We start from the raw sequence: 57,671 nt of genomic DNA, 5'->3' as shown, positions 1-57,671 counted from the left end.
CAAATGCACCTGCATGGGAATCCTTCAGGATCTCCAGCCTCCTTGTGCGTTCCTGCCAGGAGCTTAATGCATCTGACGTGTCCAAAAGCCCGTCTACATGAATGCCGCCGGTAATAAATACCGGGATCACAGTAAGGATCACAGCGAGAAAAAATGGCTCCAGAGCTACGTGTACACCGAGGACCCCTCCTGCAAGCCAGGTCAGGATGCCGATGGCAGTCCCCACAAAGGGGAAAAAGCACATCATATATTTTATGTTTTCCTTCTTCCAGTCCACCATGGGCATAGGAATCTTTGAAAACATGGCAAAGGCTGCCTTAAAACTGTTCCATAAGCTTTTCATGCTTCCTTTCCTCCTTTATGCCATACAGGGATCCCGTATACGACTTCCACAACCTCTTCTGCCAGCTCTGCCAGCTTCTGGTTGATCTGTCCCAGCTCTTTTTTGTACTGTTCTGATTCTTCCTCGTAGAGGATCCCGTCTGAAAAGATCTCGTTGGTGACGATCACCACATGCTTTGCCTGGGAAAGAAGATTTTTCACCCCTTCTGTGATCTTTTCTGCCACCTCCGGGTGGAAGCCGCCTTCCCGGAACATCTCATTTGCAACCAGATTGGACATGCACTCCAGAAGGACCACGCAGTCCTTCGGGATGAGCAGCTCATCCAGCTCTGTATATCTTTCAATTGTCTCGAAGCCTTTTCCTGCACGCATGTGCCGGTGTCTGCGGATGCGCCTGTGGCTTTCTTCGTCAAAAGCCTGCATGGTGGCGATATAGATCCTTCTGGCTTCGCCAAGGGAAAGTACGGTTTCTTCCGCAAAAGCAGATTTTCCGCTTCCGCTGCCTCCTGTTACAACAACCAGCATATTATTTCAGCTCCTCGTACTGTTCTACATTGATATCACCAAAGGTACTCATGGAATTATATACTGCACAGGACAGATCCATCATCGGAAACAGTGCCACAGCTCCGGTTCCCTCGCCCAGGCACATGCCTGCGTGGATGATCGCTTCCTTGCCAAGCTCCTTCAGGATCAGCTGTGCTGCAGGCTCTTTGGATACATGAGACGCAAGGATATGATCACTTACCTGCGGGCAGATCTTTATTGCGATCAGTGCAGATACGCAGGAAATAAATCCGTCCATGACAACCGGCATTCCAAGTGCTGCTCCTCCAATGAATACTCCTGCCATTCCTGCAATATCCAGTCCACCTACCTTTGCCAGGACGTCAATGGCATCTGAACGATCCGGATTATTCAGGGCGATCGCCTTTTTGATCGCATTGATCTTCCGTACAAGCCCTTCACTGGTCAATCCGGCACCACGTCCGGTCATATCTTCCACCGGTTTTCCGAGAAGCACAGCTGCTACCGCACTGCTGGTGGTGGTATTTCCAATGCCCATCTCGCCGGTTGCAAGAACCTGATAGCCTTTTTCCTTCAGCTCCTCTGCCATGGCAATTCCGGCTTCGATGCCACGGATCGCCTGATCTCTTGTCATCGCCGGCTCTCTGGTCATATTTCTGGTCCCATAAGCAACCTTAAGATCTGTACGGACCTTTGTATCTGTGACCATTCCCACATCTACAGGAAAAAGCTCTGCTCCACACTGACGGCACATCACACAGCAGGTAGTAGTCCCTTCCAGAAAATTCTCAGCCACAACAGCCGTCACTTCCTGTCCGGTCTGGGTCACACCCTCTTCTACAACTCCGTTATCCGCGCACATGGCAACCACTGCTTTTTTCTCCACACGTACCTCCGGTGTACCTGTGATACCGGCGATCTGTGTCAGCATATTCTCCAGCTCTCCCAGAGAATGCAGGGGCTTTGCAATACTGTCCCATCTCTTTCTCGCCCCCTCCATAGCCTTTTCATCCAGAGGGCGGACTTTCTTCACTGCCTCATCCAAAGTCATCATTTGCTACCTCCAATCCTTTTACCTGTGGTAAAAATAATAAATTTACTAAAGATATAATTCAACGCCAGCACGATAAATTGTGTGCAGAATTTTGCAAACATATCCCGGAATCCCAGGATCTCCGCCAGAAGCCATACGCCACCTACCTCAATGACCATGGTCACCAGACGGGCACTTATAAATTTCAGAAAGGGCCGTATATGATCCCTCCATGTTTCACAGCGGTCATGAAATACAAATCTGGAATTCACAACATAGGCAAACAGGATCGCCAGGATGATCGATATGATGTTGGCACTCATCAGTGGAATTCCCATTGCCCTCATGATATAAAAGCTTAACAGATTTACGAGAGTCGTACAACCACCCCAGAAAATATAACGGATCACATCATTTTCATAGAATTTAAGGATCCACTTTTTCATTGGTATCTCCTCCTCGTATGATCTTTGATACGATATATCTTGGACGGCGTTTTACTTCCTCATAGATCCTGGCGATATAATATCCGATGATCCCAAGGCTCATCATCACAGCACTTCCGATAAAGAGCATCACGATCAGAAGTGTGGTATAACCTTCCACCGCATGCCCGGAAAAATACCGGACCAGAGAATAGACCAGAAGGAGCAGGGAGCACCCAAAGCAGCCCACAGCACCTGCTGTTACAAACTGCAACGGAAGTGTTGTAAATGCCACAATATTCCGAAACGCATAGCTGATCAGCGTTCCTGCAGACCATTTGGATTCTCCGGCCTCACGCTCCTGCACCTCAAAAGGTACGGAGATGCTTTTGAAGCCTATCCAGGATGATGCCGCCCGGAAAAACATGCTGCGCTCAGGCATGGCGAGAACACTCTCCACCGCTTTCCTGTCCAGCAGCTTGAAGTCGGAAGCGTTTTCCATATCAAAGCCGGTGGCACGGGACATGATCCGATAGAAAAATCCGGCACTTTTTCTGTGAAAAAGAGTTTCTTTTCCCCGGTTTTTCTTGATGCCCTCCACAACCTCGTAGCCCTGCTTCCAGAGCCGGTACATTTCCAAGAGGATTTCCGGCGGATGCTGCAGGTCACAGTCCATCACTGCCACCGCATCTCCGCATGCCTGTGCAAGGCCGGCCACGATTGCTGCTTCTTTCCCGAAATTTCTGGAAAAATGCACACCTGTCACATTTTTATCTTCCCTGGATACTTTTTCTATGGCTGCCCAGGTCCCGTCAGAGGAACCGTCATCTACCAGGACCAGTTCATAACGAATCCCGGCCTGCCCCAGGAGCTCTCTGAGAGTCCGGCAGGTTTTCTCCACCATCGGTTCCTCGTTACAGGCAGGCAAAACTACCGATAATCGGCTCATTTCTCCTGTTTTCCCCTTTCTTTTTGTTTTCTCTGGCGCCGGTAAGATATTACGATCCCGGCAAACAGGATCAGGCCGATCACCGTCAGTATCATTCCGGGCACAATATACGGTGTACAATATCTGAGTGCGATCGTATGCCTGCCTTTTTTAATTCCAGTCCCATATACATACTGTTTGCCTGCACAAGTTCTGTTTTTTCTCCATCTACATAGGCGGTAAAGCCTGCGCTGTATGGAATGGAAAATACCAGGATCTTATCGGAAGTGGTTGTGATATCTCCACGAATGCAATTTGTCTCCGTTTTGATATTCTGAAGACTTTCTTTTCCAAGCTCCTCTGTCTGTTCTTCAACAGAAGCCATGGGCTGACATACCACATACAGATCATCAAAGGTATATTCTCCCGGCATGGAGAATGTCAGTGTCATAGTTCCTGCAGAATAGTTTTTATATCCCATATTCAGAAGAAAATTATGTCTTCCGCTGTAGCCGTTGTATTTATCTGTAAAGATCCGGATAGTCTTGTCCACAGAGCCCAGCGAAACATCCACTGCTGATTCCTTGCTTTCTTTCCAGTAGCGCCAGTTATTGTCTTCATAACGCACGGTATTCTTCTCATATTCTGTCATGGAATCCCATTTTTTATCACTGACCACTGCACGTGGAGAATAGGCATTAAAATCCAGATTTTTTGCCACAAGATAAACCTCTGCCTCCGGCTCTCCCTGATATCCGATCTGTACGGTTGCTCCTTCTTTGGCCACAATGATCTTTCCGTCTTTGATCTTACAGCCTTTTCCTGCTTCCAGTGTAAAATCTGCTTTCTTATCATCAAAGGTGAGGTCTGTCTCAGGAAGACTGCTGTCCTCAAGGACTGCCCCCTGCAGGAGCGCCTGCTGCTTTTCGGTCACAGAAAGCTTTTCATACTTTTCTCTGGGGATCCAGGAATCATAGGTATAACCAAGAGGAAGGGAATCCTCGTCTTCGTAGATCCTGTATTTTTTGTGACTTCTGCTTCACTGTCATAGCCGTATGGCAGATACCCATATCCGCTTTTTTGATAGCAAAATATTTCACCGAGGCAAGACGATCCAGGATACTCCGTCCGTCCAGGCTGCTGTAATGATAATCCCAGGGGGTATTCAGATACATCTCATCAAAGAAACGGCTGATATTTCCATTGGCCACACTGAAATAATAGGAAGTACTGTTGGTTCCCATATACATTGCAGTGTTTACATAAGAGCCCGTTTTGTACTGGTCATATCTGGTAACCGCTGAATCGTCCATTGACCGGATCGCTTTGTCCGGTCCGGACTGAAGCTTCTCCAGCGCCTGATCCTTTTCCTCAAATTCTGACAGATAATCTTTTTCGTAAGAATACTGGTATGAAACATTCAGAAGGATGCTTGTCACAAGCACGGCCACGATCATTCCACAGAGATATTTTCCCTGTGTAAATACGTTTCCGTAGGAAACCACGGTAAACACAGCCAGGACCAGCATCATCAGTGCCATGATATTGCGTTCCGTACGGGCAGATTCCGAAAACAGTGCCAGCACGCCATATATCAGCAGCATCACAAATATCCGTCGTTTTTCCCTAATGCCCAGCGTAAACAGTTCCGGATATGCCTGTACCAGGATATATGCGATCAGCATTCCATACGCCCAGATCCATCGATTGGACACGTATGAAAATCCATTCAGTACATGACCTGCAAAGGGGATCAGCAAAAACAGATTCAGAAGCACAAAGCCCAGCTTCAGTCCCGTATATTTTTCTTTTGGAAAAGATCACAAACACGCCTGCCATTGCGACTGCGGAATATCCAGCAACTCCCCACTGGATCATATTTTCGCCGATCAGACAGCCGAGATATTTTTCGTAGTAAATGCGGTCATATAACAGCGGCACATAATTCTGCGCCTGAAAGCGCTCTGTTCCAAACAGAGTCATGACCACAGGTAAAAAGATCAGTGCAGCGATCATAAGTGCGACCAGATAAAAGCCAGCAAATTTCAGGAACCACTGAAATACATCTTTTACTGAACGCTTGCGGAATATTCCAAAATACCGGAAAGCTGCATACAGCACCATAAAGATACTGATCATATAAAAGAAATAAAAATTAGACATTGCCGCTACAGCCGTCGCACAGATAAAAAGGTATGGCTTTTCTTTTTTGTAAATCTTTTCAATTCCCATAAGGACCAGCGGCAGATAGATCATGGGATTGGAAAAATATGGATGCTTCATAGACGCATAAATGGTCCATCCTGCAAAAATATAAACAAGGCTTCCAAGAAATGTGGCCTGTTTGGGATTCTTGCGGTAAAAGCAGTAAATGCTGAATGTGATACCAGCCAGATAAATACGGAGAAAGATCAGAATCTCATATAAGATCTCTGTGTCTTTTTCCGGTACAAAAACGGACAGTAAGGTCAGCGGATCACCGATCGCATAATAATGAAGTGTTGTAAGGATATCGGAACCGTATCCGATATGCATATCCCACATAGGAAGGGAAAGCTTATGCTCCGTCACCAGCGTCTGAAGAACATTCCGCAGATATTTTCCATAATAGGCCAATGCATTGATGTGCTGCGGAACACCGTCATGACTCCAGATCAGGGATTTTCCATTGAAATAAAAACAACTGTAAATAAACAGCGAGATCGCCGCAAAAACAATCGTATACAGAATATAAAAATCTGCTTTTTTCTCTTTCCGGGATTTCTCCTTCGAAAAAATTCTCTTCATATATGTCTCTCCTGTATATGAAAAAAGGCCTGCGGTGCGCTAAACACCGCAGGCCTGTCACCTAATGCTTAATCAGCAAGCACACTGTATAAACAGTAACTATTGATCAATAATTAGTCTTCTTTCTTATCTGCTCCGTAAAGAGTGATAAGTTTCTGCAGATACTCATATCTAGCCTGAGCCTCAGACTCGTTCTTAGCAAACAGTCTTGCAGCTTTCTCAGGATTCTGACGCTGCAGAGAATTGTAACGAACCTCACCGTTCAGGAAGTCCATATAATTCTCCATATCCGGTGTCTTGGAATCAAGGCTGAACTTGTTCTCAGCAGCCGGGTTGAATCTGAAGTTGTGCCAGTATCCGCACTTAACTGCCAGCTCTTCCTCTGTCTGAGCTTTGCTCATACCTTTCTTGATACCATGGTTGATACATGGAGCATAAGCGATGATCAGGGATGGTCCCGGATATGCCTCTGCCTCTGCGATTGCTTTTACAGTCTGGTTGAAGTCAGCACCCATGGAGATCTGTGCTACATATACATAGCCATAGCTCATTGCGATAGATGCCATATCTTTCTTCTTAGTCTCTTTTCCGCCTGCTGCGAACTGAGCGATTGCACCTGTCGGTGTAGATTTGGAAGACTGTCCGCCTGTGTTGGAGTAAACCTCTGTATCGAATACCATAACGTTGATGTCACGTCCGCTTGCAAGAACGTGGTCAACACCACCGAATCCGATATCGTAAGCCCATCCGTCACCACCGAAGATCCACTGGGATTTCTTGGAGAGGAAGTCTTTCTGTGCAAGGATCTCGTTAGCCTTGTCACATCCGCAAGCCTCAAGAGCTGCAACGAGTTTCTCTGTAGCTGCACCATTTGTTGCGCCTACAGCATAAGTATCCAGCCATTCCTGACCAGCTGCCTTAACATCCTCGTTTGTTCCGTTAGCTACAAGGTCTTCGATCTTCTCTTTCAGACCGCCACGGATCGCACGCTGTGCAAGAAGCATACCATAACCGAACTCTGCGTTATCCTCGAACAGAGAGTTTGACCATGCAGGTCCCTGTCCCTTAGCGTTTGTTGTGTATGGTGTAGATGGTGAAGAGTTACCCCAGATAGAGGAACATCCTGTAGCATTTGCAATGTACATTCTGTCACCAAAGAGCTGTGTGATCAGCTTAGCGTATGGTGTCTCACCACAACCTGCACAAGCGCCGGAGAACTCAAGGAGCGGCTGTTTGAACTGGCTGCCTTTTACAGTTGTCTCTTTATATTTAGCGATAACGTCTTCCTTCTGAGGAAGTGTTACACCGTAATCGAAGAATTTCTGCTCTTCTGTGTTAGCTTCAAGCGGAGCCATCTCAAGAGCTTTGTTGCCTTTCTTTCCTGGGCAGACATTTGCGCAGGAACCACATCCTGTACAGTCAAGAGCGGATACAGTCATTGTGAATGTATAGTCTTTCATTCCTGTAAGTGGAAGTGTCTTGATTCCCTCTGGAGCGTTAGCTGTCTCATCTGCTGTCATAGCAACCGGACGGATTGCAGCATGCGGGCAGACGTATGCACAGCGGTTACACTGGATACAGTTGTCCGGAACCCATACAGGAACGTTAACTGCGATACCACGTTTCTCATATGCAGCTGTTCCGGATGGTGTTGTACCATCTACATAATCCTTGAATGCAGATACTGGGAGGCTGTTACCTTCCTGAGCATTGATCTTGCACTGGATGTTGTTTACGAAGTCCTGAGCTTCCTGAGCACCGTGGGATGCGTGAGACATGAAGAGTCCCTCGTCCTCAGCGTTCTTCCAGCTCTCCGGAACCTGAACCTCTACGATCTGTTTAGCACCGGCATCGATAGCTGCCCAGTTCTTCTTAACAACGTCATCACCTTTACGTCCGTAAGTAGCTTTAGCAGCAGCTTTCATAAGCTCGATAGCCTGCTCCTCAGGAATGATTCCTGTAAGTTTGAAGAATGCGGACTGAAGGATCGTGTTGATACGTGTTGGTCCCATGCCAGTCTCAATACCAATCTTAACACCATCGATGGTGTAGAATTTGATATTGTGGTTAGCGATGAAAGCTTTAACCTGTCCTGGAAGATGTTTCTCAAGTCCTTCCATATCCCAAGCACAGTTCAGAAGGAATGTACCTCCGTCAACAAGCTCCTGTACCATGTTATATTTATTAACATAGGACGGATTATGACATGCAACGAAGTTTGCTTTGTGGATCAGGTATGTGGATTTGATCGGTTTCTTACCGAAACGAAGGTGAGACATTGTAACACCGCCGGACTTCTTGGAGTCATAATCGAAGTAAGCCTGAGCGTACATGTCTGTGTTGTCACCGATGATCTTGATGGAGTTCTTGTTAGCACCTACAGTACCATCAGCTCCAAGTCCCCAGAACTTGCAGTTTGTTGTTCCCTCTGGTGTTGTAACAAGTGGTGCGCCTGTCTCAAGAGAAAGGTTTGTAACATCATCCACGATACCGATTGTGAATTTCTCTTTCTCAGTGTTCTCATATACTGCTACGATCTGTGCAGGTGTTGTATCTTTGGAACCAAGTCCATAACGTCCTGTAAAGATCTTAACATCGCTGAACTTGCTGTCGCGAAGAGCTGCAACAACATCAAGATACAGAGGCTCGCCAAGAGCTCCTGGCTCTTTTGTTCTGTCAAGAACAGAGATCTGCTTAACTGTATCCGGGATTGCATCGATAAGAGCCTGTGCACAGAATGGTCTGTAAAGACGAACTTTAACAACACCGACTTTCTTGCCAGCTGCCATAAGGTAATCGATGGTCTCCTCGATGGTATCGTTTACGGAACCCATAGCTACGATGATGTGCTCAGCGTCAGCAGCTCCGTAGTAGTTGAACAGTTTGTAGTCTGTTCCGATCTTCTCGTTAACTTTGTCCATGTACTCCTGAACAACTGCCGGAAGAGCGTCATAATATGGATTACATGCCTCTCTTGCCTGGAAGAAGATATCCGGGTTCTGAGCGGAACCTCTCTGACATGGATGGTTCGGGTTCAGAGCACGGTTACGGAACTCTGCGATCGCGTCCATATCTGCCATATCTTTCAGATCTTCATAGTCCCATGTCTCGATCTTCTGGATCTCATGAGATGTACGGAATCCGTCGAAGAAGTTGATGAATGGAACTTTTCCTTTGATTGCTGCAAGATGAGCAACCGGTGTAAGGTCCATAACCTCCTGTACAGAAGACTCACAAAGCATTGCACATCCAGTCTGACGACAGGCCATAACGTCGGAATGGTCACCGAAAATACAAAGTGCGTGGGAAGCAAGTGCACGGGCAGATACGTTGATAACTCCCGGAAGCTGCTCACCAGCGATCTTGTAAAGGTTCGGGATCATAAGCAGAAGACCCTGGGAAGCTGTGTAGGTTGTAGTCAGGGCACCTGCTGCCAGAGAACCGTGAACGGCACCTGCTGCACCTGCCTCAGACTGCATCTCTGTAACCTGTACTTCCTGTCCAAAGATGTTCTTTCTTCCCTGAGTTGCCCACTCGTCTGTAGCCTCAGCCATTACAGATGAAGGGGTAATCGGGTAAATAGCAGCTACATCAGAAAAAGCGTATGATGCATGAGCGGCTGCATGGTTACCATCCATGGTTTTCATCTTTCTTGCCATTGTTTTTTCCTCCTTAAAGGTTTGTTAAAAAATATATTATTTAGGCTTATGAAGGCCTAAAATTCCATTGGTTATTATATCATAGATTCCCAGTTATGTCCATTTTCTTTCATTGTTTTTTGTATATTATCCTGTACAAACGCCGTTATCTTTTTCACAAATAAAAAAGAGCTGTTCGGAATTTTCCCTCTCCAAACTGCTCTCCTTATCATCTCATACGCTTATCCCAACTCACATCCGGGAATCACTTCTCCTCTTTTCCGAAAAGATCCTTCATGGATTTCCGACGGAGCATTGTCCACAGCTGATCCTGGATCTCCTGAAGCTCATCATGTGCATGGCAGGGAACTCCGTCCTGTCCGTTCCTTGGACACTGATATGTGCCGTTCAGGCACTCAATGATGGACATATCCGGATCGATCGCACTGTATATCTCATATAATGACAGTTCTTCCGGATCTCTCTTCAGCGCGTAACCGCCATGAACTCCGCGGTATCCTTCCACGAGCCCTGCATTCTGAAGCTTCTTCAGTATCTTGTATGCAAAGGGTGCTGTGATCGATTCCCTCTCACAGATCTCGCTGACGCTCAAACGCGGCTCCCACATCAATGCGCGGATAACCCGCATCGCATAATCGCTTTCTCTGGTGATAAACATTTTTAACCTCTCTTCTGTTCAACTAAGCTGCTGATTTATGATAGTTTCCGCATTCCATCCGATCTGCCACGTTCCTGGGTGTTTCTGATGTGCCAGAGAGCCGGATATCCATATCCCCGGAATACTTCATTACCACATACGACAGTATAACCCATTTTTTATATAATAAAAGGTTATTATTTTCCTGTGATTCATAGTAATCCCCTGTTTTTCCTTTATTTAGCCGAAAAAAGGAAAATACAGCTTGCAAATTTTTTCAGTTTACGGTACAATAGGAAACGATTGTAATGCTTTCGTATGTAATTGAAACGATATTTATTTAATGAAAAAAGAGGTATGATATGATTTCAGCAAATAACATCACACTGCGCGTTGGAAAAAAAGCGCTGTTTGAAGACGTTAACATCAAATTTACAGAGGGTAACTGTTATGGATTGATCGGCGCCAACGGCGCAGGAAAATCTACATTCCTCAAAATCCTTTCCGGTCAGCTTGAGCCTACCAAGGGCGACATTGTGATCACCCCCGGTCAGAGACTTTCTTTCCTACAGCAGGATCACTTCAAATATGATGCTTATCCGGTTCTGGATACTGTCATCATGGGTAATGAAAGACTCTATCAGATCATGAAAGAGAAAGAAGCCATTTACGCAAAGGAAGATTTCACAGACGAAGATGGCATCCGTGCCAGCGAGCTTGAGGGTGAGTTTGCAGAGATGAACGGATGGGAAGCAGAGTCCGATGCTGCTACTCTTCTCAACGGTCTCGGAGTCGACACTGAGTTCCACTATACACAGATGGCAGACCTTACCGGTAGTATGAAGGTCAAGGTTCTTCTTGCACAGGCTCTTTTCGGAAATCCTGATATCCTTCTTCTTGATGAGCCGACCAACCACCTGGATCTTCCTGCTATCGAATGGCTGGAGGAGTTCCTGATCAATTTTGACAATACGGTTATCGTAGTATCCCATGACCGTTATTTCCTGAACAAGGTCTGCACACATACTGCTGATATCGATTATGGCAAGATCCAGCTTTATGCCGGAAACTATGACTTCTGGTTTGAATCCAGCCAGCTTCTGATCAAGCAGATGAAAGAGGCCAACAAAAAGAAAGAGGAGAAGATCAAAGAGCTCCAGGAGTTCATCTCCCGTTTCAGCGCCAACGCTTCCAAATCCAAGCAGGCGACTTCCAGAAAGCGTGCCCTGGAAAAGATCCAGCTGGATGACATGCGTCCTTCCAGCCGTAAATATCCATACATCGACTTCCGCCCGAACCGTGAGATCGGAAACGAGGTCCTCATGGTGGAAAATCTGTCCAAGACCATTGATGGAGTAAAGGTTCTGGACGACATTTCCTTCACTCTTGGTCGTGAAGATAAGGTTGCCTTTGTGGGCGCCAACGAGCAGGCCATCACAACCTTCTTCAAGATCCTTACAGGTGAAATGGAGCCGGATGAAGGAAATTACAAATGGGGCGTTACCACTTCCCAGGCATATTTCCCGAAGGATAACACACAGGAATTCGATAACGACCTTACTATCACCGACTGGCTGACACAGTACTCCGAGATCAAGGACGCAACCTACGTCCGTGGATTCCTTGGCCGTATGCTTTTCCCTGGTGAGGATGGTGTAAAACGTGTCCGTGTTCTTTCCGGTGGTGAAAAAGTTCGCTGTCTTCTTTCCAAGATGATGATCTCCGGTGCCAATATCCTGATCCTGGATGAGCCAACCAACCATCTGGATATGGAGTCTATCACAGCACTGAACAACGGACTGATCAAATTCCCGGGAGTGATCCTTTTCACCTCACACGATCACCAGTTTGTACAGACAACTGCAAACCGCATCATGGAGATCCTTCCTAACGGCAAGCTGGTAGACAAGATCACCACTTACGACGAGTATCTTGCCAGCGACGAAATGGCCAAGAAGCGTCACGTATTCCAGGTTAACGAAGAGGACGCACAGGATAACTAAATCCCATGCTTCTGTAACAAAAAATCTCCCCTGCTTCCGCCTTTACAGGCAGTCAGGGGAGTTTTTTTATCTGTTTTATATGCGCTTACTCCATGGTGATCGGAGCAAGCTTGCCCTGTGTTACATCCAGAAGATCTTTAAGCGGTACCTTCAGGGTAAGGCCTACTCTTCCACCACTTACATAAATCTCATCAAAGTTTTCGGCAGACTGGTCAAACACCACCGGATAATTTTTTTCATTCCAAGAGGGCTGCAGCCTCCGCGGATATAGCCCGTGATCTTTGTAAGATCCTTTACATGGATCATATCTACTGTTTTTTCGCCTACAGACTTTGCGGCTGCCTTACGGTCCACCTCTTTCTCGATCGGAACTACAAACACATAGTAGCCGCCGCTTTTCCCTTCCATGACCAGGGTCTTAAAGGACTGATCATGAGGGGCTCCTGTGATGTCTGCACAGTGGATCCCATCTATGAACTCTCCACAGTCATATGCGATTGCTTCATATTTTACTTTTTTCGATCCAGCATTCTCATCGCGTTTGTTTTGGCTTCTTTTCCCATTTCTGTCACTCCTCGGATTTTTCTCAGTTGTCTTTCCACTCATCAAGCTCATCCAGATCCTCATCATTCATCAGATCCGGGTCATTCCTGTAATTTCCATATTCTTCCTGCTCATCAAAATCCGCCATATTTTCAATATCCATCCGGCGTCTTTTCTGCTGCAGTTTTTCAAAATCTTCATAGCTGTCCCTGTTTTCCGACTCATCAAAACGATCATAGTCTTCATGATCCTCCGGATCTGCATAGCGGGATCTGCTTCCCGTTCCTGCATTCCTTCGTTCCCTGGTGCTGCTGCTCTGGCTGTATCTGCGGCCTCTTCTGTCATCCGAAGCATAATTTCTGTCGGAGGTTCTGTTTCTGCCGGAGGTTCCGGAAGTGCTTCTTCTTTCAGTGGAACTGCCTTTGCTGTTTCTTTCGCTTCCGGATCTTTTTCGGCTGTCTGCATAATTTCTTTCTCGTCTGTCAGAGTTGCGTCCTTCTCTGTCAGATGGTCTGCGGGAACGTCTTTCACCCCGGCTTTCCCGGTCATCGTTTGCCCGGTTTTCGTATGTATATCTGTGATCGTCCCTGTTACGGTCAGAGGTGTATTCACGACTGTTTCCTCTACGGTCCCTTCCTGCCGGCTTCCTGGTCTCCTCCGGCAGAGTTCCATCGTCGTCATCCTCTTCTTCGTCATCTTCCTCATCGTATCGGTCTTTGTTGATGGCGAACTGGATCAGCATACCAAGGATCGCAATTCCCGCTGCCATACCGACGCCATATGGAAACTGCGCCAGCCCTGCGATCTTTGCAATGGATAATCCTGCCAGAACACCACCCAGTATACTGGTTCCGACAATGATCACTCCTTTCGCATAACGCATAGCAAGTACTCCCAGTCCCACGCCGATAAGGATGCACAGGAAAAAGAAAAAGAACTGGTCGGATGGACCAGATAGATACTCAATGTTATTCCGATACCAAATCCCAGTACAAAGATTCCTGCCCTGTAGATCAGAAACGAAACAACAGCCAGTACGATCCCCAGTCCCGCCATGGCACCTGCGATCACCATTTTATCCTGAACACCGGACATATAGGTTACACCAAAGCCGGCGCCTGCTCCGATGATAAATCCAAAGATCATCATCCAGAACCGGAGGATACGATATCCCAGGATACAGTTCAAAAGCCCGAAAACGCAGAGCACTCCATATACGATCACCATCAGCTGGCTGATCTGTTCCATACCTCCTGCTCTCTGCAGTATGTCAAATCCTCTTGACAACATATCCATATTCATAACTTACTCCTCTCTTTCCAAAACCTCCGGAAATCTTCCCGAAGATGTTTCAGAAAATAAAATATATGGTATAAAAATTATCCATCACTCCATAATGATACTCCACCTGACCAAGTCCGTGAAGTTTCATATAATACTGTGCCACATTCTGTACCACGCCATCATCCAGCAGTTCCTGACAGGCTTCGGAAAAAGCTTCCTGACTGCCAAACTTGAAACGCACTACAGCCGCACCATTATCCAGTCTCATCTTACAATAATCATATATGTCCTGCCAGCTGTAATCTTCAAAGTACCCCTGGTTCAGCACATAAAAATCCAGATCCTTCGCAGTACATGCCGGAACTGTCAGTTCTTCCGATGGTGTATAGGTTTTTTCATATTCTTCCGGGAAAGGGCAGAGATAATCGTAAATGATCGTCTTATGTTCTTCCAGCTGTGCGGCATCTCCATTTAAAAAATCCGGCTGATCCCCATTGGTAGCATCTACATAATAATACTCCTGGCCTATTTTTACAATATCCCATGCATGACCCTCTGTACTTCCTTTTGTGCTTCCGTCCACATAAATACAGGGAATATCCAGCCTTTCCAGAAGATACTGGACAGCTCCTGCATATCCGGCACAGACTGCAGATTTTTTCCAGAAAACACCTGCTATGCTCTGATCATCCTCCCCAGTCTGATACTGGGTATGGTCAATAACATACGTATAAACAATGCGTACCTTCTCGTAATCACCGGCATCCTCCGGGATCAGGGCTCTGACCTCCTGAAAGCTCTGCTCCATGGCCGTCTGTATCTCATCGATCTCGCTGTCTGTATAAGTATAGCCCGGAGTAAAAACGCAGTAATCACTGTCTGAATACGTAGTTTTGTAGATTTTTTCACGATTGTGGACCCAGAATATCTCCGGGTGGTCTTTCAATACTGCATGATAGCTTCTGTCAATACTGTCATCATCGGAGATCGTCAGATAAAACTCCTTTTCCCGGGCACGGATTCCTTTCAGCAGCTCCCGATATACTCTCTGCTCTTCTTCCGTAAGCTGTTTGAAATAATATTCCTGATGCCCTTCTTCGCTCTGGGCAACCTCCATCTGACGCAGTTCCTCTACTTCCTTTGGTTCGCCTGAAATAATGCTCTTTGCTATGGAGCGGATCTGACCCAGTGCCCCTGCCGAAGTGCTAAAGGGCTGAAGGATCACTGCAGCTGTAAGCACTGCGGCTGCCATGGGGCAGAAATTTCTTTTTTCATAATATCATGTCCTATGTCTGAAGCAGCGATTGTAAGAAAGGGCAGCCTCCCGTGGGAGACTGCCCTTATCTTCAATCGCTGTCCCTTAGTTTTCCATTTCCAGTGTTTCTACATCATCATCAAATGTATCCACTGCATCGTCCATGGTCTCCTGATCCAGAGTCAGCGTCTCAACTTCATCTTCTTCCTCATCCTCCTGCAAAGCCTTATTCTTAAAATCTGCAAGAAGGTCACTGGAAACAGTATCACCGGATGCCAGTGCATCCTTCAGTGCATCAGATCTAACCACATCCGTGAGGAGCTTTTCTGCACTCTCCTCTGTCAGAACATCATTCTCTGTAGTTGTGGTCTTATTTTCCTCCGCTGTTGTATCCTGATAGAAGGATGGCTTTCTGATATAACGGAAGCTTGCACTGTATGCCTCACCAACCGTTACACCATTCTTGCTTGAGGAACAATGTACTGCGATCCAGTCGCCGGAATCCGTCTTTCCGCACAGGATACCAACGTGGTTGTTGCTTCCTGCTTCCGGTCCTCTCTGGAATACCAGATCTCCTGGCTGTGCATCTGCTTCGCTGACAACACCGGCCTTCTCCCATTGGTCAGAGGTTCCATCTCCAACTGCTGCCTGCATTCCCTGATCCTTATATCCATTGATCACTGCCCAGGTAACAAAGCCGCTGCAGTCCAGACCATATGCACGGAGCGTACCGGAGCTTCTGCTGCCGTCTGCTGATACCTTCTCAACGGAGCCCCAACTTGGATCTTCTCCGATCACCGTAGATTTGCCGCCCCAGAAATATCCGACCTTACCAACCAGTGAATACGCTGCGGTGATAACATCTACACGATCCTCAGAAACATTGTCTCCCACGCTTTCACGGACAAAGCCTTTGGATGCGGTAACTACCGCACAGAGAAGCTTACAGTCTGTTTCCACATATTTCTTAAGGACGCTTCTGTCTTCCTTTGCAATATTGTTCTTCTTGATGTAGTAGTTGATCTTACGATTTCCGTAGGATATCTTGGTAATATCCTGCTTGTCCCTGACGATGGGGTTCATCTCCGCAAAGATCCTTGCCAGATCATCCTTGCAGGATGCATCCAATGTAAATGACGTTGCTCCTGCTTTGCTCTTTTCGTAAATATAAACAGCAAGGATATCCTGCCAGTTTCTTACCAGAAGTGTATTCTCCATATCGGTAAGCTTGTTCTTCTCTTTATATTCTCTTTCGATCTCTTCCATTACAGAAGCAAAATCATCAGAGAAGGACAGATGATAATTGCTCTTAAGACTATCCAGATAAAAATCCTTGCCCGCATGGAGATTGGATACCATATTTGTCACATAAACAGGATCTCCGATCTGTGTTGCTGTGGCGTTATTTCCATCTGTGATCTCTGTATTCTTGTTATCTTCCGTGCTGCTATCATCTTTTTTGTTGCCTTTTTGTTATCACTGTCGTTCTTGTCGACAGCTGCAAGCTTGGCTTCTGCCTCAGTCAGGATCTTATAATTCGTAACCTTGGCCTTTTCTGTATTAGACAGTGCCTCATAAGCTGCACGTACGCTATCTATCTCCGCTTTATCTGCTGCTGTGATCGTTCTGCCTGCCAGTGCTTTGATCTTCCGGATCACCGCTTGTACCTTTGCAGAGTCATCCCTGGCCGGTGTTGCCGTCGGTGCAGGTGTTGCGGTTGGCTCCGGCGTTGCCGTTGGTGCAGGTGTCGCTGTCGGTTCCGGTGTTGCCGTTGGTGCAGGTGTCGCTGTCGGCTCCGGTGTTCCCGTCGGCGCAGGTGTTGCAGTTGGCTCCGGTGTTTCCGTCGGCGCAGGTGTCGGTGTATCTGTTGGCTCCGGCGCTGTAGTTGGTTCCGGGTCAGGTGCAGCAGTTATTTCCGGTTCCGGTGCAGCTGTCGGCTCCGGTTCTGCCGGAACTTCTGGTTCCGGTTCACTTACCTCACTCCCGTCTCCTGAAACACCTTCCTCAGCAACAACATTATCTGCTTCCTCGGCGGCTTTTACTCCGGTTGGAATTGCCAGTACCATAGCTGATAACATCGTGATGCAAAAAAACTTATTCAGGTACTTGTTCTTCATATTTTTTAGATGCTCCCTTCTTTCCTTGAACATCCCTTTACTTCCCCTATAATAAAGGTCTGCCTTAAACCGTTTGATAACTTAAAGTTTAATTCAATTTATTTTAGCATACGAAAATCGTGAAATCAACTGTTCTGGTAGGATATCTCCTTCAATTCATCTATTTTTCACTTTTTATTCACATTTTTGTAAGATTTTTTAGAGTTTACCATAACGTAAAAAAGCCACAGTGCTCTCACACACTGCGGCTTTTTATATACTGTCAGACAGTCACTGCCGGCTGTCCGCCCATATGAAACTGTTTTCTGACACAGAGCTGAAAAATTCCCTGTACAACCTGATAGCACACCCGAAGGATAAAACGGATGTCATCGGCAATGCACCGCGGGCTTTCCAGATAATATGCATGACGCTCACGGATATATTCCACAAGTTCCTCAAAGCTTTCAAACTGCTTCGCTTCTTCCAGCTGGCTGTCTGCTGCGCCGCTGAGGATGCATTCTCTCAGGCGGTTCTTCAGCTCAGCTTCATAAGAATTATGTGCTGCAAGATTTCCTTTGTATGTTTTGTTATGAGGAAAAGTAAAATAATCAGCCATATAATGCATGACCTCACCGAATCTTCTCCAGTATACTCTGGCATTCTCTTCCTCCGGGTTCTTCTCGACAAGCGCCCTCATCTTATTCTGGAGGTGATCGAATGTTCCGAAAAACTCATGTCTGGTGGTGAGAAACGATGGTTTCAGATCAGGCATGATATTGCCCAGGCAAAACGCTTTTCTGTGCTGCTGGAGACTGTACACCTCAGACATCTGGTCAGCCAGGTATCTGCCTAACAGTATATGTGATTTTTTACGCAATTTTTTCCCTCTTCCTTCTTTCCTGATCCAGATCCTGACCGGTCAACAGTAATTTGGTTCCGCCCGGTCCTCTTCTGGGATCCATAAATCATCCGTTTACCGGAACCAACTTTACTATAGCACTGTTTTTTCAAATAATCAAATAAAGATTATGTAAATTTTAATCCAGATCAAAAAGCTGCCGCTGCTTCAGGTCAATAGATGCCCAGACGGTACTTGTCTTCGGTTCTCCGTAAAGATAAACCGTGCTGGAAACCAAGCAGCATATATAATTCACTTTTTGTTCCAATCCCTCCATCAAGTCCAACACTGTTGTGCGCAGCTTCAACCAGGGTCTTTGCCCTATCTTCAGTAACTCCTCTGCCACGCATCTTTTTATCATGCCAGATCTTTCAGATCCCATTTACTCCAAGCGCGATCACATCTTTTGGCAATGGTGCTTTTTCAAGCACTGCCAGGCCGCTTATTGCATCAAATCGTGTGTATAATCCCAGATATTCCGGGAAATGTATTGCAAGCCATCTCTGAATCCTGTTTGCAGATATGTTGTGCTGCTTCATGATCCCGTCACGGCTGTATACCAGGTCTCTTATCAGAACTGCAGTCTTTTTATTCTCAGTCTTAAGTGTCTCTGCCCAAAGGTTGAAAGAATTGAACCCTTCCAGATCGTTATGAAAAGAAAAATACGTTTTGTAAGTTCGCGTCCTCTGTTATCAAAAGCTCTTGCATAATGTATCTGGCTTCCGATATCAACTCCGACAACCATTGTTGAATCTGTTACTTGCTCAATCTTTTCATTCTGTGTATAATTGTGTATAATTCATTTGGAACCTCCAGTGCTTGCTTGTTTTGTTTACATCCGCCAAGATGCAACTCAATCATACCTTGAGGTTCTTTTTATTCAATTGGCGCTTTTAATGAATTCCATATACCTCTTTATTATATTTTTCAATCTCGTCATCAATAATTGAATCTACATGAGGGAACAGACAACCGGGACCTCCATAGGTAATACATGGAATGAAATGTCCGTGTGGTGCATACTCCTCACATGCTCTTCTGACCTCCTTGCGGATCTCTTCTTCTGTGGAATCCACTCGGTCTACGATCGAAGCATCGATTCCGCCCATAAGTGTCATTCTTCCGTTCAGCTGTTTCTGGAGCTTCGGAATATCATTCTGCGGAAGTGTTCCCTGCCAGATGTCAATCCCAAGATCAACCATATCCTCTATGATCGGTTCCATGAAGGAATCTGCGTGATGCATGACGATCACTCCATGGTCTTTCATATATTTATAGGATCTTTCATACTGTGGTTTGATAAATTCTCTCCATGTGTCCGGACTGATGAACAGGGACTGCTTGGAACCCCAGTCATCGTGGGAAAGGATGATATCCGGGTGGAGATTATCAACGATCAGCTTTGTAAGCTGGAACCGGTACTCCCCAATGGCATTGCAGAGATCCATCATATCCTCCGGCTCAAGAAGGAAGTTCACCAGCATATCCTCAAATCCCATCAGGAAGTGAAGCCTCTCAAAAACACCTGTAGGCATAAATGCCATGAAAAGGCTTCCTGAATCCTTTATCTCCTGTGCCTTCTGTTTAAATGGTTCCCATAAAGCCGGATCCGAGCACTGACCGACAATATCCGGGATCACCAGCTGCTCTTTCCATTCTGTGATATCATCAATGACCTTGTTGTCCTCTGTTACATGTGGCATTGCAGCCAGCTGTTCCTGGGGCCAGAGGATCTCAGTTCCGAAAAGATCCTTCATAGGCTCCATACCACGGTGACGGTTTCCACGCACATAATTATTTGCCGGGTTCGGCGGGTAAAAGGTCGCACCCTCATACTGTCTCAGAAGTCGTTCCGGCCTGCCATCCTTTTTTATCGTTTCAAGTAAAATCTCCGATGCTTTCAACATAATGCTTCCTCCTTTATTATCCTGTGATCTTTCGAAATACCCGATCACTTATCTTTATGATCTTGCGTCAATCTCAGCCTGATACTGAAGAACCTTTTCCTTTGTGATCTTAAATCCAAACACCAGAAGCAGAAGACCTGCCAGACAGAAAATAGCCGGAACAAGTGCAAAGGAAATCGTCATTCCCTGACGAGCCGTCCCCTCAAGAACAACTCCAGATTTCCAGCCTACCGCCACAAGACAGGCGCTGAGAATCGTTCCTCTTAAGAACACGGCAATTTTCAGCGGAAGATTCTGTAATCCCATGATCCATCCGGATGCATCTTTTCCGCTCTTCCATGTTGCATACACTACAGTGTCAGCATAAAGTGCAGGTGAAGCTGCAAAAGCCATGCCATAGAAGAACTGGGCAAGTGTCATAAGAGCGATCACTGTCATTACATTTCCATAGAAAATATATACAAGGAACAGTGATACTGCCATTCCTGCATAAGCAATGATCATAGTTGTACGGGACGATATTGCTTTTGCAATGTATCTCATGGAAAAAGCTCCGATGATGGCACCGATAGCAACACAGAGAAGATAAGTGGTCATCAGTCCCGGATTTCCCATTGCATCCCTGAAATAGTAAATAGCAGATGCTGCTGTCACAAATTTCACACACCATTTTGCAAGGTCTGCCAGCATCAGGACCATAAGAGGCGGATTCTGAAACAGGGAAGCAAACATCTCTCTGATCGTGATCTTTGTTTTGTCATTTTTCTTTCCTGCTGTTTCCGTTTCAATCTCTTCATAGCCTTCCGTCATCTTGAAATGGGCGAAATAGGTTACGACCATCAGAATACCCAGGCAGAAAGCTGCTGCTGCAAATTTATTTTTCTCACCGACATATCCGGCAAGAAGTGTTGCAAATGGAAGACCCATATAGGAAAACAACAGACCGCCTATGTTATTCCAGGTTGCCCTGGAGGATGCAAGCGTTGCTTTGTCTTCCGGTGTTTTACCAACAATACTGATCAGGGTTGCATTGGCAACATAGCTGAAATTCCATGCCACATGAGATGCGATGGATGCGGCAATGATCACCACTGCCGAAAGCCATTCATTATCACTGACACGTATGAACATGAATGCGTACAGAAACGGCACCATCCACGGAACCATGATCAGCCAGGAACGATAACGCCCCCATTTCTTTGCTTTTGTGCCATTGATGATTCCTCCGTAAAGCCAGGACAGACATGCATCAACAATGGTAAATACGGAATTGATCACACCAGCTACACCAGCTGCAAAACCAGCCAGATCCGTCAGAAATGTCATAAAGTAAAATGTCTCGATATTACTCATAAGAACAAATCCGGCATCACCAACACCAAAGAAATATTTCAGGGCATTTGTAAGACCCTTTTTCTGTTTCGGATCTTGTTTCGGTATTTCATTTTTACTCATTTTCTTTCCCCCTTCGCTGTTTTTTGTGGGGCCGGCCATTTCCACAACTTCACGTTACCTTTGATGATTACAGTATAGTTGTTTTTTTCTTGTTCGTAAATCCGCACACTTCTTCATTCTTTCTCCAATGCTTCATACTTTTTGTACAGTTATTATTGTAAATATGCACAAATAATTCCCTCTCTGTTTTCTTTTTATTTTCCGTCTAATATGTTATAATTTCCTATAAATACAAGGCTTTTATGAATTGGAGGAAATATTTTGAACAAAAGAGAGCATTTCGTGAATAGCCCGCATACAGGCTTCCATCTTAATCTCCAGATCATTGCTGACGATTTTGCGGAGAAAAAAGAGGATGTTTCCATCCTCTGCCGTGAAGACCCCCTGACGCTGGATGGTCTTCGCATATATCAGGCAGGAGCCCTGCTGAAGCCATGCTACCTTTATCTTGTCTTCGGCAATTCTCTTTCCGAAAGCTTCCTGCGATACCAGAACATCGCATTTGTAGTGGTGGGCTCCGGTGATCTTTCCTGCTTTTCCGAAAGCTGCAGGATCCTTCACATTAAGGGAACCCTTTCTTTTTCTGAGGTCTTCAACCAAATACAGCAGACCTTTGACAGATATTCTGACTGGGACAGTAAACTCCAGCTTGCACTTGGAAGTATCGATCCGCTGAATGAGATGCTGGAAGCCAGTCTGGATATATTTCATAATCCGGTTTTTGCCCACGACACCAACTTTTATATCCTTTCTTCTCCCCGGCACGTAACCGGTATGTCCGAATGGGTCCATGACCAGCGTACAGGAAGACTCATCGCACCTTTAAGCCTGATTCAGGATTTCAAGCTTGACGCCGAATACCAGCGCACACTTATCACCCACGGCGCCAATATTTATTCCGAAGAGCTCCGCGGTTACCGTATCCTCTACATGAATCTCTGGGTCAGCGGCAATTATCAGGGCCGGCTTTGTGTGGATGAGCTCCAGACGGAGATACAGCCCGGACATTTTTCTGCTCTTGAGTATCTTGGCTCCTTTATCGAGCTGTGCATCCGTCGGCACAATCTGTTCCAAATTTCAATGGGAAATGACTCCCGGCAGTTTTTCACGGAGTATCTTTCCGGAAAGCTCACAGAACTACAGGCAGTTACCGATCAGATCCAGTATCTGAACTGGAATCGCCATGACCGGTATCTTGTACTTCGTCTGGAAACCCAGCAGCAGGATGACCGTATGCACTCTTCCATCGCCACACTGGGACACATTGAAGCCCAGATCCCGGAAGGTCTGGCCTTTACCTATCAGCAGGGAATCGTTGTGATCGTTAATCTGTCCTTTAAGCACTCTGTATCTTCCGATGTTATCAGTTCACTTGCGATCATCCTGCGCGAAGGGCTTTTTAAAATGGGAGTAAGCTCTGAATTTCGTGATTTTCTCCTGATCCCTCAGGGATATATTCAGGCTGTTTCCGCCTTGCGCCTGGGCAAAAAAAGTCAGAGCATGGCCTGGTGCTATCATTTTGATGCTTATCTTCTGGAATATATGCTTTCCCAGATCAGCCATCAGATCAGTCCCGAGCTTCTGGTCTCTTCACGGCTGGATGCACTGCAGAATTATGACCGAAAAAACAATACTGAGCTGTGTCACACACTCAAGGTCTATCTGGAGCATGAACGCAATTCTCTTCAGACAGCCCGTGAGCTTTTTATACATAGAAGTTCCCTGACCTACCGTCTGGAGCGCATCCAGAAGCTCACAAAGATTGATCTGGATAATCCGAAAGACCGGCTTCTTCTGCAGCTCTGCTTTCTTCTGCAGGAAAAGGACCAGACTGTCACCTGACAACCTGGTCCTTTTTCTGTTTATATCTGTAAAAACTCCAATCCGAAATAATGTTCCATCCATAGCCTGATGGTTTCTTCCGAATCGCTTATTTTCGTTTCAATGGATCCATCTTCCTTCTGGATCGTAAGAACATCCCCGGTCAGCGCAACACTTCCTTCCGGTCTGCAGATGCTCACCACTCTTTTTCTGGTAATTAATACATCTGGAGATTTTGCACAATAGAAATTCAGCAGTTCAAAATCTGCTTCTACTGTAGGAGTCTGTGAAAATCTGAGTATTGGCAGATATTTTTCTTCTTTCCTTCGTTCAACAAGTATCTCTCCGTTTGTATTTCCCGGCTTCATGTTAACACGGTACCATCCGTTTTTTCTCTGTGGATACCATCCTTCATAAGAACCGGCTTCTTGGGACCGGGACCTCCGTATCCTACATCACAGTAATAGCTTCCTTCCTCAAAAATAACAAGGGTTGCCCGGTGCAGGACCGGCGGAAGCTCTTCCCGGTTCCACAATATCCTTACCGCCACAGGGATCACACGGAAATCCAAAGCTTTCAGAAGCTCATAAAACAATTTATTCAACTCAAAGCAATATCCACCTCGTTTTCTGACAATGATCTTCTCATAAATATCTTCCCACTTCAGAGAAGGAATCCTTCCCTCGTCAAAAACTTCCAGATTTTCAAAGGGAATACTGCAAAGATGAAGGTCCATTATCTTTTCCAGACATTTTTTATCTGTTCTTAATTCACCCTCATATCCGATCCTGTTCAGATATGCCTCCCGTTCTCTGTCATTCATTTTTTCACTCCTGTTCTATTCAAGAAGATAACAGCTGGTATAGGCGATCGTACAGGGACCATAATAGTATTCCAGACCATTTGCCTGGCATACCTGTGTTACCAGCATTCCATAGGCTTCCATCGAAGAAAATGCCTGTTCGGGGAAACGGCATGGAGCATCCGGATATGTACACGTTTTACATTTTGTACAGCACCCGGCCCCTATGGGGAGCATGCCCGGCCATCTTTCTCTGAGCATTTTTTCAAATTCATAAAAATTCTGTTTATGAACCGCTTCGGTCTCCATCATCGTCTCTCCGTCCAAAGGATCCTCCAGTTTCCCCACTGTCTGGACAATAATGCCTTCCCTGTACTTTTCTATCTTTTTCTGCATACTTCAAGATCTCCGCATCCGGGAGGACAGCTCCAGCGTTTTGCATACATATGGCAGGTATTATTTTTGCACATTTCCCTTACCTCCGGCATAAGCTGGATCGAATCGCTCTTCAGAAGCGCTACATAAGAAAATCCTGCCTTTTTTCCCATTTCTTCCAGTTCTTTTATATTAAGCATATCCATTCTCCTCGCATTACGGAAAGCATAAGCCATCCACAAAACAGTCCTGGAACTCCGGCGAAGCTGCCAGCTCCACAAAATCCATATTTTTGACAGTTCGATCCATTTCTTTTCTTTCCTCTTCATTCAGGAGTGCGATCCTGGCACCTTCGCCTGCCGCATTTCCCACCGGCTGTATCCTGGGCAGCAGCTCAGCCGGGAACATCCCGATCGCCGCCGCACTTTCCGGATTCATGTAATTGCCGAATGCACCGGCAAGATAGACCCGTTTAATATCCTTTTCTGTGATCTCCAGTCTTTTCATAAGAAGAAAAATTCCTGCTGCGATAGCCGCTTTTGCCAGCTGCACCTCTCCGATATCCTTCTGTGTCAGATAAACGCCCCTGTCATTTCCCGACTTTTCCGGAGGTACCAGCACAAACACTCCCGCCTTTTCCTGGCCGCTTTCCAGATGACCACTTTCATCAATAAAGCCAGCCAGGTACAGCTGTGCCACAAGATCGATCAGACCTGAACCGCATAAGCCTGCCGGAGCCTTATTTCCTATAGTCGTGTATTCCCATTTTCCATCTTTGTATACTACATGATCTACTGCTCCTGCTCCTCCGCGCATCCCGCACTCGATCTTTGCACCTTCAAATGCCGGACCGGCAGCTGTTGAACAGCAGGCTAATCTCGTTTTATTTCCAAGGACCATCTCCCCGTTCGTTCCAATATCGATCATAAGGCTGATCTCGTTCTGCTGATCCTGTCTGAGCGCCAAAATGCAGCCACAGGTATCTGCCCCTACATACCCGGCTATATCAGGCAGCATAAGCAGCTGCCCCTTTCTGTGGATATGGAGCCCATATTGCTCTGCATTCAGTGTAAGCCCCTGACTGATCGCCGGATTATACGGTGCATGGACCAGCGATGCCGGAGAAATCCCAAGAAAAAGATGATGCATGCAGGTATTTCCTACCACAGATACCTGACAGATATCTAATGTGCTTCTTCCTGCTTCCTCTGCCAGTTCCTGGAGCATTTCATCAACCGCATTCCGTATGCAGCCGGTCAGCTGCTCTACGCCATGCTCCAGAGCATGATCCGCCCGCATGATCACATCTGCGCCATACTGAGTCTGTGGGTTCATTCTGCTCTTGAGAGCCAGCTGCTTCCCGGTCAATGCATCCATAAGATAGCCGACCACCGTCGTGGTACCTATATCAAAAGCCGCAAAACAGATTTTTTCTCTTCTCTGCTGATATCCAGGATCTCATTTCCTGCACAGATCACATACCATTCTTCTGCTTCTTTTCTGCAGCCGTAAAGCTTCGATGCAATTTCAGTATCAGGCAGAACAGGTTTTTCCACATCCAGCTGTTCTGTCAGCCGCTCCCATTCAGAGCGGTTGTCTCCTGTCTCCGGTTTCTTAAGAATCACTTTTTTCTGTTTCAGATCAGGCCTGAACGCAACCGGTCTCTGCATTCCTTCTGTAAGGATCTCCTCTTCCTGGCATCCGGACAATGTATCTACTTCAAGGTCACTATGGATTTCCGTCTGACATGCAAGCACCATGTGATCTTCTATTTTAACACGACATTTCCCGCACTTTCCCCGGCCTCCGCAGGGTGCATCAGGAACCAGCTTTGCTTTTCTTTCCGCCTCAAGGATCCTGGTACCCGGTTCCACCAGGATCTCCTTTTCCTCCCTGATAAATTTTATTCGGTACATTTTCATCCCTCCGATGGTCACTGTAAAGCAAAAGCCGCTCTGCCGTCTATGCCATGCACAGACAATACAGAGCGGCCCGTTTTATTTTCCCTTATGCTGCCAAAGCTTTTGCAAGAACTGCTGCGCTTGCTGCATCTTCTGAATATCCATCTGCGCCGATCTCATCTGCAAACTCCTTCGTGATCGGTGCTCCTCCAACCATGATCTTAACATTGCTTCTGAAATCTTCCGCATTAAGTGCTGCAACTGTATCCTTCAGAGCCGGCATTGTAGTTGTGAGCAGCGCTGAAAGTGCAATTACCTTAACATCCGGATTTTCTTTGTAACATTCAATAACCTTCGATGCAGGTACATCAACACCGAGATCAATAACTTCAAAGCCGGCACTTTCGATCATCATTGCAACAAGATTCTTTCCGATATCATGAAGATCTCCTGCTACAGTAGCGATGATAAGTTTTCCCATACTTCCTGTAGCGCCGGATGCAAGATGCGGTTTCAGAACCTCAACACCCTTTTTCATTGCACGGGCTGCTACCAGCATTTCCGGAACAAAGATTTCTCCGTTCTTAAATCTTTCACCTACAACAGCCATTGCATCGATCATGCTGTTAAGAATCTCTGTTGCCTCACAGCCTTCATCAAGAGCTGACTGTACAGCTGCACCTACAAGTTTTGCTTTTCCTTTTTCTACCAATTCTGCTACTTCTGTGATTTTTGACATAATCAAACACCTCCGCTTTTTATTTTTTATCCGCATTCCGCATATGCGTTTTATTTATTTTTTACAGGTCCGATCAGACCTTCTCTGTATGCTCCGATGTATTCCATACAGTAATCATCCAGACCAAGCAATGCCTCTGTTGCATATACAAGTCCAAGCATATCTCTGTTTGTAGGATCCATGATCGCACTGTCAAGGCCGGCATTCATTGCAAGTACCACAAATCCGAAATTGATAAGCTTACGTACCGGCAGATTGAAGGAAATGTTGCTGATCGCCGCTGTAATGTGGATCATCGGATACTGTTTACGGACACTTGAAATTACTTCCACGTTCATCGCAATACCATCTTCAGATGTACAGAGCATCTCAACCAATGGATCAATATGGATACGATCCGGTGAAATTCCGTACTCTTTCGCTTTTGCCATGATCTTGTCAAATACCTTCAGTCTGTCTTCCGCACTTTTGGGGATACCTGTATCATCGCTTAGAAGTGCGATAACCTGCCACCCTTTATTTTCAGGCTGTGCCATAAGAGGAAAAATCTTATCGATCTTATCTCCCTCACCGGATACAGAGTTAAAAATACCCGGTTTTCTGCAGAATTTGTAAGCTTCTGTAAGAACATCTGCGCTGGGACTGTCTACGGAAATCGGAAGATCTGTCACTTCCTGAATACAGCCGATCATCCATTTCAAGGTTTCTACTTCTTCTGCTTCCGGAACAGATGCGCAACAATCGATATAGCTTGCTCCTGAGTTTGCCTGAGCAAGTGCCCGCTGCTTGATGAATTCTGCATCTCTGTTTGCGATCGCCTCCGCCACAGAGGGGATGGATCCATTGATTTTTTCACCTATGATTATCATACTATTTATCCTCCCGTTAACATATTCTGGCCTGCATCAAGAATTGTTACTGTTCATTCCGTTCTCAGTAACACGCTTCGCAGAATATTACCAATGAACAGTAACCAGGAATTCTTATTTCAGTTCCATGTCTTTCATATAATGATTGTATCAAAATAAATGCAAAAAACCAGCCGCATTTCATACCATAAACATTGCATTTATTCCTACATTTTGTAGGAATGTTTTTTAGGAAAGACCTTCGTAAGCAGCAATCTAAAATAAGCCCATAAATCATAGCTTTGTCTACGATTTATGAGCTTATGCTAACACTTATTTCATATTCCTTAAATTTCCCTGAAATCCGGTGTCCCGTACAGGTCATACGGAGTACTCTGGTATACGTAATAATTCAACCAGTTCGTATACAGGTTGTTGGCATGGGCCCTCCAGGTGAGGAGTGGTTTGTTGTTTGGATCGTCATCTTTGTAATAGTTCTTCGGGATTTCAATAGGCAGACCCTTGGCAAGGTCTCTCTTATATTCGCCATCCAAAGTCACGCGGTCGTATTCCGGATGTCCCATAACAAAGATTTTACGTCCTCCCTCTGCCATTGCAAGGAACAGACCAGCCTCTTCGCTTTCCGCCAGGACCGTAAGGTCTTTGCATGCATGGATATCTGCAATAGGAACTTCTGTGTGTCTGGAATGCGGCGCAAGAAATACATCATCAAAGCCCCGGACCAGCGGGATCTTACGGTTCAGTACCCTGTGCTGGAAAAGTCCGAACATTTTCTTATCCAGAGGTTTTTTCTCCAGGCCATAAAAATGATAAAGACTGGCCTGCGCTGCCCAACAGAGAAAGATCGTGGAAGTCACATGCTTCTCAGTCCAATCCATAATCTCAGTCAGCTCATTCCAGTAATCCACTTCCTCAAAAGGCATCTGCTCCACCGGTGCTCCTGTGATGATCATTCCATCAAATTTACGTTTCTTTATATCGGTGAATGTTTCATAAAACTTGTTCAGATGGCTGAGAGATGTATTCTTGGCTTCATGGCTCTCCACAGCCATAAATGTCACATCCACCTGCAGCGGTGTATTGGAAAGAGAACGCAGAAGCTGCAGCTCTGTTTCTTCTTTCAGCGGCATCAGATTCAGGATCAGAATATGGATCGGACGGATATCCTGGTGCATGGCACGTTTTTCGTCCATTACAAATATATTTTCTCTCTCCAGGATCTCCTTTACCGGAAGATCCCCCTGTGTTTTGATCGGCATTGTTTGCCCTCCTTATATATAAAGCGTCTCTTATAAAGGAGCCGCTCGGCTTTTTTCTTCAGATAAAAAGTATCTCCAGTCTGTACGGCCTTTACTGCACTCCGGCAAGTTTCCGAAAATCTTCTTCTGAAAGGATCGGAATCCCCAGTTCTCTTGCCTTTTTGTTTTTGGATGAATTGGACTGGATGTCGTTATTGATCAGATAATTGGTCTTTTTGGTAACTGAACCGGTAACCTTGCCTCCCAGGGATTCGATCAGCTCTTTGGCCTCACTTCGATTTCCAAAGTGCACCAGACTTCCTGTGATCACAAAATTCATTCCTTCAAAGATCTGTTCCTGTTTGGGACTGTCCTCCTGAATATGAAGAAAGCTCATCAGATGATCCAGGCGGCGATCATTATCCTCATCCCTAAAATAAGCTACCAGATTTCCGGCAATGACCGGCCCGATGGTATCAATATCACTGACCTCTTCCAGACTGGCATGACGTATCCTGTCCAGATCATTGTCAAAATGACGGCAGATCACCTTTGCATTAGCCAGACCGATATTTGCGATCCCAAGACTGTAGATCACTCTTGGAAGTGTAGTCTCTTTCGCCCGTTCCAGACTTTCCATAAGATTATCATAGGATTTCTGCCCAAAGCCTTCCATTTCCACGATCTCATCTTTATACCGGCTGATCTCAAAAATATCGCCAAAGTCATGGATAAATCCCCTGGCAATAAATTTCTCCAGTGTTGCCTCGGAAAGTCCGTCGATATTCATGGCATCCCTGCTTGTAAAAAAGCCCAAAGGATTTGATCTTCTTGGCCGGGCACCCCGGATTGACGCAGAAAAGACATTCCACATCGTTTTCTTTCTTCACTACCGTTTCCTGTCCGCAGGCCGGGCAGGTATGCGGGATCGGTGCATTACCGCTTCCGGTCAGATTTTCCGCGATCTGAGGAATGATCATATTTGCTTTGTATACACGAATGGTATCTCCGATCCCCAGCTTCAGTTCCTTCATGATACTGATGTTATGCACACTGGCCCTGCTCACTGTGGTTCCTTCCAGTTCCACCGGCTCAAAAATTGCTACCGGATTGATCAGTCCGGTCCTGGACGGGCTCCACTCAATCTCCAGAAGTCTCGTATCACGCATCTCATCGGCCCATTTAAATGCCATGGCGTTCCTTGGAAACTTGGCTGTAGTTCCCAGAGATTCTCCGTAAGCAATATCATCATACAATGCCACAAGCCCATCTGACGGAAAATCATTGGTCGTAACTGCTTCCGCAAAGTAATCCATCGCTTCATCCAGAGTTTCCGCTGTGACTTTTCGATATTCCACAACCTCAAAGCCCTGTTCATTCAGCCACCGGAACTGCACCTCCCTGGAATTCCGGAAATCCACGCCTTCCGCACTCACTAAAGAAAAAGCATAAAACCGTACGTTTCTCTTCGCTGTAATTTCGTTATTCAGCTGGCGGACAGAACCACTGCAGAGATTTCTGGGATTTTTGTATTTGGCATCTGCATCTCCGATGGTTTCGTTGATCTTTTCAAAATCCGAATAAGTAATGATGGCTTCTCCGCGAAGTACCAGTCTCCCTTTAAAAGAAATTTTCAAAGGTATGTTCTTAAATACTCTGGCATTATTGGTAATAACCTCTCCCACAATACCATTTCCTCTGGTAACTGCCTTTATAAGCTCTCCGTTTTCATAGGTAAGCACGATCGTTAAGCCATCCAGCTTCCAGGATAAAAGTGTAGGATGTTCCCCGATAAACTCTCTCAAAGCTTCTCTCTCTTTGGTCTTATCCAGAGACAGCATCGGTCTCTCATGTTCCTCCTTGGGGAGCTGCTCCACTGCCTCATATCCTACATTAACGGTTGGACTGTCTGCCAGAACGATCCCTGTTTCTTTCTCCAGTGCGCTCAGAGTGTCGTACAGGGCGTCGTACTCCACGTTGGACATGATCTCCCTGTCTTCCTGATAATAGGCCCTGGACGCTTCCCGGAGCTTTTCTCCCAGCTCTTTCATTTTTTTATGGATGATTCGTTCATGGCTTCCTCCCGTCCTTTTTTCTGATTTTTCGGAGGAAAGCATCTCCTCCAGTTCTTTTCGTTCTTCCGGCCGGATCTCACGATATTTCCCCTCTTCCAGGCCATCAATATACAGATTCATGATCCGAACACGTTTCAGTGTTACGACTTTATATCCGAAATATTCACACATACGACGGATCTGGCGGTTCAGACCCTGGGTAAGGATGATACGAAAACTGTTTTTCCCTGTTTTTGTAACCTTGCAGGGACGTGTGACCGTATCAAGGATCGGCACTCCGCCGCCCATACCACGGATAAATTCTTCTGTCACCGGTTTATTCACGGTCACCTGATATTCCTTTTCATGGTAGTTCCCCGCCTTCATGATACGGTTCACCAGATCTCCTTCATTGGTAAGGAGAAGCAGTCCTTCGGAATCTTTATCCAGCCGTCCTATGGGATAGATCCGCACCGGATAATCCAGATATTCTGTTACTGTCATCTCATTCCGCTGCTGCTTGGTACTGCAGACAATCCCTTTTGGTTTATGAAAAAGAAGCAGGATCTTTTTTCCTGTTTTTTACAGGCTTTCCGTCAATACAGATCTCCGCATCCGGAAGGATCTTCATTCCTGTGGAAACCAGTTCTCCATTGACAGTAACCCTCCCCGCTTCTGTCAGGCGGTCTGCCTCTCTTCTTGAGCAGACTCCTATATCGCTTAAATATTTATTGATTCTGATTTTTTCGTCCATTGTTCTATTATATATTTTTTCCCACGTGTTCGCAACCGGTTATTTTTCTTGTATTTTCTTGCTCATTATTGTATGATAAACAGAAATATACTTAAATATCAGGAGGAAAATCATGTCAGAGCATACTCCACGTATGAACCGGCTGCTGATCTTTGTCGCTGTTTTCCTGTGTCTGATCTGCGGTATTCTCTTTACCCAGTCATCGGCCGGTCCTTTTGAAAGCAGCAGTACTTCCGTAGTTTCCATAAATACCAGCGATATTTCGACTATTGAACCAAGTTCAGATCGCGATCACCATACAGATGCATCGATATTTTCCGGCGCTCCCTCACCTTCCGCCACACCGTCTCCTGTTCCCACAGAGATTCCCGAAACAGAAAAGGTTTCGCCGGAGGCAGAAAACGGAGTCTGGACACCGGATGGCACCAACTGGAAATTTATGGTTGACGGAACCGCCTATACCGGATGGCTTACCGACACAGATAGTCATCGATATTATTTCAATAAGGACGGAATCATGCAGACCGGCTGGATCACCCTAGGCAAAAAACGTTATTATCTGGACGAAGACGGAATCATGCAGATCGGAACCATCACCGTAAATGGAAAAAATACACATTGGCAGCAGACGGTTCACTCAAAAAATGATCTTTCGTTATATCAGAGCAACAAAAATGCAGGTTCTTCCGGAACCTGCATTTTATTAACCCTTATTATTCTAACAGACCACTATAGACATAACCGGTCTGTCCATCATAATCAACCTGTATCCAGTCGCCTTCCTGCCCTTTCTTTTCAACTTCCGTTCCTGCAGAAAAACCACCGATAACCTCACCCTCTGAATCTGCGGAAGCACGAACATTACAATCCTCTGTAACTGTAAGCATTGTTCCTGCATCTGCGGAAGCACTGGCATCTTCACCAAGGCCCTGAAGGAATTCTGCCAGAGAGGGATCACTCTCCTGCGCAGCTTCATAGTCCGTCTTTACCTTTGTGATAAGCTCCTGCACATCCTTCTCAGATTCCAGTTTTTTCACATAGGCACTGATATCTGCATCGTCATCAGCACCACCTTTGATCTTCAGATTGCCGTCACTGCCCGTCTCCACATAAAACTGGCTCAGTGCCGGAACCGGAGTCTCAATTCCAGTACAGATATAATTAAAGACTACATAAACGACATACGAATCGTCCGTCAGTCCCTTCTTAGCGTAAACATTCTGTACTTCATACCCATCAATATAATCCCTTGAATTAATCTGCGACTCGTCAGCCGGCGTAAATCCGTCCTCAATCGTCTTAAGTGTTGCAATGTCTTTTTCCCCAAAAGCTTTATAATAGCTCTGAATCAGCTCGGTTACTTCCGTGCTGGCTTTTTCCATGGTTGTCTCCGCATCCGTATCTGCCGCGGAACTGGCGTCTTTCTTCTCGTCTGTCTCCCCATCATTTGCCGGAGAAGAAGGATCATTTTCCTGGTTACTTTGGGCTGTTGTCTGATCTTTATTGGAATTCCCCTTCTTACCTCCAACACAGGCGCGGACGCCAAAGATCAGAACAAGCACGATCACCAGAATGGCTCCGCCTAACATAAAATAGCGAAGGTTATCTGATAACCATTCTCTGAAATCATCCAAGTTCTTGTCCTCCTTATCATAACAACACGCCGGAACAATTCCCACTGTTCCGGGTAACACACCTGAAGGGAATCGAACCCCCGCACATGGTACCGGAAACCACTGCTCTATCCACTGAGCTACAGGTGCATAATGAAAAACATAACTTCTAAATTCAGGTATGAAATTATCAAAGTAGGTTTACATTGTTTATGATTTTAACACAAATCCATGAAATTGTAAAGATTTTTTAAACAGTACATATTCATCACACATTTTATGGTTGCTGTTCACTCCGTTCTCCGTATCGTTTTACGCACTTTAGTCATTTTTCCAGGCCAGAAGGGCGAACACATTCACCCTTCAAACCTGTATACCACATATTTTTCTGTCTGTGCAATAGGGGTACATCCTGCCTGACGGATATAGTCATGATTTGTAAGATCTACCGGAAGAACGAGATAATCGGTTTCCGTTCTTTTCAATACCTGCCGGAACTTATCGATCCCTACATCCATCTGATAACTGATCACATCCATGATCACTTTCTGGATCTGGTAGGCCTTGCTGTTTTCGTAGTTTCCTACCACAGTACTTCCTGCACGATACAGGATAAAATTACGATCCAGAACAAGGATCAGTGACGGATCATACTGTCTAGCCACCAGATTCAGCTCATTGTCAAAAACAACCTTGGGTTGTTCTTTATCGCAGTCCTGATGGATCACATCGCATACTGAGCGCAGCTCATTCGGGACTTTATAGATGTTTTCCGCCATCACATAATCTTTTGCAATGCCGGGAACAGGTGTCCCCGTAGTGACGATCACTGCCGCAAGGATCAACGCTGTTACAGCCTTCAGCCATCGAAACCTTACCGCTTCTACGATCCGTACAGCATAATAGGCAGCACCCGGGATCACCGGAAGGATCCAGATAAAACGATAATATTCACTTTCAAAATGTACCTTTGGTATCACATATTTTACAAGAACCGGATTATATACCGTAAGTGCCAGAAAGACTAGATAATACAGGAACACTCTGGATTCTTTTCTCCTGCGGTAAAAAATATCCCAGAGTATACCTGCCAGAAAAAATACAGGCAGCAGACAGCCACTCCAGTAATTTTCCATACAGATCTGCACAAAACGCAGTCCCAGTTCTTCGATCGTTACTCCCGCCATTTTCTTCTCCTATCCATAGTATCTTCCCAGTTTCCTATGATGCCGGAAATGCGATCCATCCAAGCTTCGCCGAAAAATAAACCAGGGCATACAAAAATCCCGGCAGCATACAAAGCGCATAGGGAATCGCGTAGGAAATCTTTTTCTTCAGCACCATCACCGGAAGGATCGCCGTACTGACTACCGCAGGATAAATAAGGGAGGATCCTGAAAACGTCAACGCACTGACTGCAGCAATGAAAAGCAGCACCCAGCTCTCTTTATTTCTGCCATCTTTGTTGAGCCAGAGCCGTATACTTACCAGAAGCGCTGCCGGAATGGAAATATTTGCCAGCAGGGCCTTCCCTTCATAAACCCGCATAAACGCAAAGGTTCCTGTTGTATAGATAGAAAAAGAAAACAATTGCATCAGACACACAAAAAGAACCATCAGGTCTGCTTTTTTTTCATCTCCACGAAAAAAGCTTTTTCCGATCTGGTAGATCAGAAGATTGATCATCAGCATGTTGATCACAGACATCACGACCTTGGACTGAACGATCGGGTGGATGCCCAGAAGGACACACCACACCGCATTGTTCATCGGATATGCAGAAAGATCATAGCGGAGATTAAAATTTCTCTGGATAACACCGGTAAGCGGACTGTATCGGGCAAGAGTGTCTGTATACACAGAAGTGCTTACTGCACCAATATAATGTGTTGCATCTGCAGTAACGTCCTGATATGTAGCCACCAGAAAACACTGCAGGATCACTGCCGCAGCGGTCAAAAGCAGCAGCAGTGAATGCTTCCGAAATGTTTCTCCTATCCGGTCCAGCTGTCCCTTCCAAAGTTTATGCGCAAACAGACATGCTGCCAGTACACAAGCTGCCATGATCACCATCCACAGATACGAAAAGGTACTCAGTTTTACCCATTTCAGTGTCATAGGAACTGCAAGTATCTCAAAAACCGCAAAATACAGAAGATATCCCAAGACCAGTTCCATGGTTACTTCCGCCTTCATTTTCAGTATCCGTGTCAGCAGACTTCCTGCACAGAAAAATACCAGCAGTTCCAGGATCAGTCCGGCAATTGCCAGTATTAGCTCCTGCATTTCACACCTTCTCTCCGGCTTCTCTGGCAAGGATTCCCATTGCAACCTTCTCCGGAGTGATCGGGAGCTCTCTGACACGTACACCTGTTGCATTATAAACCGCATTGGCAATAGCCGGACAAGGTGTATCGATCACAAGCTCACCAATGGATTTTGCACCGAAAGGACCTGTCTTCTCGTAGCTGCTCTCAAACTCGATCCGCACCTTCGGAATATCCATACGGTTGGGGATCTTATACTGCATAAAAGAATTGTTACGGATCTTTCCCTTATCTGTATACTGCACATCCTCATACAGAACCATTCCGATTCCCTGACCGATACCGCCTTCTGCCTGCACTCTGGCAAGATTTGGATTGATCGGAGTTCCACAGTCGATCACGCCCACATAATCAATGACATCGATCTGTCCGGTCTCTTTATCGACCTCCACTTCAGCGGCACCTACCATAAACGGTGGCGGAGAGATTGGAGAAGAATATTCTTTTACAACCTGAAGCTCACTGCAGACTCCACAGGTCGCTTTTCCTGCGATCTGCTGCAGCGTTACCTCTTTTCCGTCTTCTGTGCGGACTTTTTCTCCGTCAAAATCAGAATCCTCTGCAGATACTCCAAGCATCTGTGCGCCAAAAGCGTGGATTCTCTTTCTGAGTTCTCCGCAGGCCTGGATTACGGCATTTCCGGTTGCATAGGTTGTGGAAGATGCATAAGAACCGGAATCATAGGGAGAAATATCTGTATCCACACTGAATACCACGATATTTTTCATATCTGTATCCAGACAGTCTGCTGCCATCTGAGCAAGAATGGTATCACAGCCGGTTCCCATATCAGAACATCCAAGTGCCAGGGTATAGGAACCATCCTCATTTAATTTAATGTCTGCTCCGCCAACATCGATCCCTGCAATAGATGAGCCCTGCATAGCCATAGCGATACCGACACCCCGTACTTTGCCGTTACCCATATCACGGAACGGATATTTCTCATCCCATCCGATCATTTCCTTTGCACGGGCGAGGCATTTATCCATGGTACAGCTGCCGTTGATCGGTACATCCGGATATCCTGGAAGTGCCTCTCCCTCCATAGGCATGTTCAGCTCACGGAATTTTACTGGATCCATCCCCATCTTATGAGCCAGCTCATCTGCTGCGGACTCCACAGCAAAAATACCCTGTGTGGCACCATAGCCACGATAAGCGCCAGCTGCCTGCATATTGGTGTAAACAACATCATAGGCAAAACGGTAGGCTTCCGTATGACGATACAGCGCAATGGATTTATGGCCTGAAAGTCCTACGGTTGTAGGCCCATGCTCTCCATAGGCACCGGTGTTGGAAAGAGTATAAAGATCGATTGCCTTTACAATACCGTTTTCGTCTGCACCCATACGGATATGGACTTCCATCTCATGCCGCGGAGAAGACGCGATCATGGATTCCTTTCTGGAAAAAACGATCTTGGACGGACGCCCGGTAACCCATGTTACCAGTGCCGGGAAAACCTCACTGACAGAAGACTGTTTTGCACCAAAGCCCCCGCCGATACGAGGCTTGATCACACGAACTTTGGAAGACGGAATGTTCAGCGCATTTCCTACGATCCTTCGGATATGAAACGGGATCTGGGTGGAAGAAACCACCGTCAGTCTCTGAAAATGGTCCATATAACAGTAGGTACGGAAGGTCTCCATCATGGTCTGCTGATTTGCCTTTGTGTGGTAAACCTGATCTACTGTATACGCACATTTTTCCAGCATGGCATCCACATCACCCACTTCTTCTACATTGGAGGAACAGAGATTACGCTTATTATCTCCGCCGGCCGGGATCGGCATATACCAGTCATCCTCCGGATGCACCAGGATGGGATTATCCTTGGCTGTGTGGATATCCAGAACTGCTTCCTCCACACGATATTTTACCTTAATGCGTTTCAGGGCTTTATCTACTGCCTCTTCTGTCTCACCGGCTACGATGGCAACCGGATCCCCTACAAAACGCACATGCTTATCTATGATATAACGATCCCATGGACTGATCTCCGGCGCTGTCTGCCCGGCCAGAGTAAATCTTTTGTGTGAAACATCCTCATAGGTCAGAACACAGGCAATTCCCTCGATCTTCTTTGCAGCATCTGTCTTGATCTCTTCCACCCAGGCATTGGCATGAGGACTTCTTAAGATCTTGACGATCAGGCAGTCAGAAGGTGCAAGATCATCGGTATAGACCGGTTTTCCGGTTACCAGCGACATTGCATCTGTTTTTGGCACCGGCTTGTTTACGTATTTCATTTTCCTTCCTCCTGTCCTTTTTTATAGTCGAGAAATTTCAGGATACTTCTGGTCTGTCCCACAAATCCCGAGCAACGGCACAGATTTCCGGAAAGATACTCCAGGATATCCTCTTCTGTGGGATCTTCCAGTTCCTTTAACATGGCAAATACATTCATGATAAATCCCGGATTGCAGAAGCCACACTGCTCTGCTCCCTCATTTGCCATAAAAGCGCCGAATTCCTTTGCTTCCTCCTGCATTCCCTCCAGAGTCACGATCCGTTTCCCGTCTGCGCGGGCAGCCAGCATGGAGCAGGACAGTACCGGACGTTCATCCATCAGCACAGTACAGAGACCACAGTTTGCAGTCTCACAGCCACGTTTTACGCTGTAACAGCTGTTTTTTCGCAGGAAATCCAGAAGCAGTTCATCCGGACGTACCTCTGCCTGCCGTTTTACACCATTCAGCCAGAAAGTGATATTCATTCTGCTCTCCCTCCGATCTCTTCCCAGGCTCTTCTTGTAAGGACTTTCACAAGAAGACTTCTGTATTCTTTTGAAGCACGCATGTTCTTGTCTGTAGAAACATGTTCCGCCGCATATGCGGCAAAAGATGCTGCTGCATCCTTTTTCTGCTGTGCATTCATCTGTACAAAATCTTTTAAGATTTCCTCTTCATCTTCCACGATCATTGCTTTTCCGGGTCTGGCCCCAATGACAGTTCTTGCTTTTCCGCCAATAAGAGCGGCCGCACAGGTGAGCACAGGAAAATCTGTGGAATTGTTCCGCTGACTTAAGTACACACTGTTCAGCGGCTGTTTTTTTACAATGATATTTACCAGGATATCGTTATCCTTTTCCATGGATGCAAACTGTGCCAGCGGAATGGTTCCGCCATTGTACAGCTCCACCCAGGTATCCAGTGCCAGAAACATGGTCAGTACATCGGAAAATCCGAATCTTCCGAAAATACTTCCGCCCACTGTGGCACAGTTTCGAAACTGCACACCCACAATGTGCCGTACACTTTCACGGATAGCACTGTTTGTATAGGCATTCAGCTCTTTGTGGGTTTCCAGCGCATGAAGTGGTGTCATGCAGCCGATCACAAATGCTTCTTCTGTTTCTGTAATAGTATCCAGCCCAAGACCTGACAGGTCAATGGCTGTCATGATGTTCCGGTTTCCCATTTTCAGCCAGACCATACCGCCCAGCACACAGGCTGTTCTTTTCTGGTTCAGTTCATATGCCTGTTCAAGGCTTTCTGCCTTTACGTAATTCTTTATCTTCAGCATACTTTATTCCCTTCTGAATTCTCATTCTCTTTCTTTACGGCTGTTTTTTCAGCCGAGCATTTATTTTAACAGACTGTCAGCTAAATAGCTATTGTTTTTTCTCTGCTGTTCTGATGCCGCATCAGTCAGCAGTCTCCAGAACGATAAACTGATACGGTTTCAAAATGATCTCTTTTTCTGTGATCTCCACAGCTTTCTGATTATTCAGAAGCACCTCTTTTACTTCTCCCGGCAAAGATACCTTCTGTGACTGTGCCTGCATATTTCCCAGGATCAGAAGATTTTTCTCACCGTTTCTTGTATAGGCGATCAGATTCTTCTGTTCTTCCTGATATGGAGCGAATGTTCCGTATACAAGCGTTTCTTTATATTCCGGAGCTTTTCTCAGTGCAATCAGCTTTTTGTAGAAAGAAAGGAGGGAATCACTATCCATTAACTGGGACTCTATATTGATCTCCTTATAATTGGGATTGACCCCAAGCCACGGCTCTCCTTCTGAAAATCCCGCATTTTTCTCTGCGCTCCACTGTACCGGAGTTCTGGCATTGTCTCTGGAAAATGCGGAAGCAGCATCAAGCGCTTCTTTTTCACTGCATCCGGCACGGAGCGCTACCTGGTATTCATCGATGGTACTGATGTCATCGATCTGATCCATAGAAGTAAACTCCATATTTTCCATACCGATCTCCTGCCCCTGATAAATAAACGGAATTCCCTTCAGCAGGAAATAAACACCTGCCAGGAGTTTCCTTGAATCCGGACAGCGGTCTTCCGGAGAAATATAGTGACAGACACCTCTTGGCTCATCATGATTCTCAATAATGTTGGAGATCATGCCGGTATCCCCAATCTTTTTCTGCGTATGGAAAATACACTTCTTGTACTCTTCCGGAGTCAGGTACGGTTTGGATGCATACCAGCCATCCTCGCTCTTTCCGTAACAGGTTTCTTCAAAATCAAACATGGATGAAAAATATCCGTTTTCTCCGATAAAATCTTTGATCTCATCTTCCTTTTCATTGAAGACCTCTCCTACAGTAAAAGCATCATAGGGATGAAAGCACTTCTCAGCCATCTCTCCCAGAAATTCTCCAATCCCTTCTGCCTCCTCCAGCATCCTCCCGACGCTGCAGAGCCCATCTGCACGATCGGCAGGATAATCGGAAAACGGAAGCTTCTTCTTGATATTGATAATGGCATCAATACGGAATCCGCCAAGCCCTTTTTCCATCCACCAGCGGATGTTTTTGTAGACTTCCTCTCTTAGTTCAGGATTCTCCCAGTTGAGATCCGGCTGCTTCTTGTGGAATACATGGAGATACTGTTTATCCGGATGTCCCGGAAGCTCTTCCCATACCGGACCACCGAAATAGCTTCTCCAGTTGCAGGGAGCTTTATCATCCTTTTTGTCCCGGATATAAAAGAAATTTCCATACTTTCCGTCCGGATCCTTAATGGCCTGCTGAAACCACTCATGCTCATCGGAGCAGTGATTTACCACCAGATCCATAAGGATGTACATTTCTCTTTTTTTTGCTTCTGCGATCAGACGATCCATATCCTCCATGGTCCCAAACCTCGGATCAATCGCATAATAATCTGCAATGTCATATCCCTGGTCTGCAAGGGGAGATTTATAGATTGGGGAAAGCCAGAGGATATCTGCTCCCAGTTCCTTAAGATAATCAAGCTTGCTGATGATTCCCGGGATGTCTCCGATCCCGTCTCCGTTGGAATCATAAAAGCTCTTGGGGTATATCTGATATACCACTTTGTCATGCCACCATTTTCGTTTCATCGTAATTCCTCCTATGCCTGTTTGATCATGCAGTACTGCTTCAGATCAAATCCTTTTTTCTGTACAATGCCGTATAATTTAAATCCGAATTTCTCATACATGGAAACATTTGCCGGATTATGGGTTTCCAGAGAGATCATCAGCTTATGCCTGTCCGCATAATCGATCACCTCATCCATCAGCTTTTCAGCAAGACCGTGATGCTGCATCTTCGGCGCCACTGCCAGATAGATCACATGAAGCCTTTCTGCTGTATGAAGCTGGGAAGTCCAGCTGGAATTCAGATAGTCTTTTCCCTGGATGAATTTCCGCAGGGTCGCAAGACTTGGATCCTCTTTGATCAGATAGCCATCTGTTTTCAGAAGGGCAAAAAAATCCACCATCAGATTATGTAAGGCTGCTTCATGCTCCGTTCCGTCGGATACTACCAGGATACTGTTCAGCTCACTGCTGTCTGCATAGATCTCGCAGGTCTCAAAAAACTCCGTAAGATCACAGGTAAAAAGCTCCGGCATCAGCCGTTCTCTGGTATCCCTGTCCGGGATCAGTGCATGATACAGAGGATCCTCCGAAAAACATACGGTCAATATCCGGATCAGCTTATCCAGATCTTCTTCTTTCACTCGGTATAAATTATGGCTTTCCATTCTTTCCTCCAGATATGGTTTTATTCTGTTCCTTTTTCAAACATATCACTGACCTCGCAGATCAGATTCCTGAGCTTTTCCACTGCACGGATCAGATATTCAATATCATCCGCATAATAACGCTTCTGTCTTTCCCAGGCTTCCTTGAGGCTCTGCTTTTCTGCCTCCAGACTGTCACCCGGCTTCTTTTCCTTCAGGCTTTCCACAAGATCATAAAGGTTCTCATGGTGGATGATCCTGCCCTTTCCCCACATCAGGCGATCCGGGGACTGCTTCAAGATATATTCCGTAAAATGATAAAAGACTTCCCGCTCAAACTGAAAGGCATAACAGTTGTTGTCAATACTGTAAAAAGCCTCCAGCGCAGGTGCGATCTCTCCTTTTTCCAGATATCCCATCGCTTTCTTCAGTGCATAAAGATTGTTCTGCACTGCCTGCTGCGGAAAGATCACATTGTCATCCCAGTCCAGACGTACCAGATAATCCTGGGATTTCCGGAATACACCGAGAAGCTTTTCGGTAATGGCATCGGCTTTTTTCCAGTCACGTTTTTCTTCCGGAAGGCTGTTGAAGTGCCGTACCTGCTCTGCAAGGATGGCAGCTGCTTTTTTTGCCTCTTCTGTTTTTTTCAGAAGGAGTGTACTGTCGGCGCCGGTCTGCATACACAGATCCGTTTCCAGGGTCTTAATACTTTGGTCCAGTACCCGCCCGAAATCCATTGGCGGCAGAGCAAGGCCGTCAATAGCCAGAAGAAGTTTCAGATAAAATTCATGATGGAATCTGTATACCTCTTCCTCATAAACATCCTGGTTATCGTATTGGGAATGATAATAATTTTCCATAAACGGGCCACCGCTGAAATCATTGACCATGGACGGGATCCCGGAAATAGCCATGGTAAAATCATCAGACCAGGTTTCAATGGGATACAACGTGGTCATGCCCTCCGGGTAAATCCCCTCCGGCATCTGCACAGCATCCACGAAGCTGCGCACAAAATCCGCATACTCATAGGTACATCGTACTGCATCTCTGGTACTGTGTGCATGAGCCGGAAGCTCAAAATTCAGATCTGCGATCACGTGCCCCTGCCACTCCGGTCTCGCTTCAAATACCTGGCGGTAAGCACCTGTGGACCAGTCATATTTTGTGTCGGAAATCCCCCATTCTTCTGCTGCAAGAGCACATACCACAATAGTATGGCGAGGTTTATAGCCACCACGGAGCAGCGCCCTGGCAATTCCAATGATCATGGCCACTGCCGCATTATCGTCCTGAAATCCCTCAAAATAAGAATCATAGTGAGCACTTAACAGGATCATGGAATCCGAATCGGTTCCCGGGATTTTGCCAACGATATTGTAGGTATACTGGTCTTTGATCACCTCTGTATCCGCATCAAATTCCACGGAAAGCTCCGGAACACGATTCCCATTCTCATTTTTCTCCTCCATCAGCTGACGGATCATAAGAAAATCTGCCCGTGACATGGAAAATGCAGGCGCACAGGAAGGTCCTGCGATATCCTGTGCATTCAAAGCCGTATCATCGATCTGTGCGTATCCTCTGCTCTGTACGGCGATCAGAGCTGCTGCACCCTTCAGGTGTGCCTGATACACCGGGTAGTTGATCCACCATTCTTCTCTCTGATTGATCTCGATAAGAACCAGCTTTCCTTTCACATCGATATCCTTATATTCGTCAGCTGTACCCTTTCCAAGATATACAAGATCAAACCTCTGAAAGCCATTGGTCTTAAAATCTGTCTGATATGCGCCAAGCTGGATCTCCCGGCAGGTTCCCTCTCTGTCATGGCAGCGCATCACCGCTTTTTTAAATTCCCATGCATCCACACGGATCTTATCTTTTTCTACCTGTGTGAGACCGGCTTTTTTCATTTCTTCCAAAAGCATATCTCCGGTTTTTCGCTCTGCCAGGGAGCCTGCTGTACGGTATCCCAGAACCGGATTTGTTTTTCCTGTTCCATGCGCCTGGCCAGATCATAAGATTCTTTTATATTCAGGCATGAAACACATTTCTCCACGATGTTCAAATTTACTGTCATCCCTTTCTCGGCAGTTCCCTGCCGGCAGTTCCGTCCTCCCGGCAGAGATATTCCTCTAACTGTTATAGATTATACCTTATCAATGTGCGGATTTCCAGATAAAAAAACGCGATTTGTTCTGATCATCAGAGACATGGTGTTGGTGACACCAGACATGGCTTCCATGATCTCTGACTGATTCACAATGGAAAAAGCGTCTTCGTCCTGCTCAAAGCGTTCCATCAGGAGCTCTGTAAACGCATTTTCTGCCGGCTCCAGGCTATCCTCATCTGCTCCGGATGCGTAAAACATGGTCACATCCAGTACATTATCCGCAAGCCTGGTCATAGTAGAAAACGGGATGATCACCATAAGCCTTTTACGCCGTCGTTTCATTTTCCTTAACCTCCAAATATGCTGTGTATGTTCTCTCTGTTTTAAAAAATATTTTTAAAAAAAATAGTGTAAAAGTCTTTGTGTGATCTGTGAAAACCCGGTGAAAAAGGCATCCTATTTTTCATATACAAATACAAATAATTAATTATATTTTCTGTCTGCTACCATTATTTTTTGTATATATTAAATATTATTTTAAAAATTATATATTATTTTCTGGTATTTTTTACCGAAATATGTTATAAAAGAAGTAAGAAAAACTACCGGAAATCAGATATTCCTGCTTCCGGTCCGAGATAAAGGAGGTATCTTTATGGCAAAACGTATTATAACCATCAATCGTATGTTTGGAAGCAACGGACGCCTTATCGGCAAGACTCTGGCTGAAAACCTGGACATCGGTTTTTATGATAAAGAACTGATCGACATGGCTGCCAAGAAAAACAATATCCCCTTCGACACCCTGGCAAAGGTAGACGAGAAAAAAGCCAGTCAGTGGGTATTCCCCGTTGACAGTGAGCTGCAGTTTACAGATAATTTCTCTTTTGTACCAATGAACGATGTGCTCTATGATCTCCAGAGAAAGATCATCCTGTCCCTTCCGCAGAGAGAGGACTGCGTAATTGTCGGCCGCTGTGCAACCAGTATCCTGAAGGATAAATCACTTAAACTTTTTATCCATGCACCTTTTGAGGAAAGAGTTCAGAATGTGATACGCCGTACCGGCAGAGAAGAAGCCAGCGCACGGAAGCTGGTCAAAAAAATGGATAAAGAGAGAAAGGCTTACTATGAATACTTTACAGACAGCAAATGGCTGGATATGACACAGTATGATCTCTGTATTGACAGCAGCCGGTTTTCTATGGAGCAGATTATTGAGATTGTAAAGAGATGTCTTTAGGATTCTTTTTTCTGAAATTTTTTTCTGAAAAATGTTTTTACGCTTTGGAAGCGTAAGTGAAACCGCAGGGGAGGGGAAGCACTCGTAGTTGCGAAAGGCCGTTTCCCCTCCCCTGCACCCCTTCCTTCAGGCCCCGCTAGAAATCGTACGTTTTTGGTCATGTTATGTTACTGACAGGGCGATGGATTCTGCGTTTGTTTAAAACGCCAGGCTGTGCCGATCTCATCGGCATAACACCTTTCAACAAGAAGACGTATCCTTCCCACCATTCCAACACATTGAGCAACACCAAAATATTTATTGACCAGACGCTATTCTTCCCACACCTCCAACTGCGGACGCTCAACTCATCAAAACGTAAGGACAGGACACCACGCGTCCGCTTCCACCTCTCCGTCTGAAACGTCAGCAGGGGAAGTGACAGTCCTCCGGGCTGCTACGGAGGAGGGGTGATGATGGTTAGGTTGCGGGAGACGACGTTATTGCGGAAGGGCCCAGCTGTTTGAGCCGAAGGCGAGTTCTGGGCCCTTCCGCAATGGTTTTAGCCGGCTCACGGAACCTTAGCAGCATCCCCCGACGGAGTCCGGCCCGGAGGACTGTCACTTCCCCTGCGTCCGTTCACCAATATACTCTTTCAAAAACTCATATATATCCCCCTCCAACGGCGGACACCCCTCCACATAATTCTGAAACTTACAGGTACAGTGTCCCACACCAAGCACTCCCGTCTTACCACGATACCCCTGTCCGATGCAGATCTTTTCATCCAGCTTCTCAAAAAGCCCCTCTTCCTTCAGCATCTCCAATGCCGGGATCAGATACCCGTAGCAGGCACTGCAGGATTCCACTTCCTCCACGGCATCCGCAAGCTCCACAACCTTTCTGGATACCGGCATCCTCTGATCCGCACCATCCTCCAGAAATCTGACATCTGCTTTTGAAATATCTGAACAGCCCACTCCAAGCTCACCTGCCAGCTTCACATAAGGAACCTCAGCTACCTCATAATGCATCATCTGACACACATATGCATCCACAAGAACCGGATCACAGGCAGCAATCACCCGGTTCATCACAACAGGATTTCCGCCATCTTCAAAATCCAGATCCCCGCAGATATTATCCACAACAATAAAGTCCTGCTGTATCCCCATATTCAGATGAGCAATGGGTTTATGAAGCCCCAGAGAATGAAACCGTCTCTTTTCCTTATTTGGGATCAACCCCTTCATATTCTTAAGGGCACAGGTGATCTTTGTCTGACAATGGCCTTTCAGAACTGGCACATTGATCAGAAAATCAAGCTCCTTTACCCGCTCGCAGACATTCAGCTCCATTCCGCCGCAGTCCACAGAAATACCCTTATCCTTCTGCATATCCCAGAACGGCACCTGATACTCTTCCTCAAGCCTGTCAAAGCCACAGGTCTCAAAGGCCTCCCTTGTCTTATCTCCTACCCAGGATCCCTCCAGCATCACCATATCCCGGAAGCCATGCTCCTTCAGATACTCGATAATTCCTGCAACCACTTCCGGATGAGTCGTTGCACCCCAGGAAGCCTCTGAAGGAGAAACCAGATTCGGCTTGATCCCGATCTTTTTCTTTCTGTCCCCGATATGAGATTGAAGATCCGCTTTTTCCAGAAGCTCCTTTGTCATTCTTTTATATTCCGTACCACTGGTAATAAAAATCTGATTTTTATCCATAATTATCAAAATTCCTTTCTTTCTGCAATGTGAATGTTGATCCAGATCCACACCAAAGCCCTGCAAAGCTTTTATCATCAGATGAGCCAGACAAAACAGCCGACAAATACAGCAGTCATCACATGCATCACAATCATAAAAAATACCCTCTCTACCGGTTTCCCGGTAAAAGGATATTTTATCCGACACAGCAGTCTCGTATTATCTTTCGATCTTTGCCCCGTTCCACCATGGGAATTCTCGGTTCAGCCATTTTCCTGCAAGCTCACTCCATGGTTCACAGGCTCTTGCGATTCCTCTGCCGTTTTCGTTGGCAGTCAGCTCATTTGCCAGGCCGATCCCATGGGGTCCCTGCGGAAAAACATGATACTCCACTGGAATGCCCTTTTTATAGAGTGCCTGAACAAAGAGAAGTGTATTATCCAGCAGCACCGTCTGATCCTCAAAGGTATGCCAGATAAAGGTTCTGGGTGTATCTTCCGTAACCTGAAATTCCAGAGACATCCGATCTTTCAGCTCCTCATAACGATCTCCCAGAAGATTTCGAAAGCTTTCTTCATGACCAACTTCCCCTGAAGTGATCACCGGATAATTCAGGATCATGCCATTGGGACGGATCCTCTCGTTTTCCATTCCCGTGATCCCTGCAAGCTCCTCCGTATTCCAGAATACTCCCAGAGAAGCTGCCAGATGGCCTCCTGCCGAAAAACCGGACACAATGATCTTATTCTTTTCAATATGCCACTTATCGCTGTTCTCTCTGAGAAGAGCTACTGTTTTTGCCAGCTGACGGAGAGCCACCGGATATCTGGCAGGTGCCACACTATAACGAAGTACCACTGTGTGATAGCCCATTCCCATAAACCGGACAGCAATGGCTTCTGCCTCTCTGTCAGAAGTCATGCCATAAGCTCCGCCCGGACAGATCACTATGACCGGACGCTTCTGTCCCGGATAGAGTTCTTCCGACTCCTGCCAGAAATAGGTCTCTATCCATGCCTCATTATAGTCCTTTGTTTTTTCTTCGATCACAATTCTTTCGTTGATCATTCCGACTTTCCCTTCTTCATTTCATTGCTTCTCTGATCGCTGCAAGAAGTTCATCGTACTCTTCGTAAGCCGGAATTTCCGGATGATCTGCACGGATCTGCTCTGTGCTGCGGAAAAGGAATCCTGCTTTGCTTGCCTGGATCATTCCGAGATCATTGTAGGAATCTCCGCTTGCGATAGTCTCAAATCCCATGGACTGCAGTGCCTTCACAGTTGTCAGCTTAGATTTCTCACAGCGCATCTTAAAGCCTGTGATCTCTCCGTTCTCTGCTACTTCCAAGGAATTACAGAAAAGTGTCGGCCGTCCAAGCTTCTCCATCAGCGGAGTTGCAAACTGTGTAAAGGTATCACTGATCAGTATCACCTGGGAAAAAGATCTCAGCTCATCCAGAAATTCCTTTGCTCCCGGAAGGGGATCGATCTTTGCAATAGTCTCCTGGATCTCTTTCAGTCCCAGACCATGTTCTTTCAGAATTCCAAGTCTCCAGTTCATCAGCTTATCATAATCCGGCTCATCACGGGTTGTTCTCTTGAGCTCCGGGATTCCGCTTGCCTCTGCAAATGCGATCCAGATCTCCGGTACCAGTACACCTTCTACGTCCAGACATGTAATATACATCTTTCATATCCTCCTCTTGATCCAACTTACCGTTGATATTTCACAGAGTCTGACTCCTTCCGGCTGTCAGAACTCTTTAATCTTTTAGCGCTTTACCCTGATATTACCATATGCTCTCAAGGTCTGTAAACAGTTTTATTTTTTCTTCTTTTCCGATTCATAAATCTTCAGCTCTTTCAGTGCTTTTTCCCCAAGAGGATACAGCATGAAAATATTAAAGATCGTCATCAGGCCGATTCCTACATCTCCCAGATCCCATACAAATGTGTAAGCCGCGATCCCACCGATAAACAGCATCACCAGTGCCAGCACCTTATATCCTGTCTGTGAACCCCAGTTATCACCGAAAAGATAAGCCACATTGCCTCTTGCATAAAACAGGATTCCCAGAAATGTGGAAAAGCTGAACATAAACAGTGTTGCAGCAATAAAGATCACTCCAAACTGCCCCATATGATAATGCATGGCAGTCTGAAGAAGTTCCATTCCGGAAAGCCCCTGTACCAGATCTTCCGGGGCCAGAAGCATGATCATAGCTGTACAGCTGCAGATCACGATCGTATCCACAAATACACCCAGAGCCTGGACAAATCCGGCTTTTACCGGACTGTCACATTCTGCTGCCGCTGCTGCACAGGGAGCGGAGCCGCTTCCCGCCTCATTGGAAAAAAGGCCTCTTTTTACTCCGTTCATCAGCACGACGCCAAATCCGCCGGCAACAGCCTGACGAAATCCGAAAGCTTCTTCAAAAATCCGCTTAAATACTCCCGGCATACTTCCAAGATTTGTAAATATAATAAACAGCGTGATCACAAAATAAAGCACTGCCATCACCGGCACCAGAAGATCCAGAACTTTAACCGTTGCATTCTTCCGAAGCACGATCACAGCTGCGATCACTACCAGCACGATGGTAGTATACAGCGGCGGAATATCAAAAGCATTTTTGAAAGACGCCGTGACGGAATTGCTGATAACCTGACTGATCCCACACCAGCAGATCAGGCCGGAAATGGCAAACAGAACGGAAAGCAGAACCTTTTTTCGTTTTCTGCCCTGTTTTTCTTCCCAGTAGCGATGGATATAGTAGGCAGGACCGCCCCTGTAGCCACCGTAAAGAGGATCCTTTTCTTTATAGAGCTGTGCCAGGGTCGCTTCGATAAAAGCAGTAGAGGAACCGATCAGCGCCGTAATCCACATCCAGAATACCGCTCCTGCACCTCCTGCCGAGATCGCAGCTACCACCCCGACCAGGTTTCCCATTCCCACACGGGTAGCTGTAGATACGATCAGCGTCTGAAATGCTGAAAGATTATTTTTGTCACTTTTCTTTTCTGACAGGGCTCGTACCATATCCGGAAAAAGACGGATCGGCAGAAGCTTTGTCCTGATGGTAAAATAGATACCGGTCGGAATCAGAAGCAGGATCAGAAGTGAGATTCCCAGCGTACTTCCTCCCGGAAGCGGGATCCTTATCAGATCTCCCCACAGAAATGTATAGACCTTTTCGATCATTGTTACTATCATGTTACTGTTTCCTTTCCCCAATCACCCCATGTGATCGTTTTGTTCTCTTTTTCTGCCCGTTGTTTGTATTTATTTCTGCAACGTTTTAAACGGGCAAAGCGTATCTTTCATTATAATAGCTTTCTGTTTGTATGTAAAGAAAAATCCCGAATCTTTCGATCCGGAATTTTTTCGTATTGGTAACTTTTCTGTTATTCGACAGATTTCTGATATCTGTCTATTTTTATGAGCATAGCTGCATTTTACTCTCAGCCAGCCAGGTGGAACATCTCGATCAGGAATATCCAGCTCATTCCATAGTATGTTATCACGGCTACAAGGTCATTCATCGTAGTGATCAGAGGACCTGAGGCTACTGCCGGGTCCACACCAACCTTTTTGAAAAACAGCGGTATGCAGGTTCCCACTGCACTGGATACCAGCATGGCCACCAGCAGGGATAATCCGATACAGCCGGATACCGCATAGGCAAATACGAGTGTTTTTCCTTTGAATAAGAAAATATACAATCCGATCAGTACAAAAGACAGAATACCGAGCAAACCACCGTTGCAAAGACCAATCCGCATTTCCTTCAGCACAAGCTCTGCTTTCTGTCTGCCCGTCAGCGTCTCATCCATCAGTACACGGATGGTTACAGCCAGGGACTGGGTTCCAACATTTCCTGCCATATCCAGGATCAGAGACTGAAAGCACATGATGATCGGCAGACAGGTAACTACTTTTTCAAACATTCCCACAACAGAAGATACCACCATACCAAGGCCCAGAAGAACGATCAGCCAAGGCATTCTTTTTTTCATGCTTTCAAAAAGAGGTTCCTTCAGATCTTCCTCTGCAGTCAGACCGGCCAGCTTTGCATAATCCTCTCCCATCTCATCGTCTACCAGATCGATGATCCCTGCGGATGTGATCACTCCAAGGAAACGATTGTCATCGTCCAGTACAGGAATGGAATCTTCAGAATAATCCTTCAGCCGTTCCATACAGTCATCGATCTGCTCAGTGCCATACACATATGGATAGGAAGTTACGATCAGCTCTTCCATAGGGTGGTCCTGTCTTGCTGTGATCAGATCCTTCAGATCCAGGGCTCCATAAAACTCCCCTCTGTCCGTCACTGCAAAGATCGTAGAAATATTATCATTATCTGCCGCCTGGGAAACCAGCTCACTCATAGCCTGCTTTACGGTCAGGTTTTCACGGATCACAATGCAGTTCGTTGTCATTCTGCTTCCGATCTCATCCTCATCAAAGGAGCGGATCATTTCAATATCTTTCCGCACCTGTTCATCCAGAAGCTGGATCAGAAGCTTGCGTTTTTCTTTATCAATCTGCTTTAAAACATCTGCCAGGGCATCGGTTTCCATTTTGGAAAGAATGGCTGCCGCTTTTTTTACATCCATCTCTTCCAGATATTGTACAGTTTCTTCTTCCTCCAGATATTCAAAAACATCTGCCAGCATACTGCTTTCCAGGATACGGTATAGTCTGCTGCGCTCCGCAGTGCTTAATTCTCTTAATACTTCCGCCAGATCGTTTTCGTGAAAATCTTGCAGCCTTTCACTTAAAACTGCCGGAGAAACACTGCTTCGGATCAGACTCAGAATATCTTTTGAAAAATCCTGATTTCTTTTTGTCATTTTCTCATCCTCCTCACATAGTTTCGCACAAAACACGCACACCAAAAACAGACATGTTAAAGCATGTCTATGTGCTGTTTGATTTTCGATTGTGTTTCCTTGGGATTTGAGTATAAAGCGAAATGAATTTATACATGATCGCCTTACTGTAAGATTCTCAGAATGAGAAGAATGAAAAAGATATCTATTATAATCCTGCTACAATTATAATGTAATAATACCGTACAGATTCTGATGGCACCGATACATCCTGTCAAATATATCCTTCTGATATACAGACATAATATTCTCACAGATATTCTGTACACTTAAAACAGAATGGAACAGCCTCATCCCTCTCTGTTTTTTCCATCTTTCACTCCGAGAGCTACAACTTCGCCCATGAGAATCACAACTGTCCATTCTGTTCACCTGCCTTTTTTCTTAAAATATCTTATCAACCCGGCCATTATAACGTTCCCGGCCGGGTTTTGTCAACCGGATTTATGGTTAAATTTATTGTAAATCCGGGTAAAATTTTATGCTTCACAGAGGTAGATGTTTATGCAGCAGCATTTGCGTTGATCGTATCAATGACTTTTTTTATTCCAAGCCAAACACCCATATCTGTAAAGATTTCCGAAATGCTTCCACGATCCGTAAACGGAGATTCCAGCAAAACAGAAAGATCCTTCATCATTCCATTATGAACAATATACTCAATGATCTGATTTACAAAATAAATCTGCCTGCTGTCCAGATTTACATCCTCAAGATACTTTGAAAAAGCTTCCTTTGCTGCATTCATATCAAGACCTACCATTTCTCTGACAAATTCTCCCAATGGCTTTCTGCCAAATTCTGCTTCATAATCCTCTTTTGTACCAAGCTCTCTCCAGAGAATTTTTTCCAGTTCAGCTACATCTTTTTCTGTAAGTGACTGATTCTTTTTCAGCTTAGCTATTACATGGTTATCCTGATGCTGTCGGACATAATATTCTACTCGTACTTTATAATTTTCCAGATCATCGTTTTCCAATTCTGCTTCTTTCCATTCCGTTGAAAGAATTTCGTCTGTAAAATTGGTCATATATTTATTCCTGCTCTTATCCGGAATATACTTCATAAGATCTCTCAGATTTTTCCTGATATTTTCAAATTCATCAATTCCTGCATTTTCCACATAATCTGTATGCAAAATCTGATCGATCAGCTCTGTCTGTGCCTGAATCTCCGGTATATTTGCCACTCCGGCAATTCCGGAAACCTTTTTTAAAAGATCTTTTCGCGCACTTGTATATTTCTTTCCAACCAGAGATGCAAGTTCTATTCCATACATAAGTGCATCAAAACGTACTGCTGTTACTTCATCACTTTCAGGCAAAATCAAGGGTGCAACCTCTTCCCGTACAAGTAAAGTATCTTCATAAGTAAGCATCTGATAGTTCGACTCTTCTGAATATAATTCTACATATTTCAAATGTTGGCGAACTGTAAAACTATCTCTTGGGAGCTCTTTTACTTTTTCAGTCATGTGCTTTACAAGTGCAGTCCTGTACGCAGTTAATTTATCTTTCTGATATTTAATATCCTGAAGCTTGTACGAAATCTCAAACTGAAGATTAAAAACTGCACTTTGCAACGCCATCAGATTTGCGCTTGCTTTTCCTTTATTCATTCGGAAAAACTCAAAATTTCCACAAAAATCAAAAATGTAAAACTTTTTCTTATCTTCCCCATCCAACAATCCCGGGCATAGTCTTGTTCCTCGTCCGATCATCTGCCAGAATTTTGCTTTACTCATAACTTTCTTAAAGAATACAAGATTAAGAACTTCAGGTACATCAATTCCCGTATCTAACATATCTACAGAAATTGCGATCTGCGGTAGTTTTTTCGGATCTGAAAACTCATCAATTGCACTCTGTGCATATTTCATTCTGTTATCGATCACCATAGCATAATTCTTTAAATGCGGATATTCCTTATTAAAAATCTCAAGGATCTTTTCCGCATGATCATGATTTTTCGCAAAAATAATTGTTTTTCCAATCTTCTGTCCGTATTCAATTTTAATTCCATCTCTCATCAGGACATGAAGAATTTTTTTAATGGTATCTTCGTTAAAAATCCAGGTATTCAATGCAGCCGAATTTATCGCTTCCGGAATCTTTCCATTTTCGTCTTCAAAAGTATTTTCATAGATTTCTTTATCTGCTTCTGAAAGTTCATCATATACAATTCCCTGATCAATAAATTTCACCCTGGATTCCACCGAAAGATAATCAACCAGATATCCATCCTTAACCGCCTGCGCCAGATCATATCCATAAGTGGGATCTCCGTTTGCCAGTTCAAATACTTCATATGTATTTTTGTCAATCTCATCTTTTGGTGTTGCGGTAAGTCCTACAAGCAGTGCATCAAAATATGTAAAAATATCTTTATATTTATTATAAATGGATCTGTGCGCTTCATCACAAATGATCAGATCAAAATGACCACTGGTAAAAACTTTTCCTTCTTTGTCATTTATCGTATCAATACAGTTTATCATGGTCTGATATGTGGAGAAAACACATCGCGACATATAATTATTCTTTTCTTCAACCAGATTTGTACAGGAAAAATCCTGCATCCAGTTTACAAAACTTCTTTTCGCCTGTGTTACCAGTGAATTTCTGTCCGCCAGAAAAAGTATATTCTTTACCCAGCCCGCATCAACCAGTACCTTGCACAAAGCCATTACTGTTCTGGTTTTTCCGGAACCTGTGGCCATAACAAGCAGGGCTTTTCTCCGATTCTTTTCATCAAAGCTCTGGCATACTGCTTTTATCGCGGCTTCCTGATAATAGCGGTCTGCTATCTTTTTATCTACAGAAATATTTTGCAGGCTTGTCCGCATACTCAAAAGGTTAAACCATTTCTCCAGATCCCGTTTGGAATAAATAACTGAACATTTTCTTTCCGGATATTGTCCGTCTATGATCCGGGTTTCAAAACCATTGGTAAGGAAAATTACCGGACGCCGTTCATATTTCTTTTCCAGCAGATCTGCGTAAAGTTTCGCCTGCTGCCTGCCCTCAGCAATATCCTTGCAGGTACGTTTTGCTTCTATAATTGCCAGAGGTTTATTCATATCATCATAGAGAACATAATCAATACGTCCAATCCCTGATTTATTCGGCATTCCTGTCACAGTCATCTCATTTAACCAGTCTTTTCCCTGTGTCCATCCTGCATCAATGAGCATGGAATCTATGTAAAGTTTTCTGGTTTCATATTCAGACAGATCCAGAGGTTTCGGAACATATGTCTGCTGCTGTTTCTCGTGGCGTGCGGACAGTTCTTCCCTGAGGAAAGTATTTTCTGCCATCAGTTTTTGTAGATCCAGTTCCTGCTGAGCAGTTTTTTCTTGTTCTTTCAGAAGTGTTTCCTTTGCTTTTCTGGCTGTTTCCCTGGATGCCTTTGCCTTCTCAATTCTGCCATCAATAATCGACTTGTCAAATGGATGCTCCTGATACTGTTCTCCATAACAATATGCAACGTAATCTAAAAAATCGACAGATTTTCAAGACACAGCATCGCTGCATCTCTGCCAGGTTTTTTATTGCTATGTGCCACACTGTTTCCACATCTGCGGATATAATCCATCCGTTTCCAAAGATCCGGTCCCACTAACTGTCTGAATTCCTCTGCATTCATCAGAGTATGAAGATTATCCTGGTACGGAATCTGCAAACTGTTTTCCACAGAATACAACCATTTTACAGCAAATTCCATAGCCCGGCGACTGTTAAGAATACTCGCATCCGGATCTGCTAATATGATCTTCTCCGCAGAGATGGCAACATTCGCAAATGCAGAGAATTTTGATTCATTTTTTAAATAATCAAAGTTTGTTACCATTGTGAAATCTCCCTCTTTTACTTTCACTTTACATTGACAATAAATTCATTACCAAATTAACCATAATATCTTTTTCTTTTGGATCTGACTCTGCAATCATCAATGTAATTGCTACTAATGCACCATCACTTATCCTTTTCTGTCCATCTTTGTAGAGTACATCATTGCGAGCTAAAAATTCCAAAAATAACGATGCAGCAATTCTCTTACATCCATCAGCATAGGGATGATCTTTTATCATAAAATACAAAAGATTAGCGGCTTTCTCTTCTAAAGAAGGATAAACCTCTCCTCCGAAAACATTTTGGTAAATTGCTGCAAGAATACCTTCAACTTTCCCCGTTTCTTTTTCAACACCAAAGACATCCGAATGAAATGAATCTTCCATTGCATTCACCATATTTCTACAATCCTCGTATGTAATTCTGTATATAGCTTTATTTCCTGCAGGCTTTTTAATCGACTGGTGATCATACTGGTCTAATAACATCAAGGCATTTGTATATAAATCAACAGCTTTTAGCACCTCTGCTTCATCTATTTCCAAAGTACATGCAAGCATTTTGGTTTGAATATTTACTGTTCTCTGTAAGGCTTCTAATCTTTTTTTATTGATTGCATAGCCTTGTAGGATATACTGTTTCAGAACATTATTTGCCCATTTTCTAAATTCTACACCTCTGTTAGATTTGACTCTATAGCCTATAGAAATAATCATATCTAAATTATAATGTTCTACTTGATACACTTTTCCATCTGAAGCAGTTGTCGCAAAAATTTTGCGACAACTGAATTATCCAGTTCTTCTTTTAATGCATTATTAATATGTTTACCAATTGTCTTTACATCTCTTCCAAATAATTTAGCTAGCTGATTCCTATTAAGCCATACGGTATTATTTTTGACAGACACAGTTAATTTTATTTCCTTATCAGCAGTTTCAAATAAGATTATTTCATTTTGCATATTTAACCCTCTTCTGAAAATATACCATTGTAAATTTCATTCCCATCGCAGTAAGCAATTTCTCTCATGTGTCTTCATAAAACATTTCTTTTGCTTTATTTCACTTTCTCGATTGTATCGTGACATATATAATTCCATTTTCTATAAAAGCTGATTGATAAATTTTGATTTGTTGACTTGTTTGACGAAGTCGGAAAACTGTTCCTGCAAATCCATCGGTGGAATAATAAACTCTTTTTCCTCAAGCTTCGATTTAGACAATATACCTTTTAATGCCATATTTATATCTTCCACAAGATAATCCTTGGACATCTGAAGCAGCACATACAAAAACAGAATATTGTATTGTTCAGGTACTACTGCATTAATCTGCTGGTTAAATGCCACTATTCTATCTGTAATGCAAACTCTACCAATACTTGCTATACTTCCAGCAATACAAGCCATAAGAATAGAATCCTTTTCAACTGTACGTCCAACATTCATACCCTTTTCAGACAAACTCTCTGTCGCTTGAGTTGGATTAAGAATTCCAGAAACAATATTATCTGTCTTTATCCATTCTATATAATCACCATAATATTCTGCTATTGCTCGTGAAGGTGTATTGCCAGTAATAACTTTGCACGTATCTTTTAACATCTTCTTCTCGAATCCAAACGGATTACTTCTAGGGTCT

At 45.0% G+C, this 57,671-nt stretch carries 51 protein-coding genes, 1 tRNA gene and 4 pseudogenes (1 of these 56 cut by a window edge); 4 read left to right on the top strand and 52 right to left on the bottom strand.

Translation table 11 applies throughout. The features are described from left to right. The 10 genes from cobS to CK1_RS02495 all read right to left on the bottom strand — a co-directional run. A protein-coding gene (cobS, locus tag CK1_RS02540; RefSeq protein WP_015524755.1) for an adenosylcobinamide-GDP ribazoletransferase crosses the window boundary here: on the bottom strand, positions 1 to 343 show its 5' portion. The gene continues 434 nt to the left of window position 1, outside the view; 343 of the gene's 777 nt are visible here — the first part of the coding sequence; it begins with the start codon at positions 341 to 343; its stop codon lies off the left edge, out of view. After that, entirely contained in the window at positions 340 to 867 is a 528-nt protein-coding gene (locus tag CK1_RS02535; RefSeq protein ID WP_015524754.1) for a bifunctional adenosylcobinamide kinase/adenosylcobinamide-phosphate guanylyltransferase, read from the bottom strand. The genes cobS and CK1_RS02535 overlap by 4 nt, the downstream gene beginning before the upstream one ends. 1 nt (position 868) lies before the next feature. Beyond that, positions 869 to 1,921, bottom strand: coding sequence for a nicotinate-nucleotide--dimethylbenzimidazole phosphoribosyltransferase (cobT, locus tag CK1_RS02530; RefSeq protein ID WP_015524753.1), 1,053 nt, complete (start codon positions 1,919 to 1,921; stop codon positions 869 to 871). Beyond that, positions 1,921 to 2,349, bottom strand: a complete 429-nt coding sequence (locus CK1_RS02525) for a GtrA family protein (protein ID WP_015524752.1) — start codon at positions 2,347 to 2,349, stop codon at positions 1,921 to 1,923. The genes cobT and CK1_RS02525 overlap by 1 nt, the downstream gene beginning before the upstream one ends. Next, the gene (locus CK1_RS02520) at positions 2,330 to 3,277 is read right to left on the bottom strand and encodes a glycosyltransferase family 2 protein (protein ID WP_015524751.1); all 948 of its coding nucleotides are present in this window, start codon (positions 3,275 to 3,277) and stop codon (positions 2,330 to 2,332) included. The genes CK1_RS02525 and CK1_RS02520 overlap by 20 nt, the downstream gene beginning before the upstream one ends. A gap of 91 nt (positions 3,278 to 3,368) precedes the next feature. Then, entirely contained in the window at positions 3,369 to 4,271 is a 903-nt protein-coding gene (locus tag CK1_RS02515) for a YfhO family protein (protein ID WP_306289059.1), read from the bottom strand. After that, positions 4,228 to 4,989 (bottom strand): YfhO family protein, encoded by a 762-nt coding sequence (locus CK1_RS02510; RefSeq protein ID WP_306289058.1) that lies wholly within the window; start codon positions 4,987 to 4,989, stop codon positions 4,228 to 4,230. Before CK1_RS02510 ends, CK1_RS02515 begins: the two co-directional genes overlap by 44 nt. Further along, positions 4,883 to 6,043 carry a YfhO family protein gene (locus CK1_RS02505; RefSeq protein WP_015524749.1) on the bottom strand — a complete coding sequence of 387 codons (1,161 nt, stop codon included), beginning with the start codon at positions 6,041 to 6,043 and terminating at the stop codon, positions 4,883 to 4,885. Before CK1_RS02505 ends, CK1_RS02510 begins: the two co-directional genes overlap by 107 nt. Positions 6,044 to 6,156: 113 nt before the next feature. After that, positions 6,157 to 9,702 (bottom strand): pyruvate:ferredoxin (flavodoxin) oxidoreductase, encoded by a 3,546-nt coding sequence (nifJ, locus tag CK1_RS02500; RefSeq protein WP_015524748.1) that lies wholly within the window; start codon positions 9,700 to 9,702, stop codon positions 6,157 to 6,159. A gap of 244 nt (positions 9,703 to 9,946) precedes the next feature. Continuing rightward, positions 9,947 to 10,360 (bottom strand): RrF2 family transcriptional regulator, encoded by a 414-nt coding sequence (locus CK1_RS02495; protein ID WP_015524747.1) that lies wholly within the window; start codon positions 10,358 to 10,360, stop codon positions 9,947 to 9,949. A 341-nt stretch (positions 10,361 to 10,701) separates the two neighbouring features. Between CK1_RS02495 and CK1_RS02490 the strand changes: the two genes are divergently transcribed. Further along, positions 10,702 to 12,342 carry an ABC-F family ATP-binding cassette domain-containing protein gene (locus CK1_RS02490; RefSeq protein WP_015524746.1) on the top strand — a complete coding sequence of 547 codons (1,641 nt, stop codon included), beginning with the start codon at positions 10,702 to 10,704 and terminating at the stop codon, positions 12,340 to 12,342. A gap of 85 nt (positions 12,343 to 12,427) precedes the next feature. On the opposite strand, the gene CK1_RS17890 is transcribed toward CK1_RS02490, so the two are convergent. The 11 genes from CK1_RS17890 to CK1_RS02440 form a co-directional block, all read right to left on the bottom strand. Further along, on the bottom strand, positions 12,428 to 12,562 hold the full coding sequence (locus CK1_RS17890; RefSeq protein WP_353611106.1) for a YbaK/EbsC family protein: 135 nt from the start codon (positions 12,560 to 12,562) through the stop codon (positions 12,428 to 12,430). After that, entirely contained in the window at positions 12,520 to 12,957 is a 438-nt protein-coding gene (locus CK1_RS02485) for a YbaK/EbsC family protein (protein ID WP_353611105.1), read from the bottom strand. Before CK1_RS02485 ends, CK1_RS17890 begins: the two co-directional genes overlap by 43 nt. Continuing rightward, positions 12,929 to 13,768: a hypothetical protein gene (locus CK1_RS02480; protein WP_015524744.1), complete on the bottom strand. Its 840-nt coding sequence runs from the start codon at positions 13,766 to 13,768 to the stop codon at positions 12,929 to 12,931. The genes CK1_RS02485 and CK1_RS02480 overlap by 29 nt, the downstream gene beginning before the upstream one ends. Further along, complete coding sequence (locus tag CK1_RS02475) at positions 13,747 to 14,187, bottom strand: TM7S3/TM198-like domain-containing protein (RefSeq protein WP_306288697.1); 441 nt, start codon at positions 14,185 to 14,187, stop codon at positions 13,747 to 13,749. The genes CK1_RS02480 and CK1_RS02475 overlap by 22 nt, the downstream gene beginning before the upstream one ends. Before the next feature lie 49 nt (positions 14,188 to 14,236). Continuing rightward, positions 14,237 to 15,421 carry a transglutaminase domain-containing protein gene (locus tag CK1_RS02470; protein ID WP_015524742.1) on the bottom strand — a complete coding sequence of 395 codons (1,185 nt, stop codon included), beginning with the start codon at positions 15,419 to 15,421 and terminating at the stop codon, positions 14,237 to 14,239. A 108-nt stretch (positions 15,422 to 15,529) separates the two neighbouring features. Next, complete coding sequence (locus CK1_RS02465) at positions 15,530 to 16,783, bottom strand: C40 family peptidase (protein WP_306289057.1); 1,254 nt, start codon at positions 16,781 to 16,783, stop codon at positions 15,530 to 15,532. Positions 16,784 to 16,788: 5 nt separating this feature from the next. Further along, on the bottom strand, positions 16,789 to 17,541 hold the full coding sequence (locus CK1_RS02460) for a hypothetical protein (protein WP_306288696.1): 753 nt from the start codon (positions 17,539 to 17,541) through the stop codon (positions 16,789 to 16,791). Between the two features lie 262 nt (positions 17,542 to 17,803). After that, positions 17,804 to 18,400, bottom strand: coding sequence for a zinc dependent phospholipase C family protein (locus CK1_RS02455; protein WP_022426477.1), 597 nt, complete (start codon positions 18,398 to 18,400; stop codon positions 17,804 to 17,806). Positions 18,401 to 18,792: 392 nt separating this feature from the next. Beyond that, complete coding sequence (locus CK1_RS02450; protein ID WP_015524738.1) at positions 18,793 to 18,960, bottom strand: hypothetical protein; 168 nt, start codon at positions 18,958 to 18,960, stop codon at positions 18,793 to 18,795. 354 nt (positions 18,961 to 19,314) lie between these two features. After that, positions 19,315 to 20,328: a uroporphyrinogen decarboxylase family protein gene (locus tag CK1_RS02445; RefSeq protein ID WP_015524736.1), complete on the bottom strand. Its 1,014-nt coding sequence runs from the start codon at positions 20,326 to 20,328 to the stop codon at positions 19,315 to 19,317. Between the two features lie 54 nt (positions 20,329 to 20,382). Next, entirely contained in the window at positions 20,383 to 21,783 is a 1,401-nt protein-coding gene (locus CK1_RS02440) for an MFS transporter (protein WP_015524735.1), read from the bottom strand. A gap of 261 nt (positions 21,784 to 22,044) precedes the next feature. Between CK1_RS02440 and CK1_RS02435 the strand changes: the two genes are divergently transcribed. Further along, positions 22,045 to 23,625 carry a PucR family transcriptional regulator gene (locus CK1_RS02435; RefSeq protein WP_288161664.1) on the top strand — a complete coding sequence of 527 codons (1,581 nt, stop codon included), beginning with the start codon at positions 22,045 to 22,047 and terminating at the stop codon, positions 23,623 to 23,625. A 20-nt stretch (positions 23,626 to 23,645) separates the two neighbouring features. On the opposite strand, the pseudogene CK1_RS02430 reads toward CK1_RS02435, so the two are convergent. From CK1_RS02430 to CK1_RS17880, 10 genes and pseudogenes are all read right to left on the bottom strand, one after another. Continuing rightward, a pseudogene (locus tag CK1_RS02430) lies at positions 23,646 to 24,340 on the bottom strand (arylamine N-acetyltransferase family protein). A 102-nt stretch (positions 24,341 to 24,442) separates the two neighbouring features. Next, positions 24,443 to 24,876, bottom strand: a pseudogene (locus CK1_RS02425) (DUF2284 domain-containing protein). A gap of 121 nt (positions 24,877 to 24,997) precedes the next feature. Next, entirely contained in the window at positions 24,998 to 26,158 is a 1,161-nt protein-coding gene (locus tag CK1_RS02420) for an ASKHA domain-containing protein (RefSeq protein WP_015524730.1), read from the bottom strand. 26 nt (positions 26,159 to 26,184) lie between these two features. After that, positions 26,185 to 26,697: a 2Fe-2S iron-sulfur cluster-binding protein gene (locus tag CK1_RS02415; protein ID WP_015524729.1), complete on the bottom strand. Its 513-nt coding sequence runs from the start codon at positions 26,695 to 26,697 to the stop codon at positions 26,185 to 26,187. Positions 26,698 to 26,788: 91 nt separating this feature from the next. Further along, a complete protein-coding gene (locus tag CK1_RS02410; RefSeq protein ID WP_015524728.1) occupies positions 26,789 to 27,421 on the bottom strand; it encodes a cobalamin B12-binding domain-containing protein in 633 nt (210 codons plus the stop codon). 50 nt (positions 27,422 to 27,471) lie between these two features. Then, positions 27,472 to 28,290, bottom strand: a complete 819-nt coding sequence (locus CK1_RS02405) for a methyltetrahydrofolate cobalamin methyltransferase (protein ID WP_015524727.1) — start codon at positions 28,288 to 28,290, stop codon at positions 27,472 to 27,474. A 326-nt stretch (positions 28,291 to 28,616) separates the two neighbouring features. Continuing rightward, entirely contained in the window at positions 28,617 to 29,549 is a 933-nt protein-coding gene (gene metA / locus CK1_RS02400) for a homoserine O-acetyltransferase MetA (protein ID WP_015524726.1), read from the bottom strand. Between the two features lie 91 nt (positions 29,550 to 29,640). After that, positions 29,641 to 31,579, bottom strand: a pseudogene (gene ligA, locus CK1_RS02395) (NAD-dependent DNA ligase LigA). A gap of 156 nt (positions 31,580 to 31,735) precedes the next feature. Next, positions 31,736 to 32,086, bottom strand: a pseudogene (locus CK1_RS17885) (pseudouridine synthase); the annotation flags it as partial. 43 nt (positions 32,087 to 32,129) lie between these two features. Continuing rightward, positions 32,130 to 32,336 carry a S4 domain-containing protein gene (locus CK1_RS17880; RefSeq protein ID WP_015524723.1) on the bottom strand — a complete coding sequence of 69 codons (207 nt, stop codon included), beginning with the start codon at positions 32,334 to 32,336 and terminating at the stop codon, positions 32,130 to 32,132. A gap of 112 nt (positions 32,337 to 32,448) precedes the next feature. On the opposite strand from CK1_RS17880, the gene CK1_RS02385 reads away from it, so the two are divergent. After that, positions 32,449 to 33,165, top strand: a complete 717-nt coding sequence (locus CK1_RS02385; protein WP_306288695.1) for an N-acetylmuramoyl-L-alanine amidase family protein — start codon at positions 32,449 to 32,451, stop codon at positions 33,163 to 33,165. Here CK1_RS02385 and CK1_RS02380 read toward each other — a convergent pair. The 11 genes from CK1_RS02380 to CK1_RS02330 all read right to left on the bottom strand — a co-directional run bounded on the left by CK1_RS02380 (position 33,050) and on the right by CK1_RS02330 (position 44,692). Continuing rightward, a complete protein-coding gene (locus CK1_RS02380) occupies positions 33,050 to 33,970 on the bottom strand; it encodes an SH3 domain-containing protein (RefSeq protein ID WP_022426066.1) in 921 nt (306 codons plus the stop codon). The two genes, CK1_RS02385 and CK1_RS02380, sit on opposite strands and share 116 nt — an antisense overlap. A 57-nt stretch (positions 33,971 to 34,027) precedes the next feature. Then, positions 34,028 to 34,099: transfer RNA gene (locus CK1_RS02375), tRNA-Arg, on the bottom strand. Between the two features lie 206 nt (positions 34,100 to 34,305). Continuing rightward, positions 34,306 to 35,136 (bottom strand): hypothetical protein, encoded by an 831-nt coding sequence (locus CK1_RS02370; protein ID WP_015524720.1) that lies wholly within the window; start codon positions 35,134 to 35,136, stop codon positions 34,306 to 34,308. 34 nt (positions 35,137 to 35,170) lie between these two features. After that, a complete protein-coding gene (locus CK1_RS02365; RefSeq protein WP_015524719.1) occupies positions 35,171 to 36,235 on the bottom strand; it encodes a DUF6077 domain-containing protein in 1,065 nt (354 codons plus the stop codon). 1 nt (position 36,236) lies between these two features. Beyond that, positions 36,237 to 38,531 (bottom strand): xanthine dehydrogenase family protein molybdopterin-binding subunit, encoded by a 2,295-nt coding sequence (locus CK1_RS02360; protein ID WP_015524718.1) that lies wholly within the window; start codon positions 38,529 to 38,531, stop codon positions 36,237 to 36,239. Then, positions 38,528 to 38,998, bottom strand: a complete 471-nt coding sequence (locus tag CK1_RS02355; RefSeq protein ID WP_015524717.1) for a (2Fe-2S)-binding protein — start codon at positions 38,996 to 38,998, stop codon at positions 38,528 to 38,530. Before CK1_RS02355 ends, CK1_RS02360 begins: the two co-directional genes overlap by 4 nt. After that, complete coding sequence (locus CK1_RS02350; RefSeq protein ID WP_015524716.1) at positions 38,995 to 39,807, bottom strand: FAD binding domain-containing protein; 813 nt, start codon at positions 39,805 to 39,807, stop codon at positions 38,995 to 38,997. The genes CK1_RS02355 and CK1_RS02350 overlap by 4 nt, the downstream gene beginning before the upstream one ends. A 121-nt stretch (positions 39,808 to 39,928) precedes the next feature. Continuing rightward, positions 39,929 to 41,605: an alpha-glucosidase gene (locus CK1_RS02345; RefSeq protein WP_015524715.1), complete on the bottom strand. Its 1,677-nt coding sequence runs from the start codon at positions 41,603 to 41,605 to the stop codon at positions 39,929 to 39,931. Positions 41,606 to 41,616: 11 nt separating this feature from the next. Further along, positions 41,617 to 42,252, bottom strand: coding sequence for a GNAT family N-acetyltransferase (locus CK1_RS02340; RefSeq protein WP_015524714.1), 636 nt, complete (start codon positions 42,250 to 42,252; stop codon positions 41,617 to 41,619). Positions 42,253 to 42,272: 20 nt separating this feature from the next. Further along, positions 42,273 to 44,165: a M28 family peptidase gene (locus CK1_RS02335; RefSeq protein ID WP_015524713.1), complete on the bottom strand. Its 1,893-nt coding sequence runs from the start codon at positions 44,163 to 44,165 to the stop codon at positions 42,273 to 42,275. A gap of 221 nt (positions 44,166 to 44,386) precedes the next feature. Further along, positions 44,387 to 44,692 (bottom strand): hypothetical protein, encoded by a 306-nt coding sequence (locus CK1_RS02330; RefSeq protein WP_015524711.1) that lies wholly within the window; start codon positions 44,690 to 44,692, stop codon positions 44,387 to 44,389. Between the two features lie 313 nt (positions 44,693 to 45,005). On the opposite strand from CK1_RS02330, the gene CK1_RS02325 reads away from it, so the two are divergent. Continuing rightward, the gene (locus CK1_RS02325; RefSeq protein ID WP_015524710.1) at positions 45,006 to 45,593 is read left to right on the top strand and encodes a cytidylate kinase-like family protein; all 588 of its coding nucleotides are present in this window, start codon (positions 45,006 to 45,008) and stop codon (positions 45,591 to 45,593) included. 599 nt (positions 45,594 to 46,192) lie between these two features. Here CK1_RS02325 and CK1_RS02320 read toward each other — a convergent pair. The 10 genes from CK1_RS02320 to CK1_RS02280 all read right to left on the bottom strand — a co-directional run. Then, positions 46,193 to 47,299, bottom strand: a complete 1,107-nt coding sequence (locus tag CK1_RS02320) for a DUF362 domain-containing protein (RefSeq protein WP_173723360.1) — start codon at positions 47,297 to 47,299, stop codon at positions 46,193 to 46,195. 201 nt (positions 47,300 to 47,500) lie between these two features. Beyond that, complete coding sequence (locus CK1_RS02315; protein ID WP_015524709.1) at positions 47,501 to 48,349, bottom strand: alpha/beta hydrolase; 849 nt, start codon at positions 48,347 to 48,349, stop codon at positions 47,501 to 47,503. A gap of 16 nt (positions 48,350 to 48,365) precedes the next feature. Continuing rightward, a complete protein-coding gene (thrH, locus tag CK1_RS02310; protein ID WP_015524708.1) occupies positions 48,366 to 48,968 on the bottom strand; it encodes a bifunctional phosphoserine phosphatase/homoserine phosphotransferase ThrH in 603 nt (200 codons plus the stop codon). 135 nt (positions 48,969 to 49,103) lie between these two features. Further along, on the bottom strand, positions 49,104 to 50,495 hold the full coding sequence (locus tag CK1_RS02305) for an alanine/glycine:cation symporter family protein (RefSeq protein WP_015524707.1): 1,392 nt from the start codon (positions 50,493 to 50,495) through the stop codon (positions 49,104 to 49,106). A 248-nt stretch (positions 50,496 to 50,743) separates the two neighbouring features. Next, positions 50,744 to 52,138 carry a magnesium transporter gene (mgtE, locus tag CK1_RS02300; RefSeq protein WP_015524706.1) on the bottom strand — a complete coding sequence of 465 codons (1,395 nt, stop codon included), beginning with the start codon at positions 52,136 to 52,138 and terminating at the stop codon, positions 50,744 to 50,746. Positions 52,139 to 52,679: 541 nt separating this feature from the next. Then, positions 52,680 to 55,493, bottom strand: coding sequence for a type I restriction endonuclease subunit R (locus CK1_RS02295; protein ID WP_015524705.1), 2,814 nt, complete (start codon positions 55,491 to 55,493; stop codon positions 52,680 to 52,682). 176 nt (positions 55,494 to 55,669) lie between these two features. Beyond that, complete coding sequence (locus tag CK1_RS17875) at positions 55,670 to 56,026, bottom strand: DUF4145 domain-containing protein (RefSeq protein WP_015524704.1); 357 nt, start codon at positions 56,024 to 56,026, stop codon at positions 55,670 to 55,672. 28 nt (positions 56,027 to 56,054) lie between these two features. Beyond that, entirely contained in the window at positions 56,055 to 56,774 is a 720-nt protein-coding gene (locus tag CK1_RS02290) for a type II toxin-antitoxin system death-on-curing family toxin (protein ID WP_306288694.1), read from the bottom strand. After that, positions 56,762 to 56,992 (bottom strand): virulence RhuM family protein, encoded by a 231-nt coding sequence (locus CK1_RS02285; protein ID WP_015524703.1) that lies wholly within the window; start codon positions 56,990 to 56,992, stop codon positions 56,762 to 56,764. The genes CK1_RS02290 and CK1_RS02285 overlap by 13 nt, the downstream gene beginning before the upstream one ends. A 141-nt stretch (positions 56,993 to 57,133) precedes the next feature. Beyond that, a partial coding sequence (locus tag CK1_RS02280) for a restriction endonuclease subunit S (RefSeq protein ID WP_306288693.1) occupies positions 57,134 to 57,671 on the bottom strand: 538 nt, incomplete at its 5' end.

The sequence above is a fragment of the Ruminococcus sp. SR1/5 genome (assembly GCF_000209835.1).
In the GTDB taxonomy this organism is placed as follows: Bacteria; Bacillota; Clostridia; order Lachnospirales; family Lachnospiraceae; genus Blautia_A; species Blautia_A fusiformis.
The sequence above is the reverse complement of the archived record's forward strand: the minus strand, read 5'-3'. Positions and strand labels throughout refer to the sequence as shown.

What these genes read in the sequence shown, in the direction of transcription:
- CK1_RS02535 (WP_015524754.1), bottom strand. Translation starts at nt 867, where the DNA reads ATGCTGGTTGTTGTAACAGGAGGCAGCGGAAGCGGAAAATCTGCTTTT.
- cobT (WP_015524753.1), bottom strand. Translation starts at nt 1,921, where the DNA reads ATGACTTTGGATGAGGCAGTGAAGAAAGTCCGCCCTCTGGATGAAAAG.
- CK1_RS02525 (WP_015524752.1), bottom strand. Translation starts at nt 2,349, where the DNA reads ATGAAAAAGTGGATCCTTAAATTCTATGAAAATGATGTGATCCGTTAT.
- CK1_RS02520 (WP_015524751.1), bottom strand. Translation starts at nt 3,277, where the DNA reads ATGAGCCGATTATCGGTAGTTTTGCCTGCCTGTAACGAGGAACCGATG.
- CK1_RS02505 (WP_015524749.1), bottom strand. Translation starts at nt 6,043, where the DNA reads ATGAAGAGAATTTTTTCGAAGGAGAAATCCCGGAAAGAGAAAAAAGCA.
- nifJ (WP_015524748.1), bottom strand. Translation starts at nt 9,702, where the DNA reads ATGGCAAGAAAGATGAAAACCATGGATGGTAACCATGCAGCCGCTCAT.
- CK1_RS02495 (WP_015524747.1), bottom strand. Translation starts at nt 10,360, where the DNA reads ATGTTTATCACCAGAGAAAGCGATTATGCGATGCGGGTTATCCGCGCA.
- CK1_RS02490 (WP_015524746.1), top strand. Translation starts at nt 10,702, where the DNA reads ATGATTTCAGCAAATAACATCACACTGCGCGTTGGAAAAAAAGCGCTG.
- CK1_RS02485 (WP_353611105.1), bottom strand. Translation starts at nt 12,957, where the DNA reads ATGAGCTTGATGAGTGGAAAGACAACTGAGAAAAATCCGAGGAGTGAC.
- CK1_RS02480 (WP_015524744.1), bottom strand. Translation starts at nt 13,768, where the DNA reads ATGCGTTATGCGAAAGGAGTGATCATTGTCGGAACCAGTATACTGGGT.
- CK1_RS02475 (WP_306288697.1), bottom strand. Translation starts at nt 14,187, where the DNA reads ATGAATATGGATATGTTGTCAAGAGGATTTGACATACTGCAGAGAGCA.
- CK1_RS02470 (WP_015524742.1), bottom strand. Translation starts at nt 15,421, where the DNA reads ATGGCAGCCGCAGTGCTTACAGCTGCAGTGATCCTTCAGCCCTTTAGC.
- CK1_RS02465 (WP_306289057.1), bottom strand. Translation starts at nt 16,783, where the DNA reads ATGGTATCCAATCTCCATGCGGGCAAGGATTTTTATCTGGATAGTCTT.
- CK1_RS02460 (WP_306288696.1), bottom strand. Translation starts at nt 17,541, where the DNA reads ATGAAGAACAAGTACCTGAATAAGTTTTTTTGCATCACGATGTTATCA.
- CK1_RS02450 (WP_015524738.1), bottom strand. Translation starts at nt 18,960, where the DNA reads ATGAAGCAGCACAACATATCTGCAAACAGGATTCAGAGATGGCTTGCA.
- CK1_RS02445 (WP_015524736.1), bottom strand. Translation starts at nt 20,328, where the DNA reads ATGTTGAAAGCATCGGAGATTTTACTTGAAACGATAAAAAAGGATGGC.
- CK1_RS02440 (WP_015524735.1), bottom strand. Translation starts at nt 21,783, where the DNA reads ATGAGTAAAAATGAAATACCGAAACAAGATCCGAAACAGAAAAAGGGT.
- CK1_RS02420 (WP_015524730.1), bottom strand. Translation starts at nt 26,158, where the DNA reads ATGGATGCATTGACCGGGAAGCAGCTGGCTCTCAAGAGCAGAATGAAC.
- CK1_RS02415 (WP_015524729.1), bottom strand. Translation starts at nt 26,697, where the DNA reads ATGTACCGAATAAAATTTATCAGGGAGGAAAAGGAGATCCTGGTGGAA.
- CK1_RS02410 (WP_015524728.1), bottom strand. Translation starts at nt 27,421, where the DNA reads ATGTCAAAAATCACAGAAGTAGCAGAATTGGTAGAAAAAGGAAAAGCA.
- CK1_RS02405 (WP_015524727.1), bottom strand. Translation starts at nt 28,290, where the DNA reads ATGATAATCATAGGTGAAAAAATCAATGGATCCATCCCCTCTGTGGCG.
- metA (WP_015524726.1), bottom strand. Translation starts at nt 29,549, where the DNA reads ATGCCGATCAAAACACAGGGGGATCTTCCGGTAAAGGAGATCCTGGAG.
- CK1_RS17880 (WP_015524723.1), bottom strand. Translation starts at nt 32,336, where the DNA reads ATGGACGAAAAAATCAGAATCAATAAATATTTAAGCGATATAGGAGTC.
- CK1_RS02385 (WP_306288695.1), top strand. Translation starts at nt 32,449, where the DNA reads ATGTCAGAGCATACTCCACGTATGAACCGGCTGCTGATCTTTGTCGCT.
- CK1_RS02370 (WP_015524720.1), bottom strand. Translation starts at nt 35,136, where the DNA reads ATGGCGGGAGTAACGATCGAAGAACTGGGACTGCGTTTTGTGCAGATC.
- CK1_RS02365 (WP_015524719.1), bottom strand. Translation starts at nt 36,235, where the DNA reads ATGCAGGAGCTAATACTGGCAATTGCCGGACTGATCCTGGAACTGCTG.
- CK1_RS02360 (WP_015524718.1), bottom strand. Translation starts at nt 38,531, where the DNA reads ATGAAATACGTAAACAAGCCGGTGCCAAAAACAGATGCAATGTCGCTG.
- CK1_RS02355 (WP_015524717.1), bottom strand. Translation starts at nt 38,998, where the DNA reads ATGAATATCACTTTCTGGCTGAATGGTGTAAAACGGCAGGCAGAGGTA.
- CK1_RS02350 (WP_015524716.1), bottom strand. Translation starts at nt 39,807, where the DNA reads ATGCTGAAGATAAAGAATTACGTAAAGGCAGAAAGCCTTGAACAGGCA.
- CK1_RS02345 (WP_015524715.1), bottom strand. Translation starts at nt 41,605, where the DNA reads ATGAAACGAAAATGGTGGCATGACAAAGTGGTATATCAGATATACCCC.
- CK1_RS02340 (WP_015524714.1), bottom strand. Translation starts at nt 42,252, where the DNA reads ATGGAAAGCCATAATTTATACCGAGTGAAAGAAGAAGATCTGGATAAG.
- CK1_RS02335 (WP_015524713.1), bottom strand. Translation starts at nt 44,165, where the DNA reads ATGCTTTTGGAAGAAATGAAAAAAGCCGGTCTCACACAGGTAGAAAAA.
- CK1_RS02330 (WP_015524711.1), bottom strand. Translation starts at nt 44,692, where the DNA reads ATGAAACGACGGCGTAAAAGGCTTATGGTGATCATCCCGTTTTCTACT.
- CK1_RS02325 (WP_015524710.1), top strand. Translation starts at nt 45,006, where the DNA reads ATGGCAAAACGTATTATAACCATCAATCGTATGTTTGGAAGCAACGGA.
- CK1_RS02320 (WP_173723360.1), bottom strand. Translation starts at nt 47,299, where the DNA reads ATGGATAAAAATCAGATTTTTATTACCAGTGGTACGGAATATAAAAGA.
- CK1_RS02315 (WP_015524709.1), bottom strand. Translation starts at nt 48,349, where the DNA reads ATGATCAACGAAAGAATTGTGATCGAAGAAAAAACAAAGGACTATAAT.
- thrH (WP_015524708.1), bottom strand. Translation starts at nt 48,968, where the DNA reads ATGTATATTACATGTCTGGACGTAGAAGGTGTACTGGTACCGGAGATC.
- CK1_RS02305 (WP_015524707.1), bottom strand. Translation starts at nt 50,495, where the DNA reads ATGATAGTAACAATGATCGAAAAGGTCTATACATTTCTGTGGGGAGAT.
- mgtE (WP_015524706.1), bottom strand. Translation starts at nt 52,138, where the DNA reads ATGACAAAAAGAAATCAGGATTTTTCAAAAGATATTCTGAGTCTGATC.
- CK1_RS02295 (WP_015524705.1), bottom strand. Translation starts at nt 55,493, where the DNA reads ATGGCAGAAAATACTTTCCTCAGGGAAGAACTGTCCGCACGCCACGAG.
- CK1_RS17875 (WP_015524704.1), bottom strand. Translation starts at nt 56,026, where the DNA reads ATGGTAACAAACTTTGATTATTTAAAAAATGAATCAAAATTCTCTGCA.
- CK1_RS02285 (WP_015524703.1), bottom strand. Translation starts at nt 56,992, where the DNA reads ATGCAAAATGAAATAATCTTATTTGAAACTGCTGATAAGGAAATAAAA.